The following is a 57671-nucleotide window of genomic DNA, read 5'->3' on the forward strand; positions in this document are numbered from 1 at the left end:
TCGGGATGCTCGGCCGATCGAGCGACCTCACCGGACGACAGGGCATCTGGGATGCCGTCATCGCGCGCATCGCGGAGCACCCCGTGCTCGGCTGGGGTTTCGCCACCCCGTGGGTGCCGTGGGAGCCGGCGTTCGACGGCTGGATCGTCGTCAACGACCTCACCGTGTTCCACGCGCACAACATGTGGCTGGACGCGTGGTTCCAGCTCGGCGCGATTGGACTGGGCCTGCTCATGCTGGCCTACTTCGGGTACGTGTGGCGGGCGTGGTTCTTCGCGGTCGACCGCCCGCGCTGGGACCTCGACGCCGACCGCCCCTATCAAGCCCTCACTCTGCTGCCCACCCTGATCGCGACGGTGCTGCTCGTGCAGGGCCTCGCCGAATCCCGACCGCTCATGGAGTGGGGCTGGATGTTCCTCGTCATCTTCACGCACAAGATGGCCCAGTCCCCGCTCGTGGGCGAGGGCCCCGCCGAGCGCAGCCTCGCGATGGAGCGCGGCGAATCGGTGGACCGGACGCTGCGATGACGGATGCCGGGGGCGGGCCTGCGCATCCCGTCACTGTGTGGGTGAGCGATGCGCTCGATTCGGCGGCGCTCGCCCGCGCGTTCACCCTCGCCGCGTTCGGCCTCGTCCTCTCGTCGTTCGTCATCCAGCGCACCGCGGGCGGCGTCACGTACGCGACAATGCTCGGCGGCCTGTGCCTCGTGGGGCTCGCGATGCTCGTGCGCCGCCGGCGCGAGCTGAACCTGCTGCGGCTCGTGCCGACGACGCTCATCGGGCTGCTCGCGTGGCTCTTGGCGAGCGTGTTCTGGAGCACCGACGAGCTGCGCACCCTGGGCGGCTGGCTGGGCCTTGCCGCCGTCGCCTTTCTCGCGATCGTGATCGGACACGTGCGCGACACGCTGCAGACCGTGCGCGCGCTGGGCGATGTGCTGCGCACGCTGCTCTCGGTCTCGCTCGCCCTCGAGATCCTCTCGGGCGTGCTGCTCGACACCCCCCTGCGCTTCCTGGGGGTCGAGGGCAACCTCGCCCTGGGCGGGCCCGTGCAGGGCATCTTCGGCACCCGCAACATGCTCGGCTTCGTCGCGGTGATCGCGCTCGTGACATTCGTGATCGAGTGGCGCACGCACGCGCTGCGCACCGGGATCGCGGTGTTCTCGTTCGCGCTGGGCGGTCTGCTCGCGCTCTTCTCGGCCTCGCCGACGGTCTTCGTGCTCGCCCTCGCCGTCGCCGGGGCCACGGCTGCCCTCGCGCTCGTGCGTCGCGCCGCCCCCGCCGGCCGCCGCACCCTGCAGATCGGCCTCGCCAGCACCGTCGTGATCGGGCTGACGATCTCGTACTTCTTCCGCGAGGGCATCATCGCGCTGCTGAACGCCGGTTCGGACTTCGCCACCCGCGCGGGCCTGTGGGACACGCTGCTGATCTACGTCCGGCTGCGGCCGGTGCAGGGCTGGGGCTGGTTCGGCCCCTGGCCGGCGGCGGAGTTTCCGTTCTCGTCGATCAACATCATCACGGGCTCGACCCACGGGTCGGCGCTGAACGCCTACTTCGACATCCTTCTGCAGGCGGGGTGGCTCGGCCTGATCCTGTTCGTCGGCATGAGCGCGATCGCGCTCGTGCGCTCCTGGCTCGTCGCGAGCGCCCGGCGCTCGGTCCTCTACGCGTGGACGCCGCTGATCCTCGTGACGCTGCTCGTGGACTCGGTGTTCGAGAGCTTCACGCTCACGGGATTCGGGTGGATGCTGCTGGTCGTCTGCGTCGTGCGGGCAGGTCTTGCGCGTTCGTGGCGTGAGCGGATCCGGCATCCCGATCCGGAGCCTTCGGGGCTCGGCGGCGCTTCCTCAGGATGACGCGGAGATCCGCGTCGCGATCGCTGCGCCCGCCCTCCGGTCGCTGAGCCTGTCGAAGCGACAAACGGGTCGAACGGACTCAGGCAACGACGAGCGGCGTCACGTGGTGATCCTTGCTGTCGAGCTCACGGGCCAGGTCGTAGTTCGCCTGCATAGCCAACCAGGCTCGCGCTGTACCAACACCTGACCGCTCCAGCCGGATGGCCAGATTCGGGCTCACTCCGGCGTGACCGTGGATGACACGGCTGAGCGCGACACGGGACACACCGAGGCGCGCCGCCGCTTCAGCAACCGTGAGCCCCAACTCGCCGAGAACGTCCTCGCCGATCACGGTGCCGGGGTGCGGAGGATTCTTCATCATGAGCGTTTCCCTTCAGTGATAGTCCCGATAGTCGACCAGTTCGACCACGGCACGAGTGTGTCGTGTATCGCATCGCGATACAAATGACCCGTCCGCTGTTTCGCTTGCGTATCCCGGAACAGCGCCTTCGGGGCTCGGCGGCGCTTCCTCAGGATGACGCGGAGATCCCAGGGTAGGCTTCCATCTCGGCTCGACGCCCCGCGCCCGCCGACCCTCCGGAGATTTCACCCGTGACACACGTCCTGCAGAACGTCGTCTTTCCCCTCGAACGCGACCCCGATCTGCTTCCGCTCTACGCGGACCCCGAGACGTGGTCCGTCATCGACGAAGAACCGGTCCGGGTGTCGAGCGTCGCGCACCTGGGCAACGTCCTCGACCGCAGGAGCGCGCGGGTCGTCGCCGGGCGTCGAGTGTCGTTCGGGACCTACTTCAACGCCTTTCCCGCGTCGTACTGGCAGCACTGGACGTCGGTGCGCCGCGTGCACCTGACCGTGCGGACGACGGGGCCGGCCACCGTGCTGGTGTACCGATCGAACGGGAGCGGCGTCAAACAGCGCCTCGAGACACGTGAGGTCGACGGCGAGGCGGAGAGCTCTTTCGATCTCGTCCTCGACCAGTACAGCGACGGCGGCTGGATCTGGTTCGACATCGTCGCCGATGAGAGCAACGTGCTCTTCCGCGGCGCGCAGTGGACGACCGATCACGAGCCCATCCGCCCGCGCGGAGCGTCGCTCGGCATCACCACGTTCAACAAGCCCGACTACTGCGTCGCGACCCTCACGGATCTGGCGAACGCGCCCGAGGCACTCGAGGTCATCGAACGCATCTATCTCATCGATCAGGGCACCGCCGTCGTGTCGGATCAGGAGGGATACGCCGACGTCGCCGCCAGGCTCGGCGACAAGCTGCGCATCATCCGCCAGCCCAATCTCGGCGGGTCGGGTGGATTTGCCCGCGCCATGCTCGAGACGCTGGACGCGGACGAGAGCGACTTCGTCCAGCTTCTCGACGACGACGTGCGCATCGAGCCCGAGTCCGTGCGTCGCTCGATCATTTTCGGCAGATACGCCAGCGAGCCGACGATCGTCGGCGCCCACATGTTCGACCTGCTCGATCGGCCGAAGCTGCATGCCTGGGCCGAGGTGGTCGATGAGCAGCCCTTCATGTGGCGCAACCTGTTCCAGGAACGCATGCCACACGACTTCTCCGTCGCGAACCTGCGACAGACTCCGCTTTTGCATGCACGTCTCGATGCCGACTACAACGGCTGGTGGATGTGCCTCATCCCGACGGCGATCCTTCGCGATGTCGGGCTCGCACTGCCCGCGTTCATCAAGTGGGATGACGCCGAGTACTGCCTGCGGGCCGGTGAGGCCGGTTATCCGACCGTCTCTCTGCCGGGCGTCGCGCTCTGGCACGTGTCGTGGGTGGGCAAGGACGACTCGATCGACTGGCAGGCCTACTTCCACGCGCGCAACCGGATCGTCGCGGCCCTGCTTCACTCGAACGCTTCGTCGGGCGGAACGCTGCCCCGGCACAGTCGGCGGGTCGACCTCAAGCACCTGATGATGATGCAGTACTACCCCGTTGCGTTGCGCCATCGCGCGCTGCGCGACCTCATGCAGGGCCCGGGCCACATGTGGCGGACGCTCGCGACGGCGATGCCCGCGGCGCGCAAGATCGCCGCGCAGTATCCGGAAACGGTCGTGCACCGCGACACCGGCGTTCCCATGCGATCGCGGCGCGGCCGACAGGTGTTCCGGCGGCAGCGTTTCAACACCTTCGACAGCCCGAGCGGGCTGCGGCTTCGGTGGTTCACGGTGCGAACGCTCGCCTCGCACTGGATGCGGGGGGCCAGCCCCGCCAATGTCGAGCGACCAGAAGTGGAGTTCAGCAAGAACGACGCGCACTGGTGGCGAGTGCCTCTCTTCGACAGCGCCATCGTCAGCGCCGCCGACGGTTCGGGCAAGAACATCTACACGCGCGATCGTGCGAAGTACCGACGGATGCTGATCGATTCGGTACGGCTGCATCGCGCGCTCGTGCGGAGGTGGCCATCACTCTCCCGCGCCTATCGTGATGCCCTCCCGGAGCTGGTGTCGGTCGAGTCCTGGCGCAAGCGCTTCGAGGAGGCATCATGACCGAGACCTTCGACCCCGCCAGTGCGACGATCGCGATCGTCACCTACAACCGCTCGGGTCTGCTGACCCGCCTGCTCGAGTCGATCGCGACCATGGATCCGAAGCCCGGGCACGTCGTCGTCGTCGACAACGCATCGGTCGATGACACGTCCGACGTCGTGGCGTCGTTCCGCGAGCGTCTCGGTACCGAGCTGGTCTATCGCCGCCTCGACACCAACACCGGCGGCGCCGGCGGGTTCAGCGAGGGCATGCGCGTCGCCTACGAACTCGGCTCGACCTGGATCTGGCTCATGGACGACGACGTCGAGGTCATCCCCGACGGCCTTGCTCGCATGGGCGCGTGGGCGCCGCGCTTCAAGAGCATCCAGGGCCGCCGCTACGACTACGACGGCAGCGAGTTCTACTGGCAGTACCGGCTGTCGATCCCCCTCGGCATCCCCATCCCGTTCGCCCCCGCGGGCTTCGACGAGAAGCGCTACCGGGTGATGAATTCTGGATGCTTCGAGGGGATGTTCATCCATCGCGACATCGTGCAGAAGGTGGGGCTTCCCGACCCGCGCTTCTTCATCTACTGGGACGACTCGGTGTACGGATGGCTCGCCTCGCGCCAGACCACCGCCGTGATCGTCGACGAATTCGTCCTGAAGCGCACGCGCGAGATCAAGCAGTGGGACATGGGCACGCGACACCTCAACGCCTCGAGCAACGCCTACCGCTACTACATCATGCGAAACCGCGGGCACATGAAGCACTACTTCCGCACCCACGGCGCCCACCGCCCGTTGCGCTTCGCGATCGGCACCTTCCTGACGTTCGCGAAGGAGCTCATCCGCCTGGTCGCGGTCGAGCGCACCGTGCGCGGCACGAGCAACCTCTGGCGCGGCTGGCGTGATGGCATCGCCATCTCGCGCGACAGGTCATGGACGCCGATGCCCGCGCTGCCCGCGGCCTGAGCCTGCGCCACGTTTGCTGAGCGGCTCGAGGCGGCCCTATATCGACGGATAGTCGGCGTTGTAGCGGGCGAGCACCTCGCTGATGTCGGCATCCATCTCGAGCCGGTGCTTGTTGAGGTACAGCCCGCGCGTGCAGAAGCGCCGCAGGTCACGCTCATTGTGCGAGACGAAGAAGAGCGTGCGTCCCTCAGCGAGCAGCTCATCGATACGGCGGTAGCACTTCTCGCGGAAGGCCTTGTCGCCGACGGCGAGCACCTCGTCGACCAGCAGGATCGGCTCTTCGAGCTGCGACACCACGGCGAAGGCGAGGCGCACCTTCATGCCGTTCGAGAGGTGCTTATAGGGCGTGTCGACGAAGTCGTGCAGTTCGGCGAAGTCGATGATGCCGTCGAATCGTCGCGACACCTCGGCGCGCGACATGCCGTGCAGGCCCGAGGTGAGGCGCACGTTCTCGCGAACCGTGAGGTCGCCGACGAAGCCGCCGGTGATCTCTATGAGCGGCGCCACTCCCCCGTGCACGTCGACGCGGCCCTCGTCGGGAAGCAGTACGCCCGCGACCAGCTTGAGGAGCGTGGATTTTCCCTGCCCGTTGCGGCCCACGACGCCGATCGACTCGCCCGGGCGCACGGTGAATGAGACATCGCGCAGCGCCCAGAACTCGTTCGGGCGCGCGCGACGGGCAGAGCCCGCGAATAGGTCCTTGAAGCTACGCCGCCCGCGACGGTTGCGCCGGAAGCGGATGCCGAGCCCCGAGACCTCGATGGCAGCGCCGTGAGATGCCGCCATCACAGCTCCTTCAGCACGGGTCGCTCGAGCGAACGGAAGACAAGCAGGCCGAGCCCGAGAAAACCGAGGCTCATGAGGGCGCCGACGACGACCGTGAAGGTATCCCACTGGTCGGGAAAGAAGCCCATGCGGTAGAGCGTGAAGATGCCCGAAAGCGGATTGAAGGCGGCGAGGTCGGAGAAGATGCCGGGCAGATCCGCCACGCCGTAGATGATCGGCGAGGCATAGAACAGCGCGCGCAGAATCAGCTTCGTCGTGCGCTCGAGGTCGGAGTACAGCACGCACAGCGGCGCGACGAGCAGGCCGAGCCCCACGAGCAGCGCCGTCTGCAATAGCACGGCAACCGGCATCCAGAGCAGTCCCCATCCAACGCCAGCGCCGGCGATGATCGCGAACAGCGCCAGCACCGGCAACGAGAACAAGAACTCGACGCCCTTGCTCAGCACGATCCGACCGACCCAGATCGAGCGCGGGATCGCCGTCGATCGCACGAGCTTGGCGTCTTTGTTGAAGGCGCGCGTGAAGTCCGACACCGCGCTGTTGAACCAGACCCACGGCAGCAGTGCCGTGATCAGGAACACGATGTAGGGCTCGGTGCCGACCGTGCGCTGAAACACCTGGGTGAAGACGAACCAGTAGATCAGGCTCATCACGAGCGGATCGAGGACCGACCAGAGATAGCCCAGGATGCTGGTGGCATAACGCACCCGCAGGTCTCGGGCAGAGAGCAGCCAGAGGGAGTGCAGGTATCGCCGGGCGGAGCCGGGGCTGCCGACGGCGGCGGTGGTCACCCGTCGAGTCTATGACCGCTCGGGGAGGCCTCTACGCTGGACACGATGCCTCCTGCCGCCGCGCCCTCCGACCTAACAGATGCCGACCTCGAGCTGCTGCGCGAAAGCATCCGCGTCGCCGAGCGCTCCCGCGAGAGCGGTGCGCATCCCTTCGGCGCGATCGTCGTCGATGCCGCGGGGCGGATCGTGGCATCCTTCGGCAACAACTCGCTTCCTCCTGAGGGCGACCCCACGCAGCACGCCGAGATGCGCGCCGTGGCGGCAGCATCCCGTGAGCTGGGTGCGCAGGGAATGGCGGGATCCACCCTGTTCACGAGCGCGGAACCCTGTGTGATGTGCTCGGGCGCGGCGTACTGGGCAGGCATCGACCGCGTCGTCTATGCACTCTCCGAACATCGCCTGCTCGAGCTCACGGGCGCTCACCCCGAGAACCCGACGTTCTCGCTGCCCTGCCGCGAGGTCTTCGCCCGCGGTCAGCGAGTGATCACGGTCGTCGGGCCTCTTCTCGAGGACGAGGCCGCGGGCGCGCACGAGGGATTCTGGCTGAGTGGCGTCTCATGAGGCGAACTGGTTGTTCCACATCGACAGGGCCGACCCGATCGCCATGTGCATGTCGAGGTACTGATAGGTGCCAAGGCGCCCACCGAAGTGGACATCGCGCTCGCCCTTGGCCAGTTCGCGATAGGCGAGTAGACCGGAGCGGTCCTCGAGGGTGTTGACCGGGTAATAGGGCTCGTCATCGCGCGTGGCGAAGCGGGAGAACTCTCTCATCACGACCGTCTTGTCGTCGGGATACCGATCGGCGCGCTCGGGGTGGAAGTGCTTGAACTCGTGGATGCGCGTGTACGGCACGTCAGCGTCGGCGTAGTTCATGACGGAGGTGCCCTGGAAATCGCCGACGGGGAGCACCTCTTCTTCGAAGTCCAGAGTGCGCCACGAGAGTTCGCCCTCGGCGAAATCGAAGTAGCGGTCGACGGGCCCCGTGTACACGATGGGCAGCTGGCCGACCGTGGCGGCCTTGTTGAGCGGCTGCGACTCGTCGAAGAAGTCCGTGGAGAGCTTGACGTCGATGTTCGGGTGATCGGCCATCCGCTCGATCCAGGCGGTGTATCCGTCGGTCGGTAGGCCCTCCCACGTGTCGTTGAAGTAGCGGTTGTCGTAGGTGTAGCGCACGGGAAGCCGCGAGATGATCTCGGCGGGCAGGTCGGTCGGCGCCGTCTGCCACTGCTTGGCCGTGTAGTCGCGGATGAACGCCTCGTAGAGCGGCCGACCGATCAGCGCGATCGCCTTCTCCTCGAGGTTCGCCGCGTCCTTCACGTCGAACTCCCCCGCCAGTTCCTGAACGAGCGCGCGCGCCTCGGACGGCGAATAGGCGGCCTGGAAGAACTGGTTGATCGTACCGAGGTTGATCGGCAGCGGGTACACGACCCCCTTGTGATTCGTGTACACGCGGTGCACGTAGTCCGTGAAGGTCGTGAAGCGGTTGACGTACTCCCACACCGCCGGGTTCGACGTGTGGAACAGGTGGGCCCCGTACCGGTGGACCTCGATACCGGTCTGCGCCTCGTCCTCGCTGTAGGCGTTGCCGCCGATGTGGTGACGGCGGTCGATGACCGTGACCTTCCTCCCGTCCGAAGCGGCGCGTTCAGCGATGGTGAGCCCGAAGAAGCCCGATCCGACGATGAGAAGATCCATGGAGCGCTTTCTGAGATGCGAGAGAGAGGTGCGAACGGGAACGACCCAGCCCGGCGAACGAGTCTACAGAGCCGTCTCCGAGCGGGGATATCGACGTCGACTAGCATGTCAGACTGCACCATCGAGCGAGAGACGGGATGTGAATGGTCGGGGCATGGTGGGACGCTGTGCCCGCATTTCTCGTCGCAGTCGCGGTTCTCGTCCTCCCAGGCCTGGCCGTCGTCGCCACCGGCTGGGGCATCCGACGGATCGGCCCGATCCTATTTGCTCCCGCCATCTCCGCCTCCATCGTGGGCGTATCCGCCGCGCTCACTCCGCTGACGGGCCTCCGCTGGGGGCTGTTGCCCCTCGCCGTGATGACCTCGATCGCGGTCGGCGCTGCAGGCGTTGTCCGGCTCGTCAGCCAACCGACCGTCCCACCAGCCGACCGGACCGCTCTGCACGTCGCCGCGGCGGTCGTCGCGCTCGCCGCCCTCATCCTGATCGGGGCCCAATTCACCGTAGCCTTCGGCGCACCCGACACGATCGCCCAGCGATTCGACAACATCGTTCACCTGAACACCGTGCGATACGCGATCGAGACGGCGAACGCGTCGCCGTTCTCCATCGGGGCGACGTCCGACATCCCGTTCTACCCGAGCGGATGGCACGCGCTGACCGCCGTGACCGCGAGCGTCTCCGGAGCGAGTGTCCCGGTCGCCGTGAACGCGACGAACCTCGCCGTCGTGGCCCTCATCTGGCCGGTGAGCAACCTCGCCCTCGCCGCCCAGCTGTTCCCGGGACGACGTATCGCCCTCGTCACCGCAGGGATGCTCTCCACCGGGTTCGGCGCCTTTCCCGCACTCTTCTTCAACTGGGGCGTGCTGTATCCCAACGCGCTCGGCTACGCGCTGATCCCGGCGGCCCTCGCGTCGGTGATCCTCGTCCGACGCGCCTCAGGGACCCGCCAGCGCGTCCTCGCCGCCCTTCTCGCGGCGGCGATCGTCACTGGCGTCTTCCTCGCACACCCCAACGCCTTCGTCGCCACCTTCGCGTTCGCGGGCGCCTACCTCGTCGCGGACGCCGCCCTCGTCGCCGTGCGCCGCCGCACCCGGCTCACCATCGCCCTCGCTGTCGCAGTCCCCGTGGCCTTCCTCGCTGCGGGGGCGGCACTGTGGCGTGTCGCCACGACCAACGCCGCGGTGTGGGGGTGGACGCCCTGGGAGAGCACGTCCTCGGCCCTCTACCATGCCCTCACCGTGACTCCGCGAGGCTACGTGCCGACCGTCGTGATCGCGGTCAGCCTCTTCCTCGGTGCGGTCGCGATCGTGCGGCGACCCCAGCGAATCCCCCTCGCGATGCCCTTCGCCGTGGCGGTCCTGCTTTACGTCCTCGCGGCGGGAACGGCGGTCGAGAACCCGCTCCGCGCGTTCCTCACCGACCCGTGGTACAGCGACCCCAATCGGCTCGCAGCGCTCCTCCCCATCGCGGCCATCCCGATCGCAACCCTCGGCATCACGGATCTCGCGTCGGACGTGCGGCGATGGACGCGCACGTGGTGGGTGAGCGCGCAGTTCTCGCGAAGCCCCGCGGCGTGGTCCGCCGCGGCGCTTGTCGCGATCGGCGCCGTCCTCTCGACGGCGGCCCTCGGACCCAACGTGTCCCTGGCGCTGGCGCAGGTGAACGAAGCACACCAGTACCGCGACGACGCCCTCCTCCTCACCGCCGACGAACGCGCCGTGCTCGAGCGCCTCACCACGTACGCGGAGCCGGGATCCCTCGTCATCGCGAGCCCGCGCACCGGCGCCAACCTGGCATACGCCCTCGCCGGGCTGACGGTGACGGAGCCTCACATCTTCGGTGCTCCGAGCGCGGACGAGACCTTCCTCGCGCAGAACCTCGCACGCATCGATGACGATCCGGCGGTGTGCGAGGCCGTCAACCGCACCGGGGTGGACTACGTCGTGGACTTCGGAAGCCGGGATGTGATGGGCGCGGACGACCCCGTCGGCCACGGGGGCGTCGTGAATCTCGTCGAAGGAGAGCACCTCACCGTGGTCGACACTGAGGGCCCCGACGCCCGCGTCTTCCGGATCGAGGGCTGCTGACTGTGTCCTCCCTGCGTATCGCGATCGCATACGACTGCCTCTTCCCGGCTACGACAGGCGGCGGAGAGCGACAGTATCGCGCTTTCGCCGAGGAGCTCGCACGCCGCGGACACGACGTCACCTACCTCACGGCCGATTGGGGAGCAGCGGCTGACGAGGCTTCGTTCTCCGTGGAGGAGGTCTGCGGTCCCCTGCGTCTCTACGACGAGAGAGGTGTCCGCCGCAGCGCTGCAGCCGCCTCCTACGCTCACCGGCTCTACCGACGCCTGAGGCGCGACCGAACGCGCTTCGACGCCGTCATCGTGAGCGGTCTGCCGGTCCTCAACGTCTTCGCGGCCCGCGCGGCTCTCCGCGGCTCCCCGACCCGGATCCTCGTCGACTACCTGGAGGTGTGGGGGCGCACGCAGTGGCGCGACTATGCCGGTCTTCTCACCGGATCCGTCGGCTGGGCGCTCCAGCGGGCGGCGATCGCCCTCACGCCCATCGCGACGTGCCACTCGCAGCTCTCCGCGCGCCGCCTCCGCGCCGAGGGCCTGCGCGGTGAACTCCTCCTCAGCCCGGGACTCATCGACAAAGAGATCGACGTCACCCCTCGACTGGAGCGGACCGATCCCCCGTTCGCGCTGTACGTCGGTCGCCACATCCCCGACAAGCGCGTCGAGCACGTCCCCGCAGCTGTAGCCGCGGCGCGGGAGAGCGTATCCGATCTGCGCCTCGTCATCCTCGGCGAGGGGTCGTCGACCGCGGCGGTCCGCGAGGCTGTCGATGGCACGGCCGCCGACCCCTGGACGCGGATGCCCGGGTTCGTCTCGGAGCGTGAACTCCACGACCTCCTGGGACGTGCGGCCTGCCTCGTGCACCCTTCTCGGCGCGAAGGGTACGGCCTCGTCGTCGTCGAGGCAGCCGCCCACGGCACGCCATCCGTCCTCGTGGCGGACGACGGCAACGCAGCCACGGAGCTCATCGAACCCGGAGTCAACGGCTACATCGCAGCCTCCGTCGAACCGGGTACCCTCGGTGAGGCGATCGTCCGCGCCGTTGAGCAGGGCGACGAGCTCCGGCGCACCACCCGCGCCTGGTACGAAAAGGCCGTGGAAGACCGTACGATCGCGCGGACGATCGACGCGATCCTGGCCGCGATACCACGACCCGACTCATCACGCCGGCGCACGCGCCGCGCAGGAAAGGACCTCGATGGACGGTCGTCCTGATCACCCGGCTCTCGAGCTGACCATCCTGATGCCCTGCCTCAACGAGGCGGAGACCCTCGAGGTCTGCATCCGCAAGGCGCAGGGATTCTTGGAGCGCACCGGCATCGCCGGAGAGGTCCTCGTCTCGGACAACGGCAGCACCGACGGCTCGCAGGACATCGTGCGTCGCCTCGGGGCGCGCGTCGTTCCCGCCAGCCGGCGCGGGTACGGCGCCGCGCTCATCGAGGGCATCGAGCAGGCTCGAGGGCGCTACATCATCATGGGCGACGCGGACGACAGTTACGACTTCACCTCGCTCGAGCCGTTCGTCGAACGTCTTCGCGGCGGGGCCGACCTCGTCATGGGAAACCGCTTCCGCGGCGGGATCGCAGACGGAGCCATGCCGCCCCTGCACAAGTACCTCGGCAATCCCGTCCTCTCGGGCATCGGACAGCTCTTCTTCCGTCCCAACATCGGGGACTTCCACTGCGGGCTTCGCGGGTTCAACCGCGACCGCATCGCGGCACTCGACCTGCAGACGACCGGCATGGAGTTCGCCTCCGAGATGGTCGTGAAGGCATCGCTGGCGCGCTACCGCATCGAAGAAGTCCCCACGACCCTCAAGAAGGACGGTCGCTCCCGGCCGCCCCACCTCCGCAGCTGGCACGATGGATGGCGTCACCTGCGGTTCCTTCTGCTCTTCTCGCCCCGCTGGCTCTTCATCTATCCCGGGCTGGTCGCCTTCCTCCTCGGAGCACTCGCCGTCGGCATCCTCGCGGTGGGGCCGGTTAGGATCGGCGACATCGGTTTCGATGTCACGACCATGGTCTACGCGACCGCGCTGTGCGTCATCGGATATCAGTCGCTGCTGTTCGCCTGGCTCACCAAGCTCTACGCCACGCAAGAGGCATTTCTCCCCGCGAGCCCCCGATATCGATCGATCATCTCGAGATGGTCGTCCGAACGAGGCCTGCTGGTCGGTCTGGCGCTCTTCGTCGCGGGCGTCCTGGTCGGGATCGTTCAGGTCGTTCGCTGGGGCAGCCTCGATTTCGGCCCGCAGGATGCTGCGGAGGTCGTGCGTATCGCGCTCCCCAGCGCGCTCGGACTCATGCTGGGATTCCAGACGATCATGATGAGCTTCTTCGCCGGGGTTCTGACGATTCCCCGACGCGAGTCGCCGCCCGAAGCGATCATCGAGTCCTGAGCCCGTGCGCATCGTCGTAGACCTTCTCGGTTACACGGGCGGTCGAGGGGGGACGGAGACCTACGCGCGCGAGCTCCTCCGCCGCCTGCCGGCGCAGGCTCCCGAGGCGGACTGGGTCGCACTGGCCAATCACGTCGGCGCGGAACGCGTGCGGGCCTTCTTCCCCGGGGGCGTCCAAACGCTGCGCCCGGTGGGAGCCGGAAAAGTCAGCTGGGCAGCCGGGGAGGCCCTTCTGGCAGAGCGCGCGGCGCGGCGGAGCGGCGCAGACGTGCTGTGGACACCCCAGAACTTCGGCCCCGTCGTGACGGGGATGCCGCGCGTCGCGACGATCCACGACGTCATCTACGACGAGGTTCCCGGCGCGGCCGCGGAGCGGGTCTCGCGCGGAATCACGTCATGGCTCATGGGCCGGTCGGCTCGCACTGCCGACGCCGTCATCACCATCTCGCGCGCCGCACGCCAGTCCATCATCGAGCGGCTGGGCGTCGATGCCCGACGCATCCATGTCGTGCACAACGGCGCGAGCACGCCACCCGCCCACGCCGAGTCCGACGCACTGTCGACGTGGCCGATACCGGCCGGCCGTGCCGTCGTGCTCAGCATCGGGAACCGCATGCCCCACAAGAACTTCGACGGGCTGCTGCGCTCCATCGCAGCGATCGATCCCGGACAGCGCCCCTACACGGTGATCCCCGGCGCCGAGCCCAGCGGTGATCCGCTGCGGCCGATGGTGGAGGGCCTGGGGCTGCACGCCGACGTGCTCCTCCCGGGATGGGTGTCGGATGCGGAGCTGGAAGCCCTGTACTCCGTCGCCGACGTGTACGTCTGCCCGTCTTTGGCGGAGGGTTTCGGCTTGCCCCTCATCGACGCGATGGCGCGGGGGTGCCGCGTCGTCGCGCACGACATCCCGGTCCTGCGCGAGGTCGGTGGGAATATCGCGACGTACGCGGACGCCCGTCACCCCTCGGCGCTGGCCGAGGCGATCCTCCGCGCCATCCATACCCCTCCGTCCGCCGCGGAGAAGGGCCGGGCAACCGCCCGCGCCGCGACGTTCAGCTGGGATACCGCTGCGGCGGGGACCGCCGCGGTTCTTCTCGAGACTCTCGCGCGAGAACGCCGATGACCGCCCCGTCCCCCCTGTGGCGCCGACTCGCGGGCTTCACGATGCTTCCGGCGATCGCCGCCATCTCACCCCTCCTCGTGCTTCCCGCTGTCTCGCGAAGCGCCGGTCCGGACGGCTGGGCGAGCGCGATAGCGGGCGAAGCAGTCGGGACGTTCGCCGCCATCGCCATCGCCTACGGGTGGACGACCATCGGTCCCGCGCTCGTCGCGATCGCGCCGGATGACCCCTCCCGCGGCACGCTCTATCGAGAGGCCCTCGTCGTTCGGCTCCTCACCGCGGTCATCGCGCTCCCCCTCATGGCCGTGGTCTGCGTCCTCGTCGCATCGCCCGGATGGGAACTTCTGGCTGTCTTGATGGGCCTGCAGGGAGCGCTCATCGCCCTGTCGTTCACCTGGTTCGCCGTGGGGATCGGCTCGCCCGGCGCGATCGCCGCCTTCGACGCGCTGCCCCGTCTCGGTATCGCCATCGTCGCGGCGATCGCGATCGCCGCGCAGGGGCCCGTCGAGCTCTATCCGGCGGCCGGGATCGTCGTCACGCTCGCGGGAACGGCCCTGTACACGCGACGGGTTCTCCGCCGCTACCGCGGACAGTGGCCCTCTCCCTCTCGCATCCCCTCACTGTTCCGCACCGGCGCGCCAGTGGCCCTCAACGATGCCGCCCTCGGCGCGTACTCTGCGGTCCCGACTCCCCTGGTCAACGTCCTCTCACCGGGCGTCGCCGCCGCCGGCTTCGCCTCGGCTGACAAGCTACTCAAGCTCGGCACCTTCCTGCCCTATACGCTCGCGAACGCCCTGCAGAGTTGGAGCGCCGAAGTGAGCGGCCCCGCGCGCGCCCGCCGCCTGAAGATCGCGCTGACGGCCCATGGTGGCTTCGGCATCGCCGGATGGGTCGTCCTCGGCTCCGCGGGCGCCCTCGTGAGCGGCGTGCTCTTCGGCGAGCAGGCCGCAGCGACGACGGACGTCGTCATCGTCCTGGGGTTCGCCTTCGCCCTGTTCTCGCTGCGCACGTCGATGACCAGACACGTGCTCTTCCCCGCGGGAAGGGCACGCACCGTCATGACGGCCACTCTGGTCGGTACGGTCGTCGGGGTGCCCGCCATGATCCTGCTGACCATGGCGATCGGGCCGGTGGGAGCGGCCATCGGGTACGCGTTGACGGAGCTGATCTCGACGGCTCTGCTTGCGCGACCGACCATCGGATCCGTCAAGGCTGTCGCCAGCACGACGGAGTCGCCGTCATGACGAGGCCGGGCGACTCGGACATCACGATGGTCGTCACCACGCTCGGTCGTATCGACTACCTGGAGCGACTCATCCGATCCTTGATCCCGCAGCTGAGCGAGAGAGACACCCTTGTCATCGTCGCCCAAGCGAACGTCGCCCAGACCCGGGCGCTCGCGGAGCGACACCGCTCAGCGCTGAGCGCGCGTTTGATCGTAGGTGAATCGGCGCGGGGTGCGTCGCGCGGTCGAAACGTCGGCGTCGGCCTGAGTCAGACCCGCCACGACGATCTCCTGCTCTTTCCGAACGACACGAGTTGGTTTCCCGCGGGTTCCGTGGCGTCGATCCGGTCCGGCATCGGTGACGCCTCGGGGTGCGTGACCGTGCGGGCACCGGAGGGCGACCGATTTTCGCTACCGGCTCCGGGAACCCCGCTGGATCGCCGCAACGTGTGGCAGGTCATCGAGATGGGACTCGCGATCCGACGCTCGGCGTTCGTGGGGCTGGGCGGATTCGATGAGGCGCTAGGCACAGGTGCGCCGACGCCATGGCAGGCCGGCGAAGTCACGGACCTCCTGCTGCGATGGCTCGCCACGTCGCCGGAGAGCGCTCGACGTTTCGTATGGTTGCCGCCCCACTCCGCCTGGATCGGCGGGATCGCTGAGGGCGAGGGCCTTTCTTCCCGAGAGGCACGGTGGAAACTGCGTGCGTACGGCAGGGGGATCGCCAGGGTGTACCGACGACACCGCTACCCGCTCCTTCTCCAGTTGGCGCACATAGCGGCGGGGGCGATCATCGGCCTCAGGCGCCATTCGGAGTATCCGTTGGTGGCGGGGGTGCCGGCCTTCCTCGGCAGGCTCGAAGGATTCTGCGGCACGACGCTCGGCCGCGGTCGAACCGCCGTACGACGGTGAGCGGCGCGAGTGTGTGACACCATATCGGCATGAGGGGGATCATCCTGGCCGGGGGCTCCGGCACTCGACTGCATCCGATCACACTGGGGACATCGAAGCAACTCATCCCGGTGTACGACAAGCCGATGATCTACTATCCGCTGTCGACGCTGATGCTGGCGGGTATCCGAGACATTCTGGTCATCACCACTCCGCACGACGCGGCCCACTTCGAGCGGCTCCTGGGCGACGGCTCCCGCTTCGGGATCTCTCTGACCTTCGCACAGCAGGCGTCGCCCGATGGGCTGGCCCAGGCCTTCACGATCGGCGCGGAATTCATCGGCCGTGAGAAAGTCGCGCTCGTCCTGGGCGACAATCTGCTCTACGGGCCCGGTCTGGGAACGCAGCTCAAGAGGTATCGAGACGTCCAAGGGGGTGCGATCTTCGCTTATTGGGTCGGTGAACCCTCCGCCTACGGCGTCGTCGAGTTCGATCGCGCCGGCAACGCGCTGTCGCTGGAGGAGAAGCCGAGAACACCCAAGAGCAATTACGCGATCCCGGGTCTCTACTTCTACGACAACGACGTGGTGAACATCGCCCGAGAACTGACACCCAGCGAAAGAGGCGAATACGAGATCACGGATGTCAATCGCGCCTACCTCGAGCGCGGCGAACTCCACGTCGAAGTCCTTCCGCGGGGTACGGCCTGGCTCGATACGGGCACCTTCGACCAGATGACCGACGCGTCGGACTACGTGCGGACGATCGAGAGGCGGACGGGAATGAAGATCGGCGCGCCCGAAGAAGTGGCGTGGCGTCAGGGCTTCCTGTCCGACGAAGAACTCCGGCACCGCGCACGAGAGTTGGAGAAGTCAGGGTACGGACGCTATCTCCTGGACCTCCTCGACAGGGGCCTGTGATGTCGCGGCTGCTCGTGACCGGCGGCGCCGGATTCATCGGATCCAACTTCGTGCACCACGTGGTCGCGCATACGGACCACCACGTCACGGTCCTCGACAAGCTCACGTACGCGGGCAACCGCGAGTCCCTCGCAGGTCTCCCGGAGGCTCGTGTGCGTTTCGTGCACGGCGACATCGCCGACCCGGCCCTGGTCGACGACCTGATGACATCGACGGATGCCGTCGTCCACTACGCCGCCGAGTCGCACAACGACAACTCCCTCGACGACCCTCGTCCCTTCCTCGACACGAACATCATCGGCACGTACACCCTCCTCGAGGCAGCGCGCCGCCACGGCACCCGCTTCCACCACGTCTCGACCGATGAGGTCTACGGCGATCTGGAGCTGGATGACCCGGCCCGCTTCACGGAAACGACCCCCTACAACCCATCGTCGCCCTACTCCTCGACGAAGGCCGGGAGCGATCTTCTCGTCCGCGCGTGGGTTCGCTCGTTCGGTGTCCAGGCGACCATCTCGAACTGCTCGAACAACTACGGCCCCTACCAGCACGTCGAGAAGTTCATCCCGCGCCAGATCACGAACGTCATCCGCGGCATCCGCCCCAAGCTGTACGGCAAGGGCGAGAACGTCCGCGACTGGATCCACGCCGACGATCACTCCTCCGCGGTGCTCACCATCTTGGAGCGGGGTCGGATCGGCGAGACGTACCTGATCGGCGCGGACGGGGAGAAGAACAACAAGGACGTGGTGGAGCTGATACTCGACCTCATGGGTGAACCTACCGACGCGTACGACCACGTGACCGATCGAGCCGGACACGACCTGCGCTATGCCATCGACTCGAGCAAACTGCGCGATGAGCTGGGGTGGCGGCCGCAATACCGCGATTTCGAGGCCGGTCTCTCCGCGACGATCGACTGGTATCGCAGCCACGAAGCCTGGTGGGCGGGCGCGAAGGACGCCACCGAGGCCTTCTACACGGCGAAAGGCCAGTGACCATGGTCGAGGACGGGACCCCGCTGCGTCGCGCCGAAACCCCCATCCCCGGCCTCACCGTCTGGGACATACCGGTCCACGGCGATCAACGAGGCTGGTTCAAGGAGAACTGGCAACGCGAGAAGATGGTCGCCGCCGGGTTGCCGGACTTCGGGCCCGTTCAGAACAACATCTCCTTCAACAAGAGCGTGGGCACAACAAGAGGGCTACACGCCGAGCCCTGGGACAAGTGGGTGTCCGTCGCGACAGGCCGTGTCTTCGGGGCATGGGTCGACCTACGGGAAGGCCCGGGCTTCGGCGCGACCTTCACCGTCGAGATCGACCCGACGGTCGCCGTCTTCGTGCCGAGAGGCGTCGCCAACGGATTCCAGACGCTGGAGCCGAACACCGCGTACAGCTACCTCGTGAACGACCATTGGTCGTCCGATGCGTCGTACACGTTCGTCAACCTCGCGGACAGGACGCTGAACATTCCGTGGCCGATCGCTCTCGACAGGGCGGTGGTATCCCCCGCCGACGCAAAGCATCCCCCGCTGTCCCCGTCGCTCGGGACGCCAACGAAGAAGACCCTGGTCATCGGACGGAACGGTCAGCTCGGAAGCGCATTGCGCAATCTTTGGGGAGGCGCTCGGTCCGTTGACTACGTCGATCGGGACGAGCTGGACATCACGTCGACCGGGCTCGAGCGCGCGAGAGTATGGAATGACTATTCGGTCGTGGTGAATGCCGCTGCCTACACGGCGGTTGACGCGGCCGAGACCCCCACCGGCCGCCGAGACGCGTGGGCGATCAACGCGGCTGCCGTCGAGAACCTTGCGCGCATCTGCAGGCGGCACGCGCTGACACTCGTCCATGTCTCGACGGACTACGTATTCGACGGCGACTCGCGGCGACCATATCGCGAAGATGATCCTGTCTGCCCGATCGGTGTCTACGGTCAGAGCAAGGCGGCGGGCGATCTGGCTGCCCAGAGCGTCCCGTCGCACTTCATCGTCCGCACCTCCTGGGTGATCGGCGGCGGCACGAACTTCGTGCGCACGATGGCGCGGTTGGCCGACGATGGGAAGCCGGTGAAGGTCGTCACCGACCAGCTCGGACGACTCACCTTCGCTGAGGATCTGGCGGCTGGCATCGCACACCTCATCGACGAACGTCTTCCACCAGGCATCTACAACGTGACCAACGCCGGGGAGCCGACCTCTTGGGCGAGGATCGCGCAGGAGGTGTACCGTGCCCGAGGGCAGAACCCGGAGCTCGTTTCGGGTATCAGCACGGCGGAGTACACCGAGAGCCGCACGGAAACGAGAGTAGCGGCGAGACCCGCTTACAGCGTCCTGGATCTGTCGAAGGTGACGTCGTCCGGATTCACGCCGGCCGATCATCTCGAGCGTCTCGCCACCTGGATGCGCGAGAATCTCCGGGAGGCAGGGACGAGCGCACGACACGGATCAGACAGGTGACGTGAAACCGGGCCCGGGACTCGACAGGGGCTAGGATCAATTAGTCATGTCGCATGCAGAGCCAACGCCCCGCGGCCAGCTTCTTTCCCTCGTCGTTCCGGCCTACGACGAACACGACAACGTCGACGGTATCTTCGCCTTCTACAACGACATCCGCCAAGCGTATGAGTCCCCGGATGTCTCCTTCGAGCTCATCATCGTCGACGACGGTTCCACCGACGGCACAGCGGAGGCCTGCGCAGCGGCTGCCCGCACCACGACGGACGTGCGCCTCGTGCAGCTTTCACGCAACTTCGGTTCGCATGCGGCCATCAGTGCCGGTTACGCGTACGCCCGAGGCGACGCCGCGCTCACACTGAGCGCGGATCGCCAGGAGCCACTCGAGGCTATCGGCGACTTCATCCGGGAGTGGCAGGCTGGGGCGGATATCGTCTGGGGTCTGAGATCCGTCCGGGTCGCGAAGAACGGCATGTACGACCGATTCGCCACCGGCTTCTCCCGCGTCTACCAGGCGCGCTCGGACGTGCCGTCGTATCCGGCCGAAGGTCCCTCGCAGATTCTCGTCACTCGCGCAGTCCTCGACGTCATCCTCGCGATGCCCGAGTTGAATCGCAATGTCCTCGCGATGGCAGCCTGGACAGGTTACGACCAGCGGAAGATCTACTTCGAGCAGCTTCCACGGCCCCACGGCGCGAGCAAGTGGACATCTCGGAAGAAGCGGAAGCTGGTCATCGACTCCTTCGTGGAGTTCTCTCACGCTCCCCTCCAGTGGCTGGCGGGGATCGGTTTGGCGTTCGGCGCCATCGCCCTCGTCCTCCTCCTCCTTGCCATCGTTCTTCTGATCGCTCAGGGGTGGATGGCCGCAGCCGTCAGCGCTGTGATCGGCGTCACCTTCGGCGTCGGCGGCGTCATCATGGGCGGGCTGAGCGTGGTCGGCGAGTACGTCTGGCGGGCCGGGGATGACGCTCGTCGTAGACCCTTGTTCATCGCTCGCCGAGTCCGCGATGTCGGAGGGCCCCGGCAGCCGGACGCGAATGCAGATGCAGGAACTCCGGCAGTGAAAGGCGGACAACATGACTAAGCAGGTTGCACTGGGGCAGCCCACCGTTGGTCAACGAGAGTTGGACGCCATTCGGTCTGTGTTCGACTCGGGATGGCTGTCCGGGGCAGGACCAACGTGCGTGCAGTTCGAGAAGAACTTCGCCTCCGTGGCGGGTGTGGACAACGTGCTGGCGACGAGCAACTGCGGCTCGGCCCTCCACCTCGCCCTTCTCGCACTGGGAGCAGGACCCGGTGATGACGTGCTCGTCGCCGATTACACCTTCCCGGCAACGGGCCACACCGTCATGTGGACAGGAGCACGGCCGGTCTTCGTCGATGTGCGGCCGGATATCTGGTCGATCGACACCACTCTTCTCTCGGACGCGGTCACGGAGCGAACCGTCGGTGTCATCGCCGTCGACCCGTTCGGGCAGCCCGCCGACTACGACGAGCTCGTGGAGTTTTGCCGAGCACGTGGTCTCTGGCTCATCGAAGATGCGGCGTGCGCAACGGGAGCGAGCTACCGGGGTCGCAAGGTCGGCGAGATCGCCGACCTCACTGCGTACAGCTTTCACGGCAGGAAGGGAATCACCTCCGGCGAAGGCGGAGCACTTGCCTCGCCGAACGACGAACTGATCGCCCACGCTCGCAAACTGCACACGTACGGCATCAGCCCGGCCATCGCCCGCGATGCGAGTCGGGAGTTGCCCGTCCCGTCCTTTGACGAACTGGGATACAACTATCGCCTGTCTGATGTGCAGGCGGCGATCATGCTCGTCCAGCTCGAACGCCTACCTCAGCTGCTCGCCGCACGCCGCAGCGTCGCCACGGGGTACGCCGAGCGGCTCGGCGACCTCGACCTCGTCACCTTGCCGACCGCCCTGCCAGATCGCGATCACAGCTGGCAGTCGTATGTCATCGCCGTCGACGAGTCGCTCGACCGGGGCGCCGTCGCGACGTCGCTTCGCCAGCGAGGGGTCGGATGCAATTTCGGTACCTATGCAAGCCACCTTCAGCCGCTCTATGGAGAGCAGAAGTCGCTTCCCGTGTCCGCCGACCTCTTCGCACGACACATCGCCATCCCCATGCATGCGAACATGACCGAGGATGACATCGATTACGTCGCGGACACAGTCCGCAGCGTGCTGACCGACACCGACAATCGGCGCTGAAAGGTAACTCGTGGACAAGGGCAAAGTATTCATCACCGGAGGCGCCGGGTTCATCGGCCTGCATGTCGTCGAGCAGCTCCTGGAACGGGGATGGAGCGTTCGGATCTTCGACAACATGATCCGCGGCGACCGCGACCGAGCCAACGCGCTCGCCAGTGGAGGCGAGGTCGAGGTCATCGACCAGGATGTTCGCGCCGGCGCAGCCGTTTCCGCCGCGATGAAGGGATGCGACCGCGTCATCCACCTTGCTGCCGACTCGATCAACAAGAGCCAGGCGGATCCGTTCTCGTCAGTCGACGTGAACGTCGTCGGATCTCACAACGTCTTCGCGAGCGCCGCCGAGCTGGGCGTTCAGCGCGTCGTTTACGCGTCGAGCGCATCCGTCTACGGCGACCCCGAGAAGCTTCCGATGCACGAGGACGACCCGCTCTCGCCGATCACGCCGTACTGCATCGGCAAGCGGACGGGAGAAGATCTGCTGCGCTACTATGAGCGCCGCAGTGGGCTCTCCTGGATTGCTCTGAGATTCTTCAATGTATACGGTCCGGGCCAGAAGACGACGGCGTACTACACGTCGGTGATCAACCACTTCGTGAATCGGCTGCGAAACGGCGAGCCACCCGTGATCGACGGTCGCGGCGAGCAGTCCATGGACTTCATCCATGTGAAGGACATCGCGCGCGCCGTCGTGCTGGCCACGGAGTCCGAGGCCAGCAATGCGGCTATCAATGTCGGCACGGGTATCGACACCAGCGTCGCCGAGCTGGCGCGTATTCTGATCGACGCGGTTGGCGCAGACGTCGAGCCGCAGTTCAACCCGCGCGATGTCCTCGTGAGCCGTCGCGCCGCCGACATCGTTCGGGCACGGGAGATGCTCGGCTTCGAGTATTCCATCCCCGTCCGGGAGGGCATGACCGATCTGATCCAGTACGAGATCGCGGCAGCGGCACGGTGAGCCGATGACCGACGGGCTCCCCCCGAATCCCTACAACCCGCATGCCTGGGTGATCGGCGAACCGAACATCGGAGAAGGCACCTGGATCGGGGCGTTCACCGTCATCGACGGTTCAGGGGGGCTGACGATCGGCAAAGGCTGCGATATCTCGTCCGGGGTCCAGATCTACACGCACTCGTCGGCGCGAAGATGCGTGTCGGGACGCCGCTTCACTCAGGTCGATCGGTCCCCGGTGACGATCGGAGATCGCGTCTTCATCGGCGCGGGAGCCATCATCAACATGGGGGTCGTCATCGGTGATGAGGCCGTGATCGGAGCGGGAGCCGTCGTCACCAAGGACGTTCCTGCTCGAACCGTGGTCGGGGGAGTTCCGGCACGGTCATTGGGCGAGGTCATCCTGACCGATGGTGAGCCGCGGTTCACGACCGGCTCATCGTCCGATCTCTCAGAGTGAGCCGACCCGCTTCTCACCGAGCGCTTCGGCAACGATCTGGTGCGAGGGGAGGATGGACGACCGCTCTTGGTCCGCGTCCACCTCTCCCTCCACCAGCTGAATGAAACGCTCAAACTGGGCGGCAAGGGGCTCTGCCCCGGCGACCTCAGGAACTTCCATCTCCGTGGCCTGGCGGTAGCCCGCGCCCCCGGGCCGGTCCTCGTCGACCGTCGTGTGCCGGTACAGGACCACTCCCCTGCGCAGCAGATCGATCTCGACCATTGAATCCAGGCCTTGCACGGTCATCGAGCGGATCTTGCGCTGACCAAGTCGACTCGCAGATGCTGAGGCGACGGTTCCGCCCGAAAAACTGAGCGCGACGTCGACAACGTCCTCGGCGCCCGGCAGGGAGTCTGGATGGAAATAGCCCACCTGGGGGGTGATGCTCACCGGCGCGCCATCGCCCATCAACTGGCAGATCAGATCGACATCGTGCACGAGAAGGTCCCACGCAACCCCGGTCCTGATTCGCTTCGCGTAGGGAGAGTGCCGGTCGGCTCGCACGTACACCGGAGCGTCGATCATCCGCTTCGCCACCATGACCGCGGGGTTGAACCGCTCGAGGAGACCACACATCACCGGGACGTCGCTTGCCTTCGATAGTTCGAGGATCTCGGAAGTCAGCTCGAGAGAAGGACAGACCGGCTTCTCGATGAGGAGGGGCTTGCGGGCGGCGATGACGTCCTTCGCGATCGCATAGTGATGCTCTGTGGATGCCGCCACGACCACCGCATCCACGCCGGACACCGAATCGATCGAGGGAGACCAGTCAACTCCGGCGAGGTCCGCGGCGGCCTTGCCGACTTCCTCCACAGGGTCAATCACGACGGCGAGATCCGCCGCATCGCTCATCGAGATGATGCGGGCGTGGTTTCGACCCATGGAGCCGGCTCCTATGAGCGCAATACGCGGGCGAGCCATCAGCTCTTGAGCGCTTTCTTCACGGCGCCTGCGATGACATCCAGATCGTCGTCGGTCAAGTAAGGGTGAACGGGCAGCGAAACGCAGCGTCGCGAGACGTCCGAAGCGACGGGCGTCGGCTCGACGACGACGCGCGCGTCCCGCTGATACGGCTCATATTCATGAACGAGACGGGGATAGTAGACGCCCGCCGTCACTCCTGACCCGAGAAGCGAACCGACGAAGTCTTCGCGGTCGGCATTCTCCGGCAACAGCACCGTGTACTGGTGCCACACGTGAGTGCGGCCCGGCATCTCCTTCGGCAGAACCAGGCCAGGAATATCGTCGAGGCGCTCCGTGAGGCCGGCCGCGTGTGCGCGTCGCCGGCTCAGCTGGCCCGGATACTCATCGATCTGCGGGATGACGACCGCTGCTTGGAGGTCGGTCATCCGGTAGTTGTGACCGGCGACCACATACTCGTACCTTGCGCGCATTCCCTGATTGCGAAGGATGCGAAGTCGAGCGGCCAGCTCGTCGTCGTTGGTCGTGATCACCCCGCCTTCTCCCGATGTGAGGTTCTTGGTCGCGTAGAACGAGAAGCATCCCGTTCCGAATGAGCCGACCGACTTGCCTCCGTACGTCGCACCATGCGCCTGAGCCGCGTCCTCGATCAGCGCGAGTCCGCGATCATTGCAGATCTGCACGATCGGGCCCAGATCGACCGACTGTCCGTAAAGATGCACGGGGACGACGGCACGCGTCGCGGCCGTCGTACGCACATTGACACTCTTCGCGTCGAGACCGAAGTCCTCGACCCTGATGTCGGAGAACCTAACGGACGCGCCCGTCTCGAGGATCGCATTCAGCGTCGCCGCGAAGGTGAACGGGGAGGTGATCACCTCGTCGCCGGGACCGAGACCGTGCGCTTGCATCGCAGCGACGAGCGCTGTGGTGCCATTGTTGACGGCGATGGCGTGCGAGACGTCGGCGAGTTCAGAGAACCGCTCCTCGAACTCCGCGACCATCGGGCCTTGAGCGATCACGCCAGACCGGATCACTTGAAGGACTCTCTCCTCGACACGGCGATCGAGTCGAACGACGGAAATCGGAATCACGGCATCAGTCCTTGGGGGTCGGGGCATGCGCGGCCGAGACGATCCTAACGGCGCGATGGCGGACTCTCTGGTTCATCCCAGCCGGGTCGGGACGCGTGGGATAGAGTTGTGCCGCCTCGTAGGCACCCCTGAGCTCATGACCAAACGCACCCTCATCCACCCGACCGCGATCATCGGCGACGAGGTCGAGCTGGAAGCCGGTGTGGCCGTAGGTCCGCACACATCGATCTTCGGCCCGGTAGTCGTGGGCGAGGGTGCCTTCATCGGCCCCGGCGTCCGGATCGGTTCGCCACCGGAGATCGCGACGCTGCCGCAGCATCCCGCGTGGACCCGCTCCGCAACGTATGAGGGTGTGGTCATTGGGCCTCGAGCTGTTATCCGCGACAACGTCGTCATTCATCAGGGCAGTCATCGTCCGACCCGGATCGGCGCGGACTCCTGGATCCTGACGGGTGCGTATCTCGCACACGACGTCGAAGTGGGCGACCAGGCAACCGTGTCGGCCGGGGTGTCTATCGGCGGTCACGCGCAGCTCGGCCCGCGATCGAACATCGGGATGAACGCCACTATTCATCAGCGGCGTCTTGTCGGTCCGGGGGCCATGATAGGAATGGGAACCCCGCTCACTCGAGATGCTCCACCGTTCTCCAAGGTCTTCGGCGCCCCACCCAGAATCCGCGGCATCAACCGACGATCGCTCGATCACTACGGACTCGACGAGGACGCCATCGAACAATTGATCGCGACGTATGAGAAAGGCGGGAGTCTCGAGCAACTCTCCGTTCATCACTCGTGGAGCGCTCACCGCGAAGCCCTCGACTGGTGGATCCAGCGCGAACCGCTCCGTCCGCTTGAGGTCCTGGACAGTTCACGTCATGACGGCTGACGACAACGATGGGGGCGCGCCGACCGCTCCACCGCGCAGATCGAGCCGGGCCCGCCTGCTCAATATCGCCCGATGGACGCTGATCCTGCTCGTGGTCGCGGCGTCCGTGTGGCAGGTCGTTGTCAATTGGGAACAGGTGGCCGACACGGTTGTGGGCCTGCAGTGGCAACGCGTCATCCTCGCGTTCGTCGCCGTATGCCTCGGAATCTGGTCCTCAACTCTCAGCTGGATGGTGCTCGTTGACGAGCTGGGCACCCCGATCGGCGCCCGACGGGGTGGCGAGGCGTTTCTCGTGGGGGCGCTGGGCAAGTACCTCCCGGGCTCCGTGTGGGCTTACGTCCTCCAGATCGAACTGGGGCATCGCGCAGGGTTGGCACGCGCACGCGTCTTCACAGCAACGGTTTTCAACTTCGCGGTGATCGTCGTCGCGGCTCTGCTCGCCGGCGCAGTGGCGGTTCCCGTGCTCATCGCCGACACCCCCAGCCTTTCCTGGCTGCCATGGCTGTACCTCATCCTGCCGGTTGCGCTTGTGATGTTGCATCCGCGCATCCTCACCGCGCTCGCCAGCGTCGGCTTCCGACTGCTTCGACGGCCGCTGCCCGACCACCCCGTGCGATTGAGGGTCGTCGCTCGGTCGCTCGGCTATGCGCTGATCACGTATATCGCCTACGGCGTGCACCTGTGGCTTCTCGCCGATACGTGGGAGGGCATCACTCTCAGCCCTCTTCTGCTGTGCATCGGGACCATGGCGCTCGCGATGGTGGCCGGCATCGTCGCGTTCCTGCTCCCATCGGGGATCGGCGCGCGGGAATTCATCATCGTCGCCGCTCTTACGCCCATCGTCGGAATCGGGCCCGCCACCGCATACGCTGCCGTGAGCCGCCTCATGTTTGTGATCGCGGACCTCCTGACCGCCGGGGTTGCCGCGACGGTCGCGGCCGTTGCACGTCGCCGACAGGGCGCCTACCGCGGTGATGCGGGAGTGAATATTGATGTTTGAGTAATAACGAGTGACGGATACACTCAGCGAAACGCCGCAGACCCACAATGGGAGGGATGGGAGCTATGCGCGCTCGTCGAGCTCGTCGTCACAAGGCTGTCATCATCGCCCTCGCGATCGTCGCGGCCATCGCCGCTGTGCCGCTTAATGCGGGAGTGGCGAGCGCACTGAGCGGTTCGGACTTCGATCCGGGCAACATCATCTCCGACGAGAGGTTCTTCGACAACGCGTCGATGACGGAGGCGCAGATCCAGCAGTTCCTGGACGCGCAAGTGCCCAATTGCCGCGCCACGGACCCGACTCTCCCGTGCCTGCGGTATCTCGTGACGTCGACGACGCCTCGCGCAGCGGCGGCGAACGGCTGCGCGGCCTACGCCTCCGAGGGATGGGAGAGTGCCGCCCGGATCCTATGGAAAGTGGCCCAGGCCTGTCGAATCAATCCCCAGGTGCTGATCGTGACCCTCCAAAAGGAGCAGTCACTGATCACGGCGACAGCTCCGACGGCGCGACAGTATCGCGCCGCTATGGGTGCCGACTGCCCTGACACCGCGGCATGCTCCCCCGACACGCCCGGCTTCTTCAATCAGGTCTACAAGGCTGCCTGGCAGCTTCGGCAGTACACCTACAATCCCACCCGCTGGCGGCACCAGGTCGGCGCCACGGACATCCTGTATTCGCCCCGCTCCATCTGTGGATCATCGACCGTGATAATCCGCAATCAAGCAACCGCGAACCTCTACAACTACACGCCGTACCAACCCAATGCGGCCGCGCTGAGAAACCTGTACGGCGAAGGCGACTACTGCTCGACGTACGGCAACCGCAACTTCTGGCGCATGTTCACGGGCTGGTTCGGTTCGACCACGGCGCGTGGAACGAGCGCGATCGACGCGGTCTACTACGGAAACGGCGGGACCACCGGCCCGCTCGGTGCAGCGACGAGCGATTACCTATCCATCTCGTCGCAGACAGGGTCGGGCACGGCGCGGGCATACCAAGGCGGCTCGATCTACTGGACACCCCGGACCGGTGCGGCGGCCGTCGTCGAACCCTTCAGGAGCTTCTACTTCGGCTATCAAGGAGCAACGGGCCTTCTCGGCTGGCCGAACTCGCCGAGCATGTCGATCGGCAACCGCCCCGGTAGCGCGGGTCAGTCCTTCACCAACGGCTCTGTCTACACGAGTACCGCCACGGGAACGCACTCGGTGATCGGCATCACGCGAGACCACTATTTCGGGCACGGTGGAGCGCTCGGATGGCTCGGTTGGCCCACTGCGGAGAGCCGAGTGGCGACGAGCAACAGCGGTCCGGCGCCGGCCAAGACCGGGACTCTGCAGCAGTTCGAAGGCGGAACCATCGCCTGGTCTGCCCTCACCGGTGCGCATTCGATCCCTGCAGCGATCTCCGCGCGCTACTCCCAGTGGGGCGGGCCCGACTCAGCGGTCGGCTGGCCGATCAGCGGATCGTTCTCGTACCGGTCTAACGGCGGGGGTGTCGCACAAGTGTTCGAGGGCGCATCTGTGTACAGCTCCTCGGCGGGGACATTCTCTCTGAGAGGCGCTCACCGCGACATCTATTTCGGCGTGCGTGGAGCGGAGGGGTGGCTTGGGTGGCCGACGACGGACGTCATCTGCCTCGAGGGCGGCCGCTGCTGGCAGCACTTCCAGAACGCGTCGATCCTCAGTGACGCAAGCGGTGCACGCGTAGCGCTTGCCGCGATCGAAGATCATCACGTGGGTCAGGGCGGAGATCAGGGTCGGCTTGGGAAGCGTACGAGCGGACTCATTCCGATCTCCTCGAGTGGAGGGGGTCTCGGGCAGGCGTACGCCGGCGGGTCCGTCTACTTCTCGAAGGCAGGGACCTACGACGTGAGCGGGTCGATCCGCGACTACTATTTCGCACGATCGGGTGCCGATGGAGCCCTGGGCTTCCCCACGTCCTCGCAGACCTGCGAACAGGGTTCGTGCTGGCAGAGCTTCGCCGGCGGCACAGTCGTGTCCGCCGAGTCCACGGGAACGTACGTCTCGACTGCTCCTATCCACCTTGCTCACAAGGCAGCCGGCGGGAACTCGGGCGCACTCGGCGCAGTGCAGTCGAGCGTGATCACGATCCCCGAGAACGGCTCGGGTGTCGCACAGGTCTTCCGTGGCGGCTCCGTATATTCGTCGGGCGCCGGTACATTCGCCGTTTCCGAACCCATCCGGGGGCTGTACTTCGCCCGCGGCGGCAGCGCCGGAGATCTCGGATGGCCGGCGTCCGGCATGGTGTGCGACTCCGACGGAGCGTGCACTCAGCAGTTCCAGCGCGGCACGATCAGCTGGTCCCCCGAGGGCGGTGCGGCTTACCAGTGACCCCGAGGTCCGTCACGTAGGATGTGGCGGTGATGACCCGCGTTTCTCCTGCATCTCTGAGACTGGCGGGGAGAGTACATGCCTTCTTCGTGCACGACTGGTCGCTCGCGTGCCTGGTAGCGCTGTACGTGGCGGCGCTGGGAGTAGTCGCCGCGGTGTGCGGGCATCACTTCTTCTACGTCGGCGACAACCCCGAGTCCTTCATCCCCCTGTGGCACCACTTCGGAACTGAGCTACGCAGCGGCCGCTGGGACATGATGGAGCCGGGCGGCTGGATGGGCGGGAACTACGCGGGTGAAGCCGCCTACGCCCAATGGAATCCGTTGCTGATCGTCGCCTACCTCGCGACTTCGCTGTTCACGGATCTCGCGTTGGCTGCTTCCGTCGTCATGATCGGGATGCTGAGCCTTCTGGGAGCGGGTGCATATCTGCTCATGCGGGCGTTCTCGGTGGGCAAGGCCCCGAGCTTCGCCCTTGCCGGAGCACTCCCGGTCAGCGGGTTCACCCTTTTCTACGAAGCGGCGGGCTGGCCGGCGGGACTTGCGGCATTTGTGGGCGTCGTCTACTTCTGGCTTGCGGTTCAGAAGCAGTCACTCGGAGAGTGGCCTCCTCTGGTGACGTTCGTCTTCGGGTTTCTTGCCGTGACGACGGGCAACCCCTACGCGCTGTTAGGCGTGCTGATCGTGCTGGCTGGCGTGTTCGCGGAGCAGTTGCTGAAGCGCCGTTGGGCCGCAGCACGGCATCTCGTCGCAGTCGGGGTCCTCGTCGGTTCGAGTGCGTTGTTGGTCTACCTTCCACTTCTCGGTGTGCAACCGGTCACCGTGCGTCAAGAGCTGGCCGGCCTCGTCAATGACACGTTCATGGTCCCCGACCTGGGGGACCTTGCCGGAGCCAGCACGCCTTCCTACCTCCCGACCATCACCAACTGGGGAGGCGCACTGGTAGAGGGCCTGCCCTCGACCTACCTCGCGTGGTTCGCCCTTCCGCTCCTCCCCTGGCTGCGTTGGACGCCGATGCTGCGTTCTGTCGCCGCGATGCCGAGTGTCGCCATCATCGGGCTGATCTATCTCGTCGCAACGCTCGGCCCATCGAACCTGTGGCTCTTCCGGTGGCCGATCCGCCTGATCGAGTATCTCTACCTCGTCATCTTCATCGTGCTCGGCATTGGCATCACACAGGGCCTTGCGACGACGAACGCACGGCGACGCGCGCTCGCTTCGGCCGTCATCGTCGCCGGCGGCGGCTTCCTCGCCTTCGCGGCCACGCCGGACGGCGCGAAGATCCACGTCGTCGGCCTGGCCCTGACGGCCGGGCTTCTCGTCGTTGTGGCAATGAGCTGGCGACGCATGGGGCTGATCGGAGCCATGGCGGCCATCGCTGTGGGCACGATTGCGGTGACGGGTTTCCAGACCCTCGCCTACCCGAGGGGAAATCCCACGATCGTCCTCCCCAGCAATCTCGAGGAGATGCGACTGGCAACCGACGAATACGAGGGTCGTGTGTTGCAGCTCGCGCAACAACCCCTCGCGGGGCCGGACGCCGTCAACACGGGCCGTATCCTCTTCGGCAATCTTCCCGCTCCTCTGCCGTACGAAAGCGTCAACCGGTATTCGGGAATCAGCTTCCGCGCGTTCTCAGAGGCGCTATGTCTGGACTACAAGGGCAACACCTGCAACGACGCCTACGATCGTCTCTGGCAGTCCGTCCCCGGCACACAAGGCGATCTGGCTGATGCCATCGGGATCGACACCCTCGTTCTGCAGAGGGCGGCATTCGAGGAAGAGGTCTCAGCTGGGCCTCCCCCGGGATGGCGGGAGGCCCAGCAGGATACCATTCGGGCGGTGTGGGTCCGCGATCAACAACTTCCGGAGAACGGGCGTGTCACCGGAACGTCGGAAGGAGTCGAAGCCCGCTCGTCGTCCGACTCCGCACGAAGCGAGACTGTACGCGTATCGGCTGATGAGCCCGGATACGTGACGTTCGCCCGACTCGCGTGGCCCGGATACTCCGTACAGCTCGATGGTGAAGCCGCGTCGTTCACCTCGACCGAGGAAGGTCTTCTCCAGGTGGAGGTTCCTCCCGGCGAGTCGACACTGCACATCGAATACTCACCACCCGGCATATCCGCGGGCTGGATCGCCGTCGGCATCGCCAGCCTTATCGCCGCCTTCCAGACCGCGTTCTGGTACCACTCCCGCCGCACGCTGACCCCTCGAGAAAAACGATGAAACACATGATCGATGACGCACCGGACCCCACGACAGGCTCGTCTGCCGAGAGCACCGCACCGCGACGGCTGCAGCGGATCCTCTTCCAGCCGACGGACGAGATCGCGAGCCAGGACCTGTACGTCAAAATGACCCGCGGGCGAGTGGTGGGCCTGAAGCGCGAAGAGATCACGATCGCCCCGTTCTCCACCGCCTCGACCCGCACGTACTTCGGTCGTTTCCCCGCGGCGTACTTCCAACGATGGACCGCCATCCGGTCGGTGTCTATCCGAGGGTGGGTGCAGGGACGCGGGCGAATCCGGGCATACGCAAGTGACGACGTCGACAGAGAGCGGATCGTCGGCGTCGCCGACGTGGACTCCCTCGAGGCCGTTCCGTTCGAGATAGCTCTCAAGCTCGACCGATTCCTCGACGGCGGGTTCCTCTGGCTCGACCTTGAGGCCGGTGATGGCGACCTCAGTGTCGGTTCCGTCCGGTTCGAGAGCGAAAACGATGCGGAACCATCTGCGGTCACCGTGGTGATCTGCACGCACAACAGGGCTGACGACTGCCTGAACACCCTGGATGCGCTCGTCAGTGATGACGCAGCACTAGCCGCCGTAGAGAAGATCATCGTGGTGGACCAGGGCGACGATCGCGTCGAATCCCGCACCGACCGCTTCGCGTCGATCCGCGACCTGCTCGGTACTCGTCTGGCGTACATCACGCAGGCCAATCTCGGCGGGGCCGGCGGATTCACGCGCGGGATCTGGGAAGCGATGTCGGACGGTCGGGAGGACGGTGACATCATCCTGATGGACGATGACATCGTTCTCGAACCGGAGACTCTGTTGCGCATGTCGGCGTTCTCCGCACGAGCGATCAACCCGGTGATCGTCGGGGCACAGATGCTGTACCTATACCACCCGAACGTCCTTCACACATCAGCAGAGGATGCCGACCTCGAGACTCTGCGCGCTGGCGTTCCGGTGCACGACAGAGAGCAGGGACTGGATCTTCGCAAGAAGCTCCCATACCGGTGGGCGGAAGGCGGCTACAACGCGTGGTGGACCTGCCTGGTCCCTCGCAGCGTCGTACGGTCGATCGGCTACCCGCTGCCGATCTTCTTCCAGTGGGATGACATCGAGTACGGACTCCGCGCCCGCGCAAACGACATCCCCACGGTGACCCTGCCAGGTTCTGCCGTGTGGCATGCCGACTTCGCGCTGAAGGACCGCGACGACTGGTCTCGCTATTTCTCGTACCGCAATTCGCTCATCGTGGCGGCGTTGCACGGCCGTTGGAACAGCAAGAGGATCGCCGCGACGCTTTTTCACCACCTGCTCGAGATGATCATGTCGCTTCACTATGGCTTGGCTGCGACGACCATCCTCGCGATCGATGGTTTCCTCGCCGGGCCCGACACGGTGCGCGACGGCAGCGCGGACGCGTTGGCTCGAGTTCGCGAGGTTCGCTCCCGCTATCCGGACACCGTGCGCCACCGCCCTGAGGAGATGGTTGAGACCGGACTTTTCTCTTTGCCTGCCATCAACTCCGGCGGATACCCCCGGATCCCTTGGCTGGTGAAGGTCAAGCGGTCGCTCTGGCAGGTCCTCGGCCTCAACAAGCGTGTCGGCAAGATCTCGTCTGCGGACAGCAACTGGTACCACTCGTCCCAGTTCCGGAAGGCGATCGTGACGGACGCGGCGCTTGATTCCTTCCGGATTCGAGCGTTCGATCCGAGGATCGCTATGAGTCTGATCCGCTCGTCAGCAGTGGCCTTGTGGCGGCTGCGCCGCCGAGGAAGCGACGCAGCGGCCGCTTGGCGCGAAGCGCAGAACGGCCTCACCGAGCGCGCCGCGTGGAGCCGCATCTTCGATGCGACGCGTCCCCCCGCAACGACCCCGAACACGGCGCGACGCAGTTACGATAGGGGCGCCCCGACTCCGACCCCGGACCCGACCGCGGCCGATGTGGCGGCTAACGACTAGGCGCTCGCGCCGTCGTGCTCCTATCGAGAGATGACTCTGCATGTCCACACCTAACAGCACGCTGAGTGCCCCCGCGCGCGCCAGCGGGCTTGCCGACGTGTTCCGGCGCCGGTACTTGCTCACTCTTCTCGTCCGCAAGGAAGTGCAGATCCGATATCGCGGATCTCTGCTCGGCTGGCTGTGGTCCTACGTCAAGCCGCTCGTTCAGTTCCTCGTGTTCTTCGTCGCGCTGGGGGTCTTCCTCGGGCTCAACGGACAGATCGACTACTACCCGATCTATCTTCTCGCAGGCATCACCGTCGTGACCTTCTTCAACGAGGCGTTCGCCAACGGCACCCGGTCGCTGGTGGACAATGCTGCGCTGATCAAGAAGATCTATCTGCCGCGCGAGATGTTCCCCGTCTCCAGCATGCTCGTCGCAGCGGTCAACACGCTGCCCCAGATCCTCGTCGTCGTCGTGATCGCCGCCTACTCGGGCTGGCGCCCCTCCGTCCTGCACATCGCAGCGATCCTGCTCGCTCTGCTGATCGTGGCCCTGCTCGCCACCGGCCTGGGACTACTGTTCGGATCGATCAACGTGTCGTTCCGAGATGCTCAGAGCTTCGTCGAGATCATCGTCATGATGGCGGTGTGGGCATCCCCGGTCATGTATCAGTGGTCCATGGTGGCGTCAGAGATGCCGCATTGGGCATTCATCATCTATCGCCTCAATCCGCTCACGCCCGCCGTTGAGCTTTTTCACTACGGAATCTGGATGCCACTCGATCCGGGGGGCGCGGTAGCGCTGCCCAACCTCTGGTTGTTCAGCGGCGCAGCTCTCGTCACTGCGCTCGCGATCACCTTCATCGGACAGCTCGTTTTCCGCCGACTGGAGGGTCGTTTTGCCCAGGACCTCTGACCTCGCCGCAGCCCAAAGCGTCGTCGTCAACGACGTGCACAAGACGTTTCGACTTCGACACACACACTCCATTAAGGAGACGTTTGTTGCGGCTGTGCGCAGAAAGACCCTGACGACGGATTTCAAAGCTCTTTCCGGTGTCTCGATGGACATCAAGGAAGGCGAGTCCGTTGCGCTTCTCGGCTTCAACGGCTCCGGCAAGTCGACAGTTCTCAAGCTCATCTCCGGCGTACTGAGCCCCGACGAGGGGACCGTGCTCACTCGGGGGCGCGTGGCCGGCCTCATCGAGGTCGGGGCCGGCTTCCATCCCGACTTATCGGGGCGCGAGAACATCTTCCTCAACGCGGCGATCCTCGGGATGAGCAAGAAGGAGACGGAAGAGCGTTACGACGACATCGTCGCCTTCAGCGAGATCGAACAGTTCATCGACACCGAGGTGAAGCATTACTCGTCCGGCATGTTTCTCCGCCTGGCGTTCTCCGTCGCGATCCACACCGAGGTCGATATCCTCCTAATCGACGAAATTCTCTCGGTCGGTGACGAGCCATTTCAGAAGAAGTGTCTGGCTCGGATCCGCGACCTGCATTCGGCTGGAAAGACACTTGTTGTGGTAAGCCACGATCTCGACATGGTGTCGTCTTTGTGCGAGCGTGGCATCCTGCTGCGTGACGGAAAGGTGGCGTTCGACGGCGACAGCAAGGAAGCCGTTGCCTTCATGCGCGCCTGAGCTTCTACAGCTCGGCATGCAGCTGCCATACGCGCTGCGCCGTGTCGTCCCACGAGAACGCCTTCGCGCGGTCCAGTGAGAGCACCCGCAGGCGCGTCGCGAGCTCGGCGTCGGCGAGGATCCGGTTGAGGGTCGAGGCGACCGGCTCGATGCCGTCGACCGCGACCAGCTGACCGGCGTCGGCGAGCACCTCGGCGTTCTGCGCCGAGGATGCCGCGACGACGGGCACTCCTGCGGCAAGGGCCTCCAGCATCCGCCACGGGAACGACAGTCCCGCCGACAGATCGACGAACGCCGTGGCCCCGGCGAGCGTCGCGGCGCGCTCGTCGCGCCCGGGAGCCGCCACGCGCACCCGGTGCTCGGGTACGCCCGCCGCGGATGCCACCTCGAGCATCTGTTCGGTCTCGTCGTCCGCCCCGCCGGCGAGGAGTGTCACGGTGGCCTCGGTGATGCCGGCGACGGCATGCAGCGCCGTCTCGAGCTCGTCGGCGCTCGCGCGTGCCGCGTCGATCACGACCTCGGGGTCGCCGCCCGCGCGCGCATCCGGCGCGGGCATCCGGGGCACGGCGCCCGAGATCACGCGCACGCGGCCGCCGAGCTTCGTGCGCTCGGCGAGTTCGCGCGCCATGGCGTGGGTGGGCACGACGACCGCGTCGGCGTGCTTGACGGCGCGCTTGAGCATCGCCCGGTGCCAGGCGACACTCCCCCGCGACAGCCGTTCGGGGTGCGTCCAGGGCTCGAGCGACCACAGGGTCACGACGGTCTGATCATGATCGTGCACCCGATCGTGGCGCACGAGGGGCGCGAGCAGCGTCGGGGAGTGGATCATGCCGCCGCCGATGCCGGGCACGACGCCCATCGAGCAGGCGGCCGCCAGCTGTCCGCGCTTGAGCGGCACGCGATCAACACGGGCAAGCCCCGGGATACTGGAGCCCACATCGCCCGCGTCGGCGGGCACGATCGCCGCCACCTCCGCGCCCTTGGGCGTCGCGGCGACGAGGGCACGGGTCAGCTCGACGCTGGCGGATCGGAGGTCTTCGTCGGTCGCGGCGACCGCCTGGTCGAGCACGACGCGCAGGGTTGCGGTCATCCCTCGAGCCTAACCCGGCGCACCCGCTCGGCACGGGTGACGGGCGGGGTGATCCTGAGGGAATCCTCAGCGAAACCTCGGCCCGCAGCATCCGGTGTCGTCGCAGCGTGTGGCATATAGTGAGGACGTCGGCTGGGGTAGTCGACGACAATCTGGGGAACACGATCGCGGGCCGGGGGGTCCAGATCATCGCACGGCCCAACGGCCACCGGCCTCGCCGTGCGTGCCTCACGTGAGCCTCTTGGGGGAAGCATCATGTGGAAGAAGACGGCAGCAGCATGCGTCATCGCGGGAATCGTGGCGCTCGGGGCGCCCATGGCCGCCTCGGCCGAGACCGCCGATGACGCGGTCGGATACGTCGAGCCGACGGGTGTGGTGGTCAACCCGGTCGCCATCGAACCGTGCCTGACCTCGACGGTCACCTTCGGTGCCCGCTACTGGGCCCCGAGCGAGAGCGTCGCCATCGCGGTCGAGGGGTACCACGCCGCCGACGCGTCGATTCCGGCGTCGGCCACCGCGGCCGCCGACGGCTCCCTCGTGACGACGTTCGTCCCTCCCGCCGACGGCCGTGAGGACTACGGCATCACCTTCACGGCAGCCTCGCGGACGTACACGGCAGTCATCGCCGTGACCGACGGCGTCGACGCCTCGGCCTCGTGCGACCACGATCCCGGCGCCGACCCCGCCGCCCTGGCCTCCACCGGCAGCGACTCCGCGCCGTGGGTCGCCGTCGCCGGCGCGGGAATGCTCGTCGCCGGAGTCGCGGTGATCGCCACCCGCGCCGCCGCGCGCCGCCGCTCCTGAGCGCCTGCTCGCGCTGCCCGCTGGATATGATCCGGTCGAGAAGCCTCGAGGAGGATCCGCGATGACGCACGATCCCGCCGCGCCTGCGCGCCGCGCACGACGATGGTGGATGCTGGGCGCCCTGGCCGCGGTCCTGATCGTCATCGTCGCCGCCGCGGCGTGGGTGGGCGTGCGGGCGCTCGCCGCCCGCGACGCCCTCGAGGCGGCGACCGAGCACGCCCGCGCGCTGCAGGGCGACGCGCTCGGCGGTGACGTCGCGAGCATCGACGCGCACGCCGAGGCGCTCGCCGCCGACGCGGCGGAGGCCGCGCGCCTCACGTCCGACCCGGTCTGGCGAGCGAGCGAGCTGGTGCCCTGGTTCGGGCGCAACCTGGCCGCCGTGCGCGAGGTCACCACGATCGTGGACGACCTCGCGCAGCACGGCATGGCGCCCCTGCTGGACGCCGCGGGCACGATCGACGTCGAAACTCTGGGCGTGCAGGGAGACAGCATCGATGTGGCGCCGCTGCGCGAGGTCGCCCCCGCCCTGGCCGAGGCCGACGCGGTGTTCGCCCGCGCGCAGGCAGACGCCGCCGCGATCGACACCGCCGGCATCCTCCCCCTCATCTCGGACGCGGTGCACGAATTCCGCGACACGCTCACCCCCGCCGCGGCCGCCGTCGACGGCCTGGCGCGGGCGAGCGCGATCCTGCCCGGGATGCTGGGCGCCGACGGCCCCCGCACCTACCTGCTGCTGATGCAGAACAACGCCGAGGTGCGCTCCTCCGGAGGGGTGCCGGGCGCGATGGCGCTCATCCGCGCCGACCAGGGACGCATCACCCTCGAACGGCAGGCGTCCACCGCGGAGTTCCGCCGCAGCGAAGAGCCGATCCAGCCGCTCGCGCCCGAGGTCATCGCCCTGTTCGACCAGCTGCCCGGGCAGTACATCCAGAACTCGGTCATGATCCCCGACTTCCCCGACGCGGCCGCCCTCGCCGCCGCGCACTGGGACCGCAACATCGGCGGCACCCCCGTCGATGGTGTCATCGCCGTCGACACCGTGACGATCGCCGACATCCTCGCCGCGACGGGCACCCTCGACCTCGGACCCTACGAGCTGACCGCCGAGAACGCCCCCGACATCCTGCTGTCGCAGGTGTATCGCGACGTGACGTCGCCGAGCGCTCAGGATGCCGTCTTCGAGGCCGCCGCGAGCGGCATGTTCGCCGCGGTCACCGACGGACGCGCGTCGGCCTCGCAGCTGATGGGAGCCCTCGGTCAGGCCGCCGCCGAGGGCCGCGTGCGGCTGTGGAGCCGCAATCCCGCCGAGCAGGAGGCCCTCGCCGAGACCACCCTCGCCGGCTCCCTACCCGCCGACGACGCGACGACCATCCACACCGGCGTGTTCTTCAACGACACCACCGGCGCGAAGATGAACTACTACTCCGACGCCGAGGTCACCACCGAGCTCACGCGATGCGGCGACGCATCGACCATGTCGGTCACCGTCACCTGGACCAACGGCGCGCCGGCAGACGCGGCCACCGCGCTGCCGGTCTACGTCACAGGCGGCGGGCACGCGGGGGTCGACCCGGGCAGCACACGTACCCGCATCGCCGTCTACGGCCCGGAGGGGTGGCTCGCACGCGCCTCGTCGGTCGACGGCGAGAGCGCCGGAGCCCAGACCGCGCTCGACGACGATCGGCCGGTGATCCAGCACGAGGTGACCCTCGCGCCCGGCGCACAGACCCGCATCGTCGTGGAGTTCATCGGCGAGGCCGGCGACGCGGAATCCGCGCTCGTGACGACGCCCCTGCTGCGCCCGATCGAGGTCGCCGAGAGCACCGAGATCTGCACGCGCGAATGACCCCTCGCGCTTTGCCCGTGCAGGGGCTACAGTGAGACCCGTTCCTTGGGGGAACATCGTCGTCGTGGGGACGACGAATCAGACCGTGATTTTTCTGGGGGAAATCGCATGCTCAAGAAGTCTCTTCTGGTCGGACTCGCCGCAACCATGATCATCATGGGCGGAGCGAGTGCAGCTCACGCCGAATCCGACCTCGGCGATTACACCGAAGACGTCAGCGTCACCGTCTTCCCGACGGTCATCCGGCCGCTCGAGACGTCGACCATCACGTTCTCCGAGGACTACTTCGATCCGAACGAGCTCGTCGGCGTCGTCGTCGACGGCGAGAGCGGCGCGGATGCGGGCCTTGCGGCCATCGCACCGGCGGCCCGCTCCAGCCTCACGACGTCGAAGACCGCCGCGGCCGACGGCAGCATGGTCGCCGTCTTCACCGCCCCGGCCGACGGCGACGGCGTCTACAACGTCTCGTTCAGCGGCTCGCGCGACTACACCGCCGTCATCACGGTCGTGCCCTTCGGCGTCGACGTGCCGAGCGCGGTCTCGGTCAGCGACGGTTCGCTCGCCAACACCGGCGGCGGCATCTCGCCCGTCATGATCTGGGTCGGCATCGGCGCACTCGCCCTCGGCTCCGCCACGGTCGTCGCGACGACCGTGCGTCGTCGCCGGGCCTAGTCCCGCACCTTGTCAGCGGCTCGGAGCCGGCGGCCCCGCTAGGGCGTTCGTCGGCTCCGAGCCGCTGCCCGTCCCGCCCTCAGCAGGACGGGATACGGTGGTGGCAGGCAACTGCGACGCGAACGGGAGAGCGCATGACGGACCTCACTGTCGTCGTGCCGACGCGCAATGAGGCCCCCAGCATCCCGTCGCTCATCACCCGGATCGCGCGCGCCGTCGACGGCATCGACGCCGAGATCCTCTTCGTCGACGACTCCGACGACGGCACCGACGGCCTCATCCGCACGCTCGCAGAGGACGCGCCCCTGCCGATCCGTCTCATCCATCGCACGGACGGCGTCGGCGGCCTCTCGGGCGCCGTCGTCGAGGGGCTGACGGCCGCGCACGCCGACCTCTGCGTGGTCATGGACGGCGACCTCCAGCATCCCCCCGAGACGATCGCCGACCTGCTGCGCGCCCACCGTCGCGGCGACGTCGACGTCGTGGTCGCATCGCGATACGCACAGGGCGGGCAGGCCGACGGCCTCGCCGACGTCGTGCGCTCGGCCGTCTCGCGTGTGACGACGGCGCTCACGCGTGCGATGTTCCCCCTGCGCCTGCGCGAGTGCACCGACCCGATGACCGGGTTCTTCCTGATCGATCGCACCCGCGTGGACCTTGCCGCGCTGCGGCCGCGCGGCTTCAAGATCCTGCTCGAGATCCTCGCGCGCAATCCGCTGCGACTGCGCGAGGTGCCGTTCGACTTCGCCGAGCGGCACGAGGGCTCATCCAAGGCCTCGGTGCGACAGGGCCTGCACTTCGTCACCCAGCTCGCGACGCTACGCTTCGGCAAGATGTCGGGTTTTGCGCTCATCGGCGCGTTCGGCGCCGTCGCCAACCTCGCGATCATGGCAGGTCTCACCCACATCGGCGTGAGCTACGTGTGGGCGGCGATCGCCGCGGCCGAGGCGACGATCATCGGCAACTTTGTGCTGCAGGAGCGCTTCGTCTTCCGCGACATGACCGGCAGCGCGTCGGGCGGGTGGCTGAGGTTTGCGAAGTCATTCACCTTCAACAACGCCGAGGCGCTCATCCGCATCCCGGTGCTCGCGCTGCTCGTCGAGACATGGCACATCTCGAGCGTGCTCGCGGCGGCGATCACCCTCGCGGTGGCCTTCGTCGCGCGCTTCGCGTTCCACTCACTCGTCGTGTACGCGCCGCGCCGCGAGGGCGCGCCATCGCGTCGGCGCCGCATCGCCGAGGAGCTCGACCGGCAGGCCATGCAGCCGGGCGAGCTGTAGCCGCGAGGCCGCGGGGCCGCTGCCGCACGGGGCCGCAGCCGCAGGGCCGCCGCTCTTAGTCGGCGGGGGTGGGCGTCGGCGGGTGCAGCGCCTGCTGCACGAGCTGCTGGATGAACGCGAAGTCCGGCTCCTCCGGGTCGACGCCACCCTCGGGCGTGAGCTCGATCGTGGTGATCGGCAGCTCGCGCGTCTTGAGTGCCAGCTCGGCGAAGTAGGGCAGCATCGACTGCGGCAGATCGGTCTCGACGATGTTCTGACCGGCGGCCGCGACGTCCTGGAACCGGGTCAGCACGTTGGCGGGCGTGAACTGGCGCAGAATCGCCTCCTGCAGCTCGCGCTGGCGCTTCATGCGGTCCCAGTCGCTCGTGGTGTACCGCGACCGCGCGTACCACTGCGCCGTGTCGCCGTCCATCACCTGCGTGCCGGGCTCGATCCACCCGATCGCCCAGTCCTCGGCGGGCTGACCCGGGTAGCTGGGGCCGCCGCCCTCGGGCAGGCGCTGCTCGACGGTGATCTCCACGCCCCCGAGCGCGTCGATCATCGTGGCGAAGCCGTTCATGTCGACAAGCACGAAGTACGGGATGTCGATCCCGAGCAGACCGGCTGCGGCATCCTTCACCGCCTCGATACCGGGCTCCGAGCCCGTGGCGGCGGCGTCGGGGTACAGCGCCTCGCCATCGCGCAGCACGTTCACCTCGGTGAAGATCTCGTTCATCGCGCAGTGCGCGGTGCTGCACTCCGCTCCCCCGTACCCGTTCGGGAACAGGTCGTTCATCGGCCCCTCGGAGAAGGGCACTCCGACCATGTCGCGCGGAATGCCGGTGATCGTCGCAGCACCCGTGTCGGCGTTGATCGACACGACCGAGATGCTGTCGGGCCGCATCGAGTCGCGACCCTCGCCGCTGTCGGCCCCCAGCAGAAGGATGTTGTAGTACCCGTCCGAGGGCGGAACACTCGGTCCACCGACGCCGAAGATCGATCCGATGGTGTCGCGAGCGGTGCCCACCACCGTCGAGGCGTAGGCCGCGCCGCCCGAGAAGACCAGCAGCAGCGCCGTCGCCGCCGCCGTCACTGCGATCCGCGCCCCGGGACGCAGGCGCACGAGCCGGACGAGTCGCAGGGTGTCGACCGTGAGCACGACCCACAGGGCGGCGTAGACGATCAGCACCGCCTGCACGATGAGCAGGGCGAACGGGTTGGTCACGATCGTGAACACGACGCTGCGCCACACCAGCGCCGCGACGGCCGCGAGGAGGACGAGGGTCCACATGGTCAGCGTCGCGACGAGGCCGAGGCGGCCGAGACGTCGGCCGCCCGCGAGCACCTGCGCGGAGCCCGGCACGAGCACGTTCATGCCGACCAGCCACCACGCCCTCCGGCGCATCGCATCGGGCGAGCGCGAGTCCGGGTAGCGCAGCGGCAGCTGGTTGACGACGGGCGGTGCAGAGTATGCGGCGCGCGGGCGCGCGGTGGCGGATGCTGTCGTCACAGCGCGTCCTTCAGCCGCCGGTTCTTCTCCTCGACCTGCGCCTCCAGCTCGCGCGCATAGGCCTCGAGGCGGTCGGCGATCGCGGGGTCGCCGGAACCGAGGATGCGCGCCGCGAGCAGGCCGGCGTTCTTCGCCCCGCCGATCGAGACGGTCGCGACGGGGATCCCCGCGGGCATCTGCACGATCGAGAGCAGCGAGTCCATGCCGTCGAGGGTCGCGAGCGGCACCGGCACGCCGATGACGGGCAGGGGCGTGATCGAGGCGAGCATGCCGGGCAGGTGGGCGGCTCCCCCGGCCCCCGCGATGATCACCCGAAGACCGCGCGCACGGGCCTCACGCCCGTAGCGGTGCAGCTTGTCGGGGGTGCGGTGGGCCGAGACGACCTCGACCTCGTGGGGGATCAGGAAGTCCGACAGCGCCTGCGAGGCGTCGCTCATGACGCGCCAGTCGGAGTCGGAGCCCATGACGACGCCGACCAGGGGCGCGTCGGACGAATGCAGCGGCCGGGTCACCGGTCCAGGGTAGGGCCCGCAGCTTGGAGAAAGCCGGTGCGGCGCGCGACTCAGGCGAAGTGGGCGGCGACGGCGCGCGCGTCGTAGCAGACGTCGTCGAGGTCGACACCCGTCGCCGTGACGTGCCCGACCTTGCGCCCGGGCCTCGGGTCCTTGCCGTAGGTGTGCACCTTGACGCCGGTGTGCGCGGCGAGCGCGGCCGGCATGCGCTGCGCAAGTCCCCCCTCGGCGGGCCCGCCGAGGATGTTGACCATCACAGCCCAGGGCTGACGTGTCGCGGTCGCGCCCAGGGGCAGATCGAGCACCGCCCGCAGGTGCTGCTCGAACTGGCTCGTGATCGACCCGTCCTGCGACCAGTGGCCGCTGTTGTGCGGACGCATGGCCAACTCGTTGACGAGCACGCGGTCATCGTCGGTCTCGAACAGCTCGACCGCCAGCATCCCGGTCACGCCCAGACCCTCGGCGATGCCCTCGCCGATCTCGCGGGCGACCTCGGCCAGGCGCGCCGCCGCGTGCGGCGCGGGCGCGATGACCTCGGCGCACACGCCGTCACGCTGCACGGTCTCGACCACCGGGTAGGCGAGCATCTCACCCGACGGGGTGCGCGCGATCTGCTGCGCGAGCTCGCGACGGAACGAGACCAGCTCTTCGACAAGCAGGTCACCGCCGCGGGCGTCCTCGGCGAGGGTGGCGAACCAGTCGGCCGCCTCCTCGGCGTGCGAGATGACGCGCACACCCTTGCCGTCGTACCCGCCGCGCGGGGTCTTCACGACGGCGCGGCCGTTGTGGTCGTCGAGAAAGCCCTGCAGCTGCGCAACGTCCGACACGGCCGCCCAGTCGGGCTGCGGGATGCCGAGCTCGGCCAGGCGCGAGCGCATGACGAGCTTGTCCTGCGCGTACTGCAGCGCGTCGGGACCGGGATGCACGGCGACACCGGCCTCGATGAGGGCGCGAAGAACGGGCTGCGGCACGTGTTCGTGGTCGAAGGTGATGACGTCCACGTCTCTCGCGAAGGCGAGCACGGTGTCGGCGTCGCGATAATCGCCGACCGCCGATGCGGCGATGGCCGCCGACATCCCCTCGCCCTCGGCGAGCACACGGATGTCGATTCCGAGCTCGACCGCCGGCGCGATCATCATGCGGGCCAGCTGCCCGCCCCCGATCACTCCCACGCGCAACGACATGGTGCTCCCTTCGCCGTCATCCATCTTGACATCCGTGCGACGCCCGCACGGGCCGTGTTCTAGAGGCTTGGTGCCGGTGGGCGCGGCGGGATCATGCCCTCGGGCAGGGAGCTCGTGCCCTGCGCATCGCGATGAGCCAGGATCTGGCTGACCTCGACCTGGTCGCCGAGGACCTCCTGCACCAGGACGACATCGGGGATGTCGTGCAGCCGCAGCGGCTGGTCGATGCCGTTGGTCAGGGTGATGGTGCCCGCGCCCCAGAGCCGCTGGAGGGGGCCGCGGCGCACGGCGATCGAGTAGCCGCGGGCGTGCGTGTACTCCCGGGCCTCGCGCGCGAACACGCCTGAACGCGCGATGACCCGGCGCGTCGTGATCGTGTAGATGCGGCTCGCCCAGCGGATCCAGGGCACGACCACGAGCAGCAGCACGACCAGTCCGGCGGCGCTCCACAGCATCCAGTCCTCGAACGGCGCGGGAAGGTTGCCGGTGAACCAGCCCGTCGCACCCGCCACGGCGATCAGGACAAGACCGCTCCAGCCCAGGCGCCGCGCGGAGCCGCGCGAGCGGGCGACGAGCCGCTCCGGCGCGGCGACGCCCGGCGGCGGCGCCGCGAGGCGGTTGCCGTAGGCGGTCGGCTGGGTCATGCGCCCATTCTGCCGCGCGGGCGATGCCGTACGGGGCATCCCACGCGGGCGGGCTCAGCCGCCGAACGGGCGCACGTGCACGACGTCGCCGGCGACGACGGATGCCTCACCCGTCGCCGAGCGCACCACCAGCTCGCCCGTGGGCCCGAGCCGCACCGCTTCACCGACGAGTTCGCCGTCGCCGGGCAGCAGCACCCGCACACTCTGACCGAGGGTCGCGCAGAGGGCCTCGATCTCGCCGTGGACACCGGCGCGCACGGCGTCCCCCCGTTCGCCGACGAGGGCCGAGCAGAGCTCGTCGAGCGCACGCAGATAGTCATCGAGCAGGTCGTCGACGCGGCAGAGCGCGCCCAGGGCCGCGAACGAGGTGGCGGTCGAGACCGGCAGGGTGGCGGCATCCATCGTCGTGTTCACCCCGGCGCCCACGACGACGACCCCGTCGACGCCGGCCACGGTCTCGGCGAGGATGCCGCAGATCTTGCGCCCGTCGACCAGCACGTCGTTGGGCCACTTCACCCGCACCGAGTGCGCCGCACCCAGCTGCGCGGCGACCGCGCGCGCCATCGCCGCGCCGGCCAGCAGGGGGATCCAGCCGCGCGACGCGGCGGGCAGCGCGCGCACGTCGACGACGGTCGACGCGGCGATCGCGGTGCCCGCCGGAGCGATCCAGTCGCGACCGAGGCGGCCACGACCCGCCAACTGCTCGTCGGTGACCCAGAGCGAGAGGTGCGGCCACGCGGCCGCGTCGGCGGTGAGCGCGGCGACGAGGTCGGTGTTGGTCGACCCCGTCCGGGCGACGATCTGCAGGCGGGGCGCGCGGCGTGCGGTGCGCGCGAGATCCTCGGCGGCCAGGGTCATGGCCCCCACCCTACGCGCGGGCGCGGTGCGCTGTCCCGGGTGCGGGCCCGGGCCGCGGCGCTGTCCCAGGCGCGGTCCCGGGCCGCGGCGCTGTCCCGCGCGCGGCGCCGCACGAGGGCTTCGGCCCCGCACGAGGACTTTCGGCGCGCGCGAGCCCTCGCGCGGCGCGGATCTCCTCCTCTCGCGCGCTGTCCCGGGTGCTGTCCCGGGCTCGGTCCCGGGCTCGGTCCCGGGCCGCGTCGCTGTCCCGCTCGCGGTCCCGGGCCGCGGGGCTGTCCCGCGCGCGGCGCCGCACGAGGACTTCGGCCCCGCACGAGGACTCTCAGCGCCCGCGAGCGCTCGCGCGGTGCGAATCTCCTCCCGTCGCGCGATGTCCCAGGCTCGGGCCCGGGCCGCGGGGCTGTCCCGCGCGCGGCGCCGCACGAGGACTTCGGCCCCGCACGAGGACTTTCGGCGCGCGCGAGCCCTCGCGCGGCGCGAATCTCCTCCCGTCGCGCGACGCCGATCTCCTCCCCTCGCGCGCGACGCGGCTCCTCCCCACCCGAGCTCTCGCCGCCGCACGCCCCAGATGAGACCGTGCGGGCGCATGCTTCGCACGCCAGCCACGACGATGGGCGGATGTCGCTCCCCGCATTCCTGAGAGCCCGCGGCGGCTGGGCCCACCGCGTGCACGCCGCCGACGCGGGTTGGACGCGCCATCGCATCGCGAAGGAGGTGGCGAGCGGGTCCGTCGCCGTGACCGCACGGTTCTGGCTGCACCTGCCGACGCTTGCGCCCGACCTGGTGCAGGCGATGCGTCTGGGCGGCCGCGTGACATGCGTCTCGGCTCTGCAGACGCTCGGCCTGTGGGTTCCGCATCGCGCGTCCGGGCAGCACCTCGCCGTTCACCCGCACAGCGGGCGCTCGGCGCCCGGCACGATTCTGCACCGGCATGTGGGTCCCGTGACGCCTCCGCCGCACTCGCTGATCGATCCCGTCGAGAACGTGCTCGCCCGCGTCGCGACCTGCCTGGCTCGTGCAGATGCGCGCGCGATCTGGGATTCGGCACTCAATCGCAAGGTCGTCACGACTGCCCACCTGCGCGCGGTCGCGTGGACCTCGAGCGTGGCCCGAGGGCTGGCGATGACAGCATCCGGAGCCCCCGATTCGGGGCTCGAGAGCCTCACGATCCACCGACTGGCGCTGCGCGGAGTCCTCGCGCTGCCGCAGGTGTCGATCCTGGGCCATCCCGTCGACCTGCTGATCGGGCGCAGCCTCGTCGTGCAGCTCGACGGCCTCGCCTTCCATCAGGCGGCAGATCGACGGCGCGACAATGCCCACGACCGGGCCCTGCGCCTCGCCGGATACACCGTGCTGCGCTATGACTACGTCGAGATACACGAGGAGTGGCCGCGGGTCGAGGCCGAGATCATGCGGGCGATGGCGCAGCGGTTGCACCTCGCCAGATGAGGACTGCAGCGCGACACGAGGTGTCCTTGCCCCGAAAAGTCCTCGCGCGGCGCCGAACTCCTCGCGTGGCGCGGCAGCAGCGCCCGGCGCGGCGGCAGGGCGCGGCGCGGCGGCAACGCCCGGCGCGGCGGTGGTAGCCGCCCGGCGCGGCGGCACCCGCGCGCGGCGCGGATCAACAGCGATGGATGCTGCGACTTGTGCGCGTCCTCCAACCACGCGGCGCGGGGGGCCACGGATAGAGTGAAACGCGTGACTGACCAGCCCGACCTGTCCACCGCCGGCAAGATCGCGGATCTGCGCGCCCGCTACGACGAGGCCGTCGTCGCCGCCGAGCGCACGGCACGCGAGAAGCAGCACGCGAAGGGCAAGCTGACCGCCCGCGAACGGATCGACCTGCTCGTCGACAAGGGCAGCTTCGTCGAGATCGACGAGTACGTCCGCCACCGAACGACCGCCTTCGGGATGGATCGCTCGCGTCCCTACGGCGACTCCGTCGTCACCGGCACCGGCACGATCCACGGCCGCACCGTGGCCGTCTACGCGCAGGACTTCTCCACGTTCGGAGGCTCGCTCGGCGAGGTCGCGGGTGACAAGATCATCAAGATCATGGAGTTCGCCCTGCGCGGCGGCATGCCGGTGATCGGCATCCTCGACTCGGGAGGCGCCCGCATCCAGGAGGGGGTGGTCGCCCTCGGCAAGTACGGCGAGATCTTCCGCCTCAACACGGCCGCATCCGGTGTGATCCCGCAGATCTCGCTCATCATGGGCCCGGCCGCCGGCGGCGCGGTCTACTCCCCCGCCCTGACCGACTTCGTCGTGATGGTCGACAAGACCAGCCAGATGTTCGTCACCGGCCCCGACGTCATCAAGACCGTCACCGGCGAGGACGTCGGCATGGACGAGCTCGGCGGCGCGCACACCCACAACACCCGGTCGGGCGTGGCGCACTACCTCGCCGAGGACGAAGACGACGCGATCGACTACGTCCGCACCCTGCTCGGCTTCCTCCCCGACAACAACATGGCCGAGCTGCCCGCCTACGAGAGCGGCTTCGAGTTCGAGACGACCGACTCCGATCGTGTGCTCAACACGGTCATCCCCGACTCCCCCAACCAGCCCTATGACATCCACCAGGTCATCAGCCGGCTCGTCGACGACGGCGATTTCATCGAGGTGCAGCCGCTGTTCGCGCCCAACATCGTCATCGGCTTCGGCCGCATCGAGGGCCGCTCGGTGGGCATCATCGCCAACCAGCCCTCGCAGATGGCGGGCACGCTCAACATCGACGCCGGCGAGAAGGCGAGCCGCTTCGTGCGGTTCTGCGACGCGTTCTCCATCCCGATCCTGACGCTCGTCGACGTGCCGGGATACCTGCCCGGCACCGACCAGGAATGGACGGGTGTCATCCGGCGCGGCGCGAAGCTGCTCTACGCCTACGCCGAGGCCACCGTGCCGCTCGTGACCGTGATCCTGCGCAAGGCCTACGGCGGCGCCTACATCGTCATGGGCTCCAAGCAGCTGGGCGCCGACGTCAACCTCGCCTGGCCGACCGCCGAGATCGCCGTGATGGGCGGGCAGGGCGCCGTCAACATCCTCTACCGGGGCGAGATCAAGCGCGCCGAAGAGGCGGGCGAGGATGTCGCGGCCGTACGCACGCGTCTCGCCAACGAATACACCTACAACGTCGCATCGCCCTTCCTCGCAGCCGAGCGCGGGGAGCTGGACGGGATCATCGAGCCCGCGGCCACCCGCGTCGCCGTGGCCAAGGCCCTGCGGGCGCTGCGCAACAAGCGCGCGAGCCTGCCGCCCAAGAAGCACGGGAACATCCCGCTGTGAGCACTCCCGAGCACGGCGAGCGCGTCTCGGTGGACGTGCTGCGCGGCACACCGACCGAGGAGGAGCTCGCGGCGCTCATGGCGGTCGTCTCCGAAGCGTACGCGGGCGAGAGCGATGCCGCGGTCGCGGACGATCGGCCGGAGCGCTCGGCGTGGGCCCGCAGCGCACGGGGACTGCGCGCCCCGCTCGACCGCGGCGCCGTGTGGGGTCGCTTCGGGGGCTGAGGCTGCCGCATCCCGCCGTCGTCGCTGTCCCCCGAAGTACCTACAGACGGCCGCGGACGCCCCGTCGCATACTGGTATGGCGTGACACACTCATGCGTCAGGCCGCGCCACCCGTTCCGGGTCAGCGGCCATCCGCGGGAAGGTTTTCGGGTAACCGACCCGCTCACGGGGAGGGGCCAGGCTGCATCGCCGCCCCTCCCCGTTCTCACGTCCGCGGCGGCGCGCGTCAGCGACCCGGATGCCGGATCTCGCGCCAGAGGTCGACGGATTCCTCGCCGGTGTCCTCGACGACGAAGCGTCCGACGACCGTGACCGCCACCCGTTCGTCGGGCGAGGTGCGGATGATGATGCGGTTGGACGTCGAGCCGTTGAGCGCCTCGGCGAGCTCGGCCCGGATGATGGCGACATTGGCCTCGGGGATGCCCTCGAGTCCGCCCTCGTCGAAGACGCTGACCTGAGCACCGCGGCGCCGCGCGGCATCGATCGCCGCGCGCACGTCGTCGTCGAGCAGTCGCGGTCCGCGCAGCTCGTCGCGCAGTCTCGCCTCGGCGATGCCCGCCTCGCGGCGCTCCTCATCGGTCAGCGCGCCGTGCATGGCGATGACGCGCGCGAGGATGGGCCCACCGACGGCGAGCGCCCGCTGCAGCTGCACGCGCCGCTCGCGCTCGCGACCCTCCTGGGCCGCCTCCCACGCCGAGGTGACAGACTGCAGCTCGACCAGCTGATCCGCGTCGCGCTCGGCGCGGTCGATGAGCACGACCAGCAGATGTGCGATGCCGACCCACACGATCGAGCCCACGAGCCCCTGGCCGAAAGCCTCGAGCGGGCCGAGCCACACCATCGCGCCGATCGAGAGGAGAGCGGTGCCGATCCACGCGAGCCAGGTGCGTCGGCGCACCATGACGACGACCGCGAGGGCGCCGAGCCCGCCGACGTACCACGTGCCGTAGGTGGCGGTGCGGGTGGTCGGATCGGCGACGGCGAGACCCGTCATCGTGGGGATGGTCGCGGCGACGACGAGCATGGATGCTGCAGCCCACGTCGGCATGGGTTCGCTCTGACGCTCACCTGTGGACCCCTGCGGAGGCACCGCGAAGATGCAGATCAGCGTGGCCGCGATGTACAGGGCGAGTGCGGCGATGAGCAGCCACGGCATGGTGGGCGGCGTCGTCCACAGGATGCCGCGCGCTGCCTGATAGGCCGCGAACGCGAGGGCGAGAGCGGAGAGGACGGCGCGGACGGTCATCTCAGGCCTCCTCCCACCGCAGGGTGACGGTCGTGCCGCGCGGGCCCGAGTCGATCGTCGCCGTGCCGTCGATCGCGGCGATGCGCGCGAGGATCGATGCGCTGATGCCCAGCCGGTCATCGGGAACCGCGTCGATGTCGAAGCCCGGGCCCGCATCACTCACGACGACCACGACCGCGGCCGCCGCGGCAGGCACTCCGTCGGGTCGGCCGACCCGCGCCTGAAGCCCGACGGCGTCGGCGTGCTGGACGGCGTTCGCGGCGGCCTGCGTCGCCGCGCGGATCATCGCCGCCGCCACCGACGCCGGGATGCGATGCGCCTCGGGTCCGTCATCGGCGATTCCCGGGGGTGTCTGCACGTCGACCTCGAGCCGCACACCCAGGTCTGCCATGGCCGCGCGGATTCCGCGCGCGAGGCCCTTCAGCGACATCGGCTTGAGCTCGATGCCGCCCGTGGGCGTGCTCGTGTCGGCGAGCCCCTCGAGCGCCTCGCGCGCCATCGAGACGGCGAGCGAGCGAGCCCGCGGGCTGTCGGCCCGCTCGGCGGCGATCAGGGCGGCGAGCACGCTGTCGTGCATGAGCGCCGAGACGGCCACGCGCTCCTCCTGCGCGGCCTGCGCCTCGGCCGCCTGGGCATAGCCCGAGACGGCGACCTGGCGCTCGCTGTCAACCCCCGACGCCATGCGTCGGAAGATCGTCGCGAGGGTCAGCAGCAACGAGCCCAGGATGAGCGAGTACGGCACCTCGAAGACCATCGACATCCAGAAGGCCGGCTCGAATCCCCCCTGGGCGAGGCGCACGACGCCGTAGAGCAGAGGCGTCCCGATCGTCCAGGCCAACTGCAGCGGCAGCGGAAACGCGATCACCGCCGCCATCGTGGCCACGTTGATGAGGAACCAGGGCCACGGCTCCGGAGTCGCGGTGGGCGTCGAGCCGGCGGTCAGAACCGGCCAGAGCGCCAGCAGGAGGATGAAGACGATCGCGAAGACGCCGGTGGCGACGCGCGCGGTGGTGCGGAAGAAGCACAGCACGCACATCGCCACGAGGGATCCGAAGATGACCACGAGCAGAGGGATCTCCCACTGCTCCTGCACCCCGGCGCTGTTGCTGAGCGCGATCAGGAATGCCTGGATCCCGAGGACGAAACAACCGACGCCCGCCGCGATCGCCGTGATGCGCTCGATGCGTCGGCGGGTGAACGTGCCCTGCGATGCGGCGACGAAGCGCCCCTGCGGGATGTGCCCCCACGCGCGGTCGAGATGGACCGCCGGCTGAGGCTCAGCCGACACCGGGTCCGTCTTCCGACGGCTGGGCGACGATTCCGTCCTCCATGGCGCGGCGCAGCAGGTCGACCTTGGTCGGCGCGGGACGCCCGACCTCGACGTACTTGACCCGCACGCGCGTGATGTTCTCTTTGGCGGTGGAGTAGGCCACGCCCAGCCGGTCGGCGACGACCTTCAGCGGCAGGCCCGCGGCATACAGGCGCAGCACCTCGCGCTCTCGCGCCGACAGCTGGGCGTCGGCGAAGGCCCGGTCACCGTCGACGGCACTGGCCCATTCGACGTTGTCGAGGCTCTCGCCCCGCGAGACCACCCGGATGGCGGCCATGACATCGCCGATGGGGTGGCTCTTGCTGACGACACCGGCGGCGCCCGCGAGCAGCGCCTCGCGCACGGCGGCGGGGCGGTCGGCGACGGAGTGGATGATGACGCTCGATCCGTCACCCACGAGGCGGGTGACGTTGCCGGTCACGGTCGTGCCATCGCCCAGGGTCAGATCGAGCACGACGACGTCCGCCGGGGCGGAGCGGGAGGTGTACCGCCAGTCGAGATACGCGCCGACCGTTGCTCCCGAGAAGACGAGATCGTGACCCTCGGTGCGGCTCGCGGCTTCGAGCCCGAGACGCACCGATTCGTGATCATCGATCAGCGCGACCCTCGTCATGTCACCAGACTAGCGATGAGCACCCTGTTTTCAGGGATTCCGCCCGCCTACGCGGCGCGTTCGAGCACGGCGACGGCCTCGAGATGATGCGAGTTCGGAAACAGGTCGAACGCGCGCAGCCCCGTGAGCGTGTAGCCGGCGGCGGCGAAGAGTCCGACATCCCGGGCCAGTGCCACCGGGTCGCACGCGACGTAGACGATCGAGCGGGGGCGCATCCGCCCGAGCGCGCCGACCACGCCCGCACCGGCACCCGCTCGCGGCGGGTCGAGCACGACGGTGGCGCCCGCCCAGCGCGCGCGCTCGACGGCGGTGGCCTCCGACAGCAGCTGCGCGAGGTAACGGTCCACCCTGGCCGTGACGGCGCGGAATCCCACCCACTCCGCGAGGTTCTCGCCGGCGTGGGCGGTCGCATCGGGCGCGGACTCGACCGACGTGATCCGCGTCGACGGGCCGCCGTACGCCCCGATCACCGCGGCGAAGAGTCCCACGCCGCCGTACAGGTCGAGGTTCGCGGCCGCGGGATCGAACTCCAGGGCCCCGAGGGCGGTCGCGACCGCCTCCGACAGTGTGTCGGCGGCGAGGCGGTGCACCTGCCAGAACCCGCCGGCGTCGACGCGGAACTCGCGGCCCGCGGCGCGCTCGACCAGCACCTCGCGCGCCTGCGTCGGCTCGGCGGGCGCCGCCGGGCGAGCCGGGCGTCGACGCCGATCGCCGCCTCGCCCCCGCGGAGCCGCACCGGATCGCGCTGGCTGCTTGGGGCGCGGGATCACCCGCACGCGCCCGTCGGCCGGCAGCACGAGATCGACGCGCCCGGCCGGCATCCCCGCCAGCGAGAGCGCGGCCTCGGCGAGCACAGGGTGCGCGAGCGGGTGGGAGGCGACGGGCACGACGCGGTGGCTGCGCGCCCCGAAGGGACCGATCGCGCCCGCCTCGTCCACGTGCAGGCTCAGCCGGGTGCGCCAGCCCGTGCCGTCCTCGCTCTCGGCGTCGCCCGCCGGCTCGACGGTCGCCTGAAGGGTCAGACCCGCGAACCGCCGCAGCGCGTCGGAGAGCACCTCCGCCTTCAACGCGCGCTGGCGAGCGAGGGCGATGTGACCGAAGTCCGCGCCACCCGGCCGCTGCTCGGGCGCGAGCGAGATGTCGGCCTCGGGCCAGACATGGGGGCGGCGATCGGGCGATGCGTCCTGAACCTCGAGAGTCTCGGCGCGCCAGAACGACTTCTTCGCTGCGGCGTCTCCGGCGTCCTCGACGCGCACGTGCACCCGCTCACCCGGGATCGCGTCGGGGACGAACACGACACGGCCCTCGTGACGGGCGACGAACACCCCGCCGTGCGCAACGCCGGTGACGTCCAGATCGAGGGTCACCGCGCGGTCTCGGGCCACAGCATCCATTTCTCGAGCATTCCACACGACGCCGATCGCTACCGTAGGGCGTATGCGTCTCTGCCTTGCCTCGACATCGCCCGCGCGACGGATGCTGCTGCGCCAGGCCGGAATCGAGCCCCTCATCATGCCCCCCGAGGTCGATGAGGAGGCCGTGATCGCCGCGGTCGAGAACGCCGAGGGACGGGTGCTGCCGCCGGACGAGCACGTGCTGCTGCTGGCTCGCCGCAAGGCCGCGGATGTCGCCGCCCGACTCACTCTGGAGGATCCGGGCTTCGACGGACTCGTCGTCGGGGGCGACTCGATGTTCGAGCTCGACGGAGCGGTGCTCGGCAAACCGCACACGGCGGAGAAGGCGATCGCGCGCTGGGCTGCGATGCGTGGACGCACGGGTGTGCTGCACTCGGGGCACTCGGTGTTCCGCATCGTGCCGGGTGCCGAGGCGCGCGAGGCGCACGCCGTGGCGGCGGCGAGCGTGACGTTCGCCGACGACATCACCGACGCCGAGGTGCACGCATACGTCGCGACGGGCGAGCCGCTGCACGTGGCCGGCGCCTTCACCGTCGACAGCCTCGGCGGCCCGTTCATCGCGCGGGTCGAGGGCGATCCCTCGACCGTCGTGGGGATGTCGCTGTCGACGACCCGCCGCCTCGTGCGCGAACTCGGCGTGGAGTGGACCTCGCTCTGGGCAACCTTGTAGGCGCTCGCCGACGTTTTTTGCGCGTTCTTGTCGAGAGTCGTCAAATCGAGCCGCGTGCGCGTCGGTAGGCTGGCAACCATGCCCGAAATCGGCAAGGTCCTCATCGCCAACCGCGGCGAGATCGCCGTCCGCATCATCCGTGCCACCCGCGACAGCGGTATCGGCTCGGTCGCCGTCTACGCCGACCAGGACAGAGATGCGCTGCACGCGCGACTCGCCGACGAGGCGTACGCGCTCGATGGGTCGACGAGCGCCGACACCTATCTCTCGATCGAGAAGATCCTCTCGGTGGCACGGCGCTCCGGTGCCGACGCGATCCACCCGGGCTATGGCTTCCTCGCCGAGAACGCCGCGTTCGCGCGCGCGGTGATCGACGCGGGCCTCGTCTGGATCGGCCCTTCGCCCTCGGCGATCGACGCGCTCGGAGACAAGGTCACGGCGCGTCACGTCGCCGAGAAGGTGGGCGCCCCGCTCGCCCCCGGAACGCCGGGCCCCGTGGATTCCGCCGACGAGGTCGTCGCCTTCGCGCGCGAGTTCGGCCTGCCGATCGCGATCAAGGCCGCCTACGGCGGCGGCGGGCGCGGGCTCAAGGTCGCCCGCGAGCTCGACGAGATCCCCGAGATGTTCGAGTCCGCCACGCGCGAGGCCGTCGCCGCGTTCGGCCGCGGCGAGTGCTTCGTGGAGAAATACCTCGACAAGCCCCGCCACGTCGAGACGCAGTGTCTCGCGGATTCCGCGGGCAACGTCGTGGTGGTCTCCACCCGCGACTGCTCCCTCCAGCGCCGGCACCAGAAGCTCGTCGAGGAGGCGCCGGCGCCCTTCCTCACGGAAGAGCAGACACGCGTCCTGTACGACGCGTCGAAGGCGATCCTCCGCGAGGTCGGCTATGTCGGTGCGGGCACATGCGAGTTCCTCATCGGCGCCGACGGCACCATCTCCTTCCTCGAGGTGAACACCCGCCTGCAGGTCGAGCACCCCGTCTCCGAAGAGGTCACGGGCATCGACCTCGTGCGGGAGCAGTTCCGCCTCGCCGCCGGCGGGCTGCTCGAGTACGGCGACCCGGAGGTGACGGGCCACTCGATCGAGTTCCGCATCAACGGCGAAGACCCCGGCCGCGGTTTCCTGCCTCAGCCCGGACCCATCCACGTCTTCAAGACCTTCGGTGGCCCCGGCATCCGTCTCGACTCCGGGGTGACCGCGGGCGACACCGTCGGCGGCGCGTTCGACTCCCTCCTGGCCAAGATCATCGTCACGGGACGCGATCGCGAACAGGCCCTCAGCCGCGCCCGACGCGCGCTCGACGAGTTCGAGGTCGCGGGGCTGCCCACCGTGCTGCCCTTCCACCGCAAGGTCGTGCGCGACCCCGCCTTCACGGCGGAAGACGGTCGGTTCGGCGTGTTCACGCGGTGGATCGAGACCGAATTCGACAACGACATCCCGCCGTGGGACGGAGAGCTCGGCGACCCCGCCCCGGCGCCCGCGCGACACACCGTCGTGGTCGAGGTCGCCGGCAAGCGGCTCGAGGTCAGCCTTCCCGACCGCATCGTCGCACCCGCCGGGGTCGCCGGGCGCCCCGCCGCCGTTCCCCCCTCACGCCGCAACCACTCCACGTCGGTCGTCGCCGGCGCGTCAGGTGACGCCGTCAAGGCCCCCATGCAGGCGACGATCGTCAAGTTCGCCGTCGCCGAGGGTCAGCAGGTCGTCAAGGGCGACCTCGTGGTCGTGCTCGAGGCGATGAAGATGGAGCAGCCGCTCCAGGCGCACAAGGACGGCACGATCGGCGGGATCGACGGCTCCCCCGGCGCGACGGTGTCGGCCGGCCACGCCCTGCTCACGATCTCCTAGCCTGCACGCGCCCAGGCCCAGGCCCAGGCGCACGACCTCGCGGCGGAGTCCCCCCGCGCATGGGCGTGTCCCCATTTCTGTCGCCTGGGCGCAGCCAGGCCGACAGAAATCGGGACATCCACAGGCACCGCAGCGATGCGACGCGACGCGTACAACCCGCGGGTCGCGAGAGGCGTGTCCCCATTTCTGTCGCCTGGGCGCAGCCAGGCCGACAGAAATCGGGACATCCACAGGCACCGCAGCGACGAGCGTTGATCAGGCGTCATGGCCGCGCGCCCGGGCGCAAGCGGGTGCCTCGGGCGGATGCTGTCGTGCAGGTGCAGTCGCGCGACCTCAGTACTGCTCGTGGTCGCGGTCGACGATGTGCATCGCACGCGCCGCGTCGGTGATGCTGCCGGTGAGCGACGGATACACCGTGAACGCGCGGGAGAGCTGGTCGACGCTCAGACGGCGATCCACCGCGACGGCGATCGGGTAGATCAGCTCGGACGCCTTCGGTCCGACGATCACGCCGCCGATCACGGTGCCCGACCCGCGGCGGGCGAGCAGCTTGACGAAGCCGTCCTTGATGCCCATCATCTTCGCGCGGGGGTTCGACGCCAGCGGCAGCTTGTGCACGACTCCCTCGATCCGCCCCTCGATGACGTCCTGCTCCGACCAGCCGACGGTCGCGATCTCGGGCGCCGTGAAGATGTTCGCGGCGATGCGGCGGCGTTCGACGGGGATGACGACGTCCCCCATCGCGTGGAACACGGCGGTACGCCCCTGCATCGAGGCGACCGAAGCGAGCGGGACGAAGGTCGTGCAGTCGCCCGCCGCATAGATGTTGGGCACCGACGTGCGCGCGACGCGGTTGACGCGGATGTGACCGGAGTCGGTCATCTGCACACCCGCCTCCGCGAGGCCGATGCCGGCGGTGTTGGGGACCGAGCCGACCGCCATGAGGCAGTGGCTGCCCTCGATCGTGCGGCCGTCCGCGAGCGAGACCACGACACCGTCGCCGTCCCGGACGACGGACTCGGCCCGCGCCTTGGACAGCAGGGTCATGCCACCGCGCTTGAAGACCTTCTCGAGCACGGCGGCGGCGTCGGCGTCCTCGCCGGGCAGCACCTGATCGCGGGAGGAGACCAGCGTGACCTTGGCCCCGAGGTTCATGTAGGCCGAAGCGAACTCGGCCCCCGTGACACCCGAGCCCACGACGATCAGGTGCTCGGGCAGCGCCGGCATGTCGTAGAGCTGGGTCCAGGTCAGGAT

51 protein-coding genes (2 of these 51 only partly in view) are annotated in these 57671 nt (G+C 68.3%); 34 read left to right on the forward strand and 17 right to left on the reverse strand.

Annotated features, from left to right (window positions below):
* Together AB2L57_RS13315 and AB2L57_RS13320 are read left to right on the forward strand one after the other, a co-directional pair.
* On the forward strand, positions 1–527 hold the 3' end of the coding sequence (locus AB2L57_RS13315; protein WP_409047298.1) for an O-antigen ligase family protein. 874 nt of this gene lie to the left of the window's left edge; the window shows 527 of its 1401 coding nt (coding positions 875–1401); its start codon lies off the left edge, out of view; it ends in the stop codon at positions 525–527.
* Between the two features lie 41 nt (positions 528–568).
* A complete protein-coding gene (locus AB2L57_RS13320; RefSeq protein ID WP_409047299.1) occupies positions 569–1852 on the forward strand; it encodes an O-antigen ligase family protein in 1284 nt (427 codons plus the stop codon).
* 79 nt (positions 1853–1931) lie between these two features.
* Here AB2L57_RS13320 and AB2L57_RS13325 read toward each other — a convergent pair whose 3' ends face one another.
* The gene (locus tag AB2L57_RS13325; RefSeq protein ID WP_292810256.1) at positions 1932–2213 is read right to left on the reverse strand and encodes a HigA family addiction module antitoxin; all 282 of its coding nucleotides are present in this window, start codon (positions 2211–2213) and stop codon (positions 1932–1934) included.
* A gap of 230 nt (positions 2214–2443) precedes the next feature.
* Between AB2L57_RS13325 and AB2L57_RS13330 the strand changes: the two genes are divergently transcribed.
* Both AB2L57_RS13330 and AB2L57_RS13335 read left to right on the forward strand, forming a co-directional pair.
* Positions 2444–4354 carry a glycosyltransferase gene (locus AB2L57_RS13330; RefSeq protein ID WP_409047300.1) on the forward strand — a complete coding sequence of 637 codons (1911 nt, stop codon included), beginning with the start codon at positions 2444–2446 and terminating at the stop codon, positions 4352–4354.
* Positions 4351–5307 carry a glycosyltransferase gene (locus AB2L57_RS13335; RefSeq protein ID WP_409047301.1) on the forward strand — a complete coding sequence of 319 codons (957 nt, stop codon included), beginning with the start codon at positions 4351–4353 and terminating at the stop codon, positions 5305–5307. Before AB2L57_RS13330 ends, AB2L57_RS13335 begins: the two co-directional genes overlap by 4 nt.
* 36 nt (positions 5308–5343) lie before the next feature.
* On the opposite strand, the gene AB2L57_RS13340 is transcribed toward AB2L57_RS13335, so the two are convergent.
* Both AB2L57_RS13340 and AB2L57_RS13345 read right to left on the reverse strand, forming a co-directional pair.
* Entirely contained in the window at positions 5344–6093 is a 750-nt protein-coding gene (locus tag AB2L57_RS13340) for an ABC transporter ATP-binding protein (protein ID WP_409047302.1), read from the reverse strand.
* Complete coding sequence (locus tag AB2L57_RS13345) at positions 6093–6884, reverse strand: ABC transporter permease (RefSeq protein WP_409047303.1); 792 nt, start codon at positions 6882–6884, stop codon at positions 6093–6095. The genes AB2L57_RS13340 and AB2L57_RS13345 overlap by 1 nt, the downstream gene beginning before the upstream one ends.
* A gap of 45 nt (positions 6885–6929) precedes the next feature.
* On the opposite strand from AB2L57_RS13345, the gene AB2L57_RS13350 reads away from it, so the two are divergent.
* The gene (locus AB2L57_RS13350) at positions 6930–7445 is read left to right on the forward strand and encodes a nucleoside deaminase (RefSeq protein WP_409047304.1); all 516 of its coding nucleotides are present in this window, start codon (positions 6930–6932) and stop codon (positions 7443–7445) included.
* Here AB2L57_RS13350 and glf read toward each other — a convergent pair.
* Positions 7440–8579, reverse strand: a complete 1140-nt coding sequence (gene glf / locus AB2L57_RS13355) for a UDP-galactopyranose mutase (protein ID WP_409047305.1) — start codon at positions 8577–8579, stop codon at positions 7440–7442. The genes AB2L57_RS13350 and glf overlap by 6 nt on opposite strands.
* A 167-nt stretch (positions 8580–8746) precedes the next feature.
* Between glf and AB2L57_RS13360 the strand changes: the two genes are divergently transcribed.
* The 13 genes from AB2L57_RS13360 to AB2L57_RS13420 are packed head-to-tail and all read left to right on the forward strand — an operon-like array spanning position 8747 to position 23296.
* Positions 8747–10666, forward strand: a complete 1920-nt coding sequence (locus AB2L57_RS13360) for a DUF6541 family protein (RefSeq protein ID WP_409047306.1) — start codon at positions 8747–8749, stop codon at positions 10664–10666.
* A gap of 2 nt (positions 10667–10668) precedes the next feature.
* Positions 10669–11877, forward strand: a complete 1209-nt coding sequence (locus AB2L57_RS13365) for a glycosyltransferase family 4 protein (RefSeq protein WP_409047307.1) — start codon at positions 10669–10671, stop codon at positions 11875–11877.
* Entirely contained in the window at positions 11861–13060 is a 1200-nt protein-coding gene (locus AB2L57_RS13370; protein WP_409047308.1) for a glycosyltransferase family 2 protein, read from the forward strand. Before AB2L57_RS13365 ends, AB2L57_RS13370 begins: the two co-directional genes overlap by 17 nt.
* A 4-nt stretch (positions 13061–13064) precedes the next feature.
* Complete coding sequence (locus tag AB2L57_RS13375) at positions 13065–14183, forward strand: glycosyltransferase family 4 protein (protein ID WP_409047309.1); 1119 nt, start codon at positions 13065–13067, stop codon at positions 14181–14183.
* Positions 14180–15424 carry a lipopolysaccharide biosynthesis protein gene (locus tag AB2L57_RS13380; RefSeq protein ID WP_409047310.1) on the forward strand — a complete coding sequence of 415 codons (1245 nt, stop codon included), beginning with the start codon at positions 14180–14182 and terminating at the stop codon, positions 15422–15424. The genes AB2L57_RS13375 and AB2L57_RS13380 overlap by 4 nt, the downstream gene beginning before the upstream one ends.
* A complete protein-coding gene (locus AB2L57_RS13385) occupies positions 15421–16317 on the forward strand; it encodes a glycosyltransferase family 2 protein (protein WP_409047311.1) in 897 nt (298 codons plus the stop codon). The genes AB2L57_RS13380 and AB2L57_RS13385 overlap by 4 nt, the downstream gene beginning before the upstream one ends.
* A 29-nt stretch (positions 16318–16346) precedes the next feature.
* On the forward strand, positions 16347–17216 hold the full coding sequence (rfbA, locus tag AB2L57_RS13390; protein ID WP_409047312.1) for a glucose-1-phosphate thymidylyltransferase RfbA: 870 nt from the start codon (positions 16347–16349) through the stop codon (positions 17214–17216).
* The gene (gene rfbB, locus AB2L57_RS13395) at positions 17216–18214 is read left to right on the forward strand and encodes a dTDP-glucose 4,6-dehydratase (RefSeq protein ID WP_409047313.1); all 999 of its coding nucleotides are present in this window, start codon (positions 17216–17218) and stop codon (positions 18212–18214) included. The genes rfbA and rfbB overlap by 1 nt, the downstream gene beginning before the upstream one ends.
* Before the next feature lie 2 nt (positions 18215–18216).
* Positions 18217–19674: a dTDP-4-dehydrorhamnose reductase gene (rfbD, locus tag AB2L57_RS13400; RefSeq protein WP_409047314.1), complete on the forward strand. Its 1458-nt coding sequence runs from the start codon at positions 18217–18219 to the stop codon at positions 19672–19674.
* Positions 19675–19720: 46 nt separating this feature from the next.
* The gene (locus AB2L57_RS13405; protein WP_409047315.1) at positions 19721–20755 is read left to right on the forward strand and encodes a glycosyltransferase family 2 protein; all 1035 of its coding nucleotides are present in this window, start codon (positions 19721–19723) and stop codon (positions 20753–20755) included.
* Complete coding sequence (locus AB2L57_RS13410) at positions 20748–21887, forward strand: DegT/DnrJ/EryC1/StrS family aminotransferase (RefSeq protein WP_409047316.1); 1140 nt, start codon at positions 20748–20750, stop codon at positions 21885–21887. Before AB2L57_RS13405 ends, AB2L57_RS13410 begins: the two co-directional genes overlap by 8 nt.
* 10 nt (positions 21888–21897) lie before the next feature.
* Entirely contained in the window at positions 21898–22842 is a 945-nt protein-coding gene (locus AB2L57_RS13415) for an NAD-dependent epimerase/dehydratase family protein (protein ID WP_409047317.1), read from the forward strand.
* Positions 22843–22846: 4 nt separating this feature from the next.
* Complete coding sequence (locus AB2L57_RS13420) at positions 22847–23296, forward strand: acyltransferase (protein WP_409047318.1); 450 nt, start codon at positions 22847–22849, stop codon at positions 23294–23296.
* Here the strand turns inward: AB2L57_RS13420 and AB2L57_RS13425 are convergent.
* Both AB2L57_RS13425 and AB2L57_RS13430 read right to left on the reverse strand, forming a co-directional pair.
* On the reverse strand, positions 23288–24256 hold the full coding sequence (locus tag AB2L57_RS13425) for a Gfo/Idh/MocA family protein (RefSeq protein WP_409047319.1): 969 nt from the start codon (positions 24254–24256) through the stop codon (positions 23288–23290). The genes AB2L57_RS13420 and AB2L57_RS13425 overlap by 9 nt on opposite strands.
* The gene (locus AB2L57_RS13430) at positions 24256–25377 is read right to left on the reverse strand and encodes a DegT/DnrJ/EryC1/StrS family aminotransferase (protein ID WP_409047320.1); all 1122 of its coding nucleotides are present in this window, start codon (positions 25375–25377) and stop codon (positions 24256–24258) included. Before AB2L57_RS13430 ends, AB2L57_RS13425 begins: the two co-directional genes overlap by 1 nt.
* Positions 25378–25486: 109 nt before the next feature.
* Between AB2L57_RS13430 and AB2L57_RS13435 the strand changes: the two genes are divergently transcribed.
* The 7 genes from AB2L57_RS13435 to AB2L57_RS13465 all read left to right on the forward strand — a co-directional run bounded on the left by AB2L57_RS13435 (position 25487) and on the right by AB2L57_RS13465 (position 35410).
* Positions 25487–26236: a DapH/DapD/GlmU-related protein gene (locus tag AB2L57_RS13435; RefSeq protein WP_409047321.1), complete on the forward strand. Its 750-nt coding sequence runs from the start codon at positions 25487–25489 to the stop codon at positions 26234–26236.
* Positions 26226–27236, forward strand: coding sequence for a lysylphosphatidylglycerol synthase domain-containing protein (locus AB2L57_RS13440; RefSeq protein WP_409047322.1), 1011 nt, complete (start codon positions 26226–26228; stop codon positions 27234–27236). Before AB2L57_RS13435 ends, AB2L57_RS13440 begins: the two co-directional genes overlap by 11 nt.
* A gap of 65 nt (positions 27237–27301) precedes the next feature.
* A complete protein-coding gene (locus AB2L57_RS13445; RefSeq protein ID WP_409047323.1) occupies positions 27302–29587 on the forward strand; it encodes a hypothetical protein in 2286 nt (761 codons plus the stop codon).
* A gap of 29 nt (positions 29588–29616) precedes the next feature.
* The gene (locus tag AB2L57_RS13450; protein WP_409047324.1) at positions 29617–31815 is read left to right on the forward strand and encodes a hypothetical protein; all 2199 of its coding nucleotides are present in this window, start codon (positions 29617–29619) and stop codon (positions 31813–31815) included.
* A gap of 5 nt (positions 31816–31820) precedes the next feature.
* Positions 31821–33785: a glycosyltransferase gene (locus AB2L57_RS13455; RefSeq protein WP_409047325.1), complete on the forward strand. Its 1965-nt coding sequence runs from the start codon at positions 31821–31823 to the stop codon at positions 33783–33785.
* 40 nt (positions 33786–33825) lie between these two features.
* Positions 33826–34683, forward strand: a complete 858-nt coding sequence (locus AB2L57_RS13460; protein ID WP_409047326.1) for an ABC transporter permease — start codon at positions 33826–33828, stop codon at positions 34681–34683.
* Positions 34667–35410 carry an ABC transporter ATP-binding protein gene (locus AB2L57_RS13465; RefSeq protein WP_409047327.1) on the forward strand — a complete coding sequence of 248 codons (744 nt, stop codon included), beginning with the start codon at positions 34667–34669 and terminating at the stop codon, positions 35408–35410. The genes AB2L57_RS13460 and AB2L57_RS13465 overlap by 17 nt, the downstream gene beginning before the upstream one ends.
* A 4-nt stretch (positions 35411–35414) precedes the next feature.
* Here the strand turns inward: AB2L57_RS13465 and AB2L57_RS13470 are convergent, their stop codons facing one another.
* Complete coding sequence (locus tag AB2L57_RS13470; protein ID WP_409047328.1) at positions 35415–36500, reverse strand: glycosyltransferase; 1086 nt, start codon at positions 36498–36500, stop codon at positions 35415–35417.
* A gap of 255 nt (positions 36501–36755) precedes the next feature.
* Between AB2L57_RS13470 and AB2L57_RS13475 the strand changes: the two genes are divergently transcribed.
* From AB2L57_RS13475 to AB2L57_RS13490, 4 genes are all read left to right on the forward strand, one after another.
* Positions 36756–37304, forward strand: coding sequence for an LPXTG cell wall anchor domain-containing protein (locus tag AB2L57_RS13475; protein ID WP_409047329.1), 549 nt, complete (start codon positions 36756–36758; stop codon positions 37302–37304).
* Positions 37305–37365: 61 nt separating this feature from the next.
* Positions 37366–39150 (forward strand): DUF4012 domain-containing protein, encoded by a 1785-nt coding sequence (locus AB2L57_RS13480; RefSeq protein WP_409047330.1) that lies wholly within the window; start codon positions 37366–37368, stop codon positions 39148–39150.
* A 108-nt stretch (positions 39151–39258) separates the two neighbouring features.
* Positions 39259–39822 carry a hypothetical protein gene (locus tag AB2L57_RS13485; protein ID WP_409047331.1) on the forward strand — a complete coding sequence of 188 codons (564 nt, stop codon included), beginning with the start codon at positions 39259–39261 and terminating at the stop codon, positions 39820–39822.
* A gap of 134 nt (positions 39823–39956) precedes the next feature.
* Positions 39957–41102, forward strand: coding sequence for a glycosyltransferase (locus AB2L57_RS13490; protein ID WP_409047332.1), 1146 nt, complete (start codon positions 39957–39959; stop codon positions 41100–41102).
* Positions 41103–41157: 55 nt separating this feature from the next.
* Here AB2L57_RS13490 and AB2L57_RS13495 read toward each other — a convergent pair whose 3' ends face one another.
* The 5 genes from AB2L57_RS13495 to AB2L57_RS13515 form a co-directional block, all read right to left on the reverse strand.
* Positions 41158–42591: an LCP family protein gene (locus AB2L57_RS13495; protein WP_409047333.1), complete on the reverse strand. Its 1434-nt coding sequence runs from the start codon at positions 42589–42591 to the stop codon at positions 41158–41160.
* On the reverse strand, positions 42588–43055 hold the full coding sequence (purE, locus tag AB2L57_RS13500; protein ID WP_292813456.1) for a 5-(carboxyamino)imidazole ribonucleotide mutase: 468 nt from the start codon (positions 43053–43055) through the stop codon (positions 42588–42590). Before purE ends, AB2L57_RS13495 begins: the two co-directional genes overlap by 4 nt.
* A gap of 98 nt (positions 43056–43153) precedes the next feature.
* Positions 43154–44287: a 5-(carboxyamino)imidazole ribonucleotide synthase gene (locus AB2L57_RS13505; RefSeq protein ID WP_409048630.1), complete on the reverse strand. Its 1134-nt coding sequence runs from the start codon at positions 44285–44287 to the stop codon at positions 43154–43156.
* 59 nt (positions 44288–44346) lie between these two features.
* Entirely contained in the window at positions 44347–44931 is a 585-nt protein-coding gene (locus AB2L57_RS13510) for a PH domain-containing protein (RefSeq protein WP_409047334.1), read from the reverse strand.
* A gap of 54 nt (positions 44932–44985) precedes the next feature.
* Positions 44986–45789: a biotin--[acetyl-CoA-carboxylase] ligase gene (locus AB2L57_RS13515; RefSeq protein WP_409047335.1), complete on the reverse strand. Its 804-nt coding sequence runs from the start codon at positions 45787–45789 to the stop codon at positions 44986–44988.
* 618 nt (positions 45790–46407) lie between these two features.
* Between AB2L57_RS13515 and AB2L57_RS13520 the strand changes: the two genes are divergently transcribed.
* From AB2L57_RS13520 to AB2L57_RS13530, 3 genes are all read left to right on the forward strand, one after another.
* A complete protein-coding gene (locus AB2L57_RS13520; RefSeq protein ID WP_409047336.1) occupies positions 46408–47238 on the forward strand; it encodes an endonuclease domain-containing protein in 831 nt (276 codons plus the stop codon).
* 249 nt (positions 47239–47487) lie between these two features.
* Complete coding sequence (locus AB2L57_RS13525) at positions 47488–49074, forward strand: acyl-CoA carboxylase subunit beta (RefSeq protein WP_409047337.1); 1587 nt, start codon at positions 47488–47490, stop codon at positions 49072–49074.
* Positions 49071–49298, forward strand: a complete 228-nt coding sequence (locus tag AB2L57_RS13530) for an acyl-CoA carboxylase subunit epsilon (RefSeq protein ID WP_292813438.1) — start codon at positions 49071–49073, stop codon at positions 49296–49298. The genes AB2L57_RS13525 and AB2L57_RS13530 overlap by 4 nt, the downstream gene beginning before the upstream one ends.
* Before the next feature lie 226 nt (positions 49299–49524).
* Here the strand turns inward: AB2L57_RS13530 and AB2L57_RS13535 are convergent, their stop codons facing one another.
* Genes AB2L57_RS13535 through AB2L57_RS13550 form a run of 4 tightly spaced genes read right to left on the reverse strand, consistent with a single transcriptional unit; the run spans position 49525 to position 53881 of the window.
* Positions 49525–50544, reverse strand: coding sequence for a hypothetical protein (locus AB2L57_RS13535; protein ID WP_409047338.1), 1020 nt, complete (start codon positions 50542–50544; stop codon positions 49525–49527).
* Between the two features lies 1 nt (position 50545).
* A complete protein-coding gene (locus AB2L57_RS13540) occupies positions 50546–51832 on the reverse strand; it encodes an ATP-binding protein (RefSeq protein ID WP_292813433.1) in 1287 nt (428 codons plus the stop codon).
* Entirely contained in the window at positions 51822–52487 is a 666-nt protein-coding gene (locus AB2L57_RS13545; RefSeq protein WP_292813431.1) for a response regulator transcription factor, read from the reverse strand. Before AB2L57_RS13545 ends, AB2L57_RS13540 begins: the two co-directional genes overlap by 11 nt.
* A gap of 47 nt (positions 52488–52534) precedes the next feature.
* On the reverse strand, positions 52535–53881 hold the full coding sequence (locus AB2L57_RS13550) for a class I SAM-dependent RNA methyltransferase (RefSeq protein ID WP_292813428.1): 1347 nt from the start codon (positions 53879–53881) through the stop codon (positions 52535–52537).
* Positions 53882–53924: 43 nt separating this feature from the next.
* Here AB2L57_RS13550 and AB2L57_RS13555 point away from each other — a divergent pair, with 43 nt between their 5' ends.
* Together AB2L57_RS13555 and AB2L57_RS13560 are read left to right on the forward strand one after the other, a co-directional pair.
* Positions 53925–54572 (forward strand): nucleoside triphosphate pyrophosphatase, encoded by a 648-nt coding sequence (locus tag AB2L57_RS13555; RefSeq protein WP_292813426.1) that lies wholly within the window; start codon positions 53925–53927, stop codon positions 54570–54572.
* Positions 54573–54650: 78 nt separating this feature from the next.
* On the forward strand, positions 54651–56417 hold the full coding sequence (locus tag AB2L57_RS13560) for an acetyl/propionyl/methylcrotonyl-CoA carboxylase subunit alpha (protein ID WP_409047339.1): 1767 nt from the start codon (positions 54651–54653) through the stop codon (positions 56415–56417).
* Between the two features lie 333 nt (positions 56418–56750).
* Here the strand turns inward: AB2L57_RS13560 and AB2L57_RS13565 are convergent, their stop codons facing one another.
* Positions 56751–57671: the 3' portion of an NAD(P)H-quinone dehydrogenase gene (locus AB2L57_RS13565; protein ID WP_292811456.1), read on the reverse strand. The gene runs 528 nt beyond the window's last position; only the last 921 of its 1449 coding nucleotides appear in the window; the start codon falls outside the window, past its right edge — the gene reads right to left on this strand; it ends in the stop codon at positions 56751–56753.

The sequence above is a fragment of the Microbacterium sp. HA-8 genome, from assembly GCF_046111165.1.
GTDB lineage: Bacteria > Actinomycetota > Actinomycetes > Actinomycetales > Microbacteriaceae > Microbacterium.

Bases quoted from the DNA above. Each gene is read 5' to 3' on its own strand.
- AB2L57_RS13325 (WP_292810256.1), bottom strand. From the start codon at position 2,213: ATGATGAAGAATCCTCCGCACCCCGGCACCGTGATCGGCGAGGACGTT.
- AB2L57_RS13335 (WP_409047301.1), top strand. From the start codon at position 4,351: ATGACCGAGACCTTCGACCCCGCCAGTGCGACGATCGCGATCGTCACC.
- AB2L57_RS13340 (WP_409047302.1), bottom strand. From the start codon at position 6,093: ATGGCGGCATCTCACGGCGCTGCCATCGAGGTCTCGGGGCTCGGCATC.
- AB2L57_RS13350 (WP_409047304.1), top strand. From the start codon at position 6,930: ATGCCTCCTGCCGCCGCGCCCTCCGACCTAACAGATGCCGACCTCGAG.
- glf (WP_409047305.1), bottom strand. From the start codon at position 8,579: ATGGATCTTCTCATCGTCGGATCGGGCTTCTTCGGGCTCACCATCGCT.
- AB2L57_RS13370 (WP_409047308.1), top strand. From the start codon at position 11,861: ATGGACGGTCGTCCTGATCACCCGGCTCTCGAGCTGACCATCCTGATG.
- AB2L57_RS13380 (WP_409047310.1), top strand. From the start codon at position 14,180: ATGACCGCCCCGTCCCCCCTGTGGCGCCGACTCGCGGGCTTCACGATG.
- AB2L57_RS13385 (WP_409047311.1), top strand. From the start codon at position 15,421: ATGACGAGGCCGGGCGACTCGGACATCACGATGGTCGTCACCACGCTC.
- rfbA (WP_409047312.1), top strand. From the start codon at position 16,347: ATGAGGGGGATCATCCTGGCCGGGGGCTCCGGCACTCGACTGCATCCG.
- rfbB (WP_409047313.1), top strand. From the start codon at position 17,216: ATGTCGCGGCTGCTCGTGACCGGCGGCGCCGGATTCATCGGATCCAAC.
- rfbD (WP_409047314.1), top strand. From the start codon at position 18,217: ATGGTCGAGGACGGGACCCCGCTGCGTCGCGCCGAAACCCCCATCCCC.
- AB2L57_RS13405 (WP_409047315.1), top strand. From the start codon at position 19,721: ATGTCGCATGCAGAGCCAACGCCCCGCGGCCAGCTTCTTTCCCTCGTC.
- AB2L57_RS13410 (WP_409047316.1), top strand. From the start codon at position 20,748: ATGACTAAGCAGGTTGCACTGGGGCAGCCCACCGTTGGTCAACGAGAG.
- AB2L57_RS13420 (WP_409047318.1), top strand. From the start codon at position 22,847: ATGACCGACGGGCTCCCCCCGAATCCCTACAACCCGCATGCCTGGGTG.
- AB2L57_RS13425 (WP_409047319.1), bottom strand. From the start codon at position 24,256: ATGGCTCGCCCGCGTATTGCGCTCATAGGAGCCGGCTCCATGGGTCGA.
- AB2L57_RS13430 (WP_409047320.1), bottom strand. From the start codon at position 25,377: ATGCCCCGACCCCCAAGGACTGATGCCGTGATTCCGATTTCCGTCGTT.
- AB2L57_RS13435 (WP_409047321.1), top strand. From the start codon at position 25,487: ATGACCAAACGCACCCTCATCCACCCGACCGCGATCATCGGCGACGAG.
- AB2L57_RS13440 (WP_409047322.1), top strand. From the start codon at position 26,226: ATGACGGCTGACGACAACGATGGGGGCGCGCCGACCGCTCCACCGCGC.
- AB2L57_RS13445 (WP_409047323.1), top strand. From the start codon at position 27,302: ATGCGCGCTCGTCGAGCTCGTCGTCACAAGGCTGTCATCATCGCCCTC.
- AB2L57_RS13455 (WP_409047325.1), top strand. From the start codon at position 31,821: ATGATCGATGACGCACCGGACCCCACGACAGGCTCGTCTGCCGAGAGC.
- AB2L57_RS13460 (WP_409047326.1), top strand. From the start codon at position 33,826: ATGTCCACACCTAACAGCACGCTGAGTGCCCCCGCGCGCGCCAGCGGG.
- AB2L57_RS13470 (WP_409047328.1), bottom strand. From the start codon at position 36,500: ATGACCGCAACCCTGCGCGTCGTGCTCGACCAGGCGGTCGCCGCGACC.
- AB2L57_RS13475 (WP_409047329.1), top strand. From the start codon at position 36,756: ATGTGGAAGAAGACGGCAGCAGCATGCGTCATCGCGGGAATCGTGGCG.
- AB2L57_RS13480 (WP_409047330.1), top strand. From the start codon at position 37,366: ATGACGCACGATCCCGCCGCGCCTGCGCGCCGCGCACGACGATGGTGG.
- AB2L57_RS13485 (WP_409047331.1), top strand. From the start codon at position 39,259: ATGCTCAAGAAGTCTCTTCTGGTCGGACTCGCCGCAACCATGATCATC.
- AB2L57_RS13490 (WP_409047332.1), top strand. From the start codon at position 39,957: ATGACGGACCTCACTGTCGTCGTGCCGACGCGCAATGAGGCCCCCAGC.
- purE (WP_292813456.1), bottom strand. From the start codon at position 43,055: ATGGGCTCCGACTCCGACTGGCGCGTCATGAGCGACGCCTCGCAGGCG.
- AB2L57_RS13505 (WP_409048630.1), bottom strand. From the start codon at position 44,287: ATGTCGTTGCGCGTGGGAGTGATCGGGGGCGGGCAGCTGGCCCGCATG.
- AB2L57_RS13510 (WP_409047334.1), bottom strand. From the start codon at position 44,931: ATGACCCAGCCGACCGCCTACGGCAACCGCCTCGCGGCGCCGCCGCCG.
- AB2L57_RS13515 (WP_409047335.1), bottom strand. From the start codon at position 45,789: ATGACCCTGGCCGCCGAGGATCTCGCGCGCACCGCACGCCGCGCGCCC.
- AB2L57_RS13520 (WP_409047336.1), top strand. From the start codon at position 46,408: ATGTCGCTCCCCGCATTCCTGAGAGCCCGCGGCGGCTGGGCCCACCGC.
- AB2L57_RS13535 (WP_409047338.1), bottom strand. From the start codon at position 50,544: ATGACCGTCCGCGCCGTCCTCTCCGCTCTCGCCCTCGCGTTCGCGGCC.
- AB2L57_RS13545 (WP_292813431.1), bottom strand. From the start codon at position 52,487: ATGACGAGGGTCGCGCTGATCGATGATCACGAATCGGTGCGTCTCGGG.
- AB2L57_RS13550 (WP_292813428.1), bottom strand. From the start codon at position 53,881: ATGGATGCTGTGGCCCGAGACCGCGCGGTGACCCTCGATCTGGACGTC.
- AB2L57_RS13555 (WP_292813426.1), top strand. From the start codon at position 53,925: ATGCGTCTCTGCCTTGCCTCGACATCGCCCGCGCGACGGATGCTGCTG.
- AB2L57_RS13560 (WP_409047339.1), top strand. From the start codon at position 54,651: ATGCCCGAAATCGGCAAGGTCCTCATCGCCAACCGCGGCGAGATCGCC.